General features: G+C 57.0%; 61 protein-coding genes and 6 tRNA genes (1 of these 67 cut by a window edge). 43 read left to right on the forward strand and 24 right to left on the reverse strand.

All coding sequences use genetic code 11. The features are described 5' to 3' along the window. A protein-coding gene (locus LC417_RS07900) for a YccF domain-containing protein (RefSeq protein WP_010255036.1) crosses the window boundary here: on the reverse strand, positions 1 to 163 show its start. The gene continues 278 nt to the left of window position 1, outside the view; 163 of the gene's 441 nt are visible here — the first part of the coding sequence; the start codon lies at positions 161 to 163; its stop codon lies beyond the left edge, outside the window. Between the two features lie 123 nt (positions 164 to 286). On the opposite strand from LC417_RS07900, the gene helD reads away from it, so the two are divergent. Beyond that, a complete protein-coding gene (gene helD, locus LC417_RS07905) occupies positions 287 to 2341 on the forward strand; it encodes a DNA helicase IV (RefSeq protein WP_223565686.1) in 2055 nt (684 codons plus the stop codon). Between the two features lies 1 nt (position 2342). On the opposite strand, the gene mgsA is transcribed toward helD, so the two are convergent. Together mgsA and LC417_RS07915 are read right to left on the reverse strand one after the other, a co-directional pair. Then, positions 2343 to 2801: a methylglyoxal synthase gene (gene mgsA / locus LC417_RS07910; RefSeq protein WP_010246657.1), complete on the reverse strand. Its 459-nt coding sequence runs from the start codon at positions 2799 to 2801 to the stop codon at positions 2343 to 2345. A 69-nt stretch (positions 2802 to 2870) separates the two neighbouring features. After that, a complete protein-coding gene (locus LC417_RS07915) occupies positions 2871 to 3512 on the reverse strand; it encodes a DUF2057 family protein (protein ID WP_010669788.1) in 642 nt (213 codons plus the stop codon). Between the two features lie 176 nt (positions 3513 to 3688). Between LC417_RS07915 and LC417_RS07920 the strand changes: the two genes are divergently transcribed. Further along, positions 3689 to 4108: a CoA-binding protein gene (locus LC417_RS07920; protein ID WP_010669789.1), complete on the forward strand. Its 420-nt coding sequence runs from the start codon at positions 3689 to 3691 to the stop codon at positions 4106 to 4108. A gap of 31 nt (positions 4109 to 4139) precedes the next feature. On the opposite strand, the gene hspQ is transcribed toward LC417_RS07920, so the two are convergent. Together hspQ and rlmI are read right to left on the reverse strand one after the other, a co-directional pair. Further along, on the reverse strand, positions 4140 to 4457 hold the full coding sequence (gene hspQ / locus LC417_RS07925) for a heat shock protein HspQ (protein WP_010246651.1): 318 nt from the start codon (positions 4455 to 4457) through the stop codon (positions 4140 to 4142). Positions 4458 to 4516: 59 nt separating this feature from the next. Beyond that, a complete protein-coding gene (gene rlmI / locus LC417_RS07930; RefSeq protein WP_111533596.1) occupies positions 4517 to 5707 on the reverse strand; it encodes a 23S rRNA (cytosine(1962)-C(5))-methyltransferase RlmI in 1191 nt (396 codons plus the stop codon). Between the two features lie 85 nt (positions 5708 to 5792). Between rlmI and yccX the strand changes: the two genes are divergently transcribed. Next, positions 5793 to 6071, forward strand: coding sequence for an acylphosphatase (yccX, locus tag LC417_RS07935; protein ID WP_010246647.1), 279 nt, complete (start codon positions 5793 to 5795; stop codon positions 6069 to 6071). Here the strand turns inward: yccX and LC417_RS07940 are convergent, their stop codons facing one another. Together LC417_RS07940 and yccA are read right to left on the reverse strand one after the other, a co-directional pair. Beyond that, positions 6072 to 6398 carry a TusE/DsrC/DsvC family sulfur relay protein gene (locus LC417_RS07940; RefSeq protein WP_010669791.1) on the reverse strand — a complete coding sequence of 109 codons (327 nt, stop codon included), beginning with the start codon at positions 6396 to 6398 and terminating at the stop codon, positions 6072 to 6074. It abuts the gene before it with no gap. Between the two features lie 104 nt (positions 6399 to 6502). Beyond that, positions 6503 to 7156, reverse strand: a complete 654-nt coding sequence (gene yccA, locus LC417_RS07945) for an FtsH protease modulator YccA (RefSeq protein WP_003850014.1) — start codon at positions 7154 to 7156, stop codon at positions 6503 to 6505. Positions 7157 to 7376: 220 nt separating this feature from the next. Here yccA and LC417_RS07950 point away from each other — a divergent pair. The 3 genes from LC417_RS07950 (at position 7377) to agp (ending at position 9594) form a co-directional block, all read left to right on the forward strand. Next, positions 7377 to 7464 (forward strand) — tRNA-Ser (locus LC417_RS07950). A gap of 67 nt (positions 7465 to 7531) precedes the next feature. Then, positions 7532 to 7619: transfer RNA gene (locus tag LC417_RS07955), tRNA-Ser, on the forward strand. 271 nt (positions 7620 to 7890) lie between these two features. Next, positions 7891 to 9594 (forward strand): bifunctional glucose-1-phosphatase/inositol phosphatase, encoded by a 1704-nt coding sequence (agp, locus tag LC417_RS07960; protein WP_200895140.1) that lies wholly within the window; start codon positions 7891 to 7893, stop codon positions 9592 to 9594. 65 nt (positions 9595 to 9659) lie between these two features. Here agp and LC417_RS07965 read toward each other — a convergent pair whose 3' ends face one another. Genes LC417_RS07965 through wrbA form a run of 3 tightly spaced genes read right to left on the reverse strand, consistent with a single transcriptional unit; the run spans position 9660 to position 11937 of the window. After that, positions 9660 to 11033 (reverse strand): NAD-dependent succinate-semialdehyde dehydrogenase, encoded by a 1374-nt coding sequence (locus LC417_RS07965; protein WP_223565687.1) that lies wholly within the window; start codon positions 11031 to 11033, stop codon positions 9660 to 9662. Between the two features lie 53 nt (positions 11034 to 11086). Further along, positions 11087 to 11317: a YccJ family protein gene (locus LC417_RS07970; RefSeq protein WP_010669794.1), complete on the reverse strand. Its 231-nt coding sequence runs from the start codon at positions 11315 to 11317 to the stop codon at positions 11087 to 11089. A 20-nt stretch (positions 11318 to 11337) separates the two neighbouring features. Next, positions 11338 to 11937, reverse strand: coding sequence for an NAD(P)H:quinone oxidoreductase (gene wrbA, locus LC417_RS07975; RefSeq protein WP_022625914.1), 600 nt, complete (start codon positions 11935 to 11937; stop codon positions 11338 to 11340). Positions 11938 to 12237: 300 nt separating this feature from the next. On the opposite strand from wrbA, the gene LC417_RS07980 reads away from it, so the two are divergent. After that, on the forward strand, positions 12238 to 12411 hold the full coding sequence (locus LC417_RS07980) for a general stress protein (RefSeq protein ID WP_010246636.1): 174 nt from the start codon (positions 12238 to 12240) through the stop codon (positions 12409 to 12411). Between the two features lie 96 nt (positions 12412 to 12507). Then, complete coding sequence (locus tag LC417_RS07985; RefSeq protein ID WP_223565688.1) at positions 12508 to 13422, forward strand: DMT family transporter; 915 nt, start codon at positions 12508 to 12510, stop codon at positions 13420 to 13422. A gap of 4 nt (positions 13423 to 13426) precedes the next feature. On the opposite strand, the gene rutG is transcribed toward LC417_RS07985, so the two are convergent. Genes rutG through rutA form a run of 6 tightly spaced genes read right to left on the reverse strand, consistent with a single transcriptional unit; the run spans position 13427 to position 18366 of the window. Further along, positions 13427 to 14755: a pyrimidine utilization transport protein G gene (gene rutG / locus LC417_RS07990; protein WP_201500339.1), complete on the reverse strand. Its 1329-nt coding sequence runs from the start codon at positions 14753 to 14755 to the stop codon at positions 13427 to 13429. Between the two features lie 46 nt (positions 14756 to 14801). Further along, the gene (rutF, locus tag LC417_RS07995) at positions 14802 to 15317 is read right to left on the reverse strand and encodes an NADH-dependent FMN reductase RutF (protein WP_029518970.1); all 516 of its coding nucleotides are present in this window, start codon (positions 15315 to 15317) and stop codon (positions 14802 to 14804) included. 19 nt (positions 15318 to 15336) lie between these two features. Next, positions 15337 to 16146 carry a pyrimidine utilization protein D gene (gene rutD, locus LC417_RS08000; RefSeq protein ID WP_010669798.1) on the reverse strand — a complete coding sequence of 270 codons (810 nt, stop codon included), beginning with the start codon at positions 16144 to 16146 and terminating at the stop codon, positions 15337 to 15339. Continuing rightward, on the reverse strand, positions 16146 to 16541 hold the full coding sequence (rutC, locus tag LC417_RS08005) for a pyrimidine utilization protein C (RefSeq protein ID WP_033766884.1): 396 nt from the start codon (positions 16539 to 16541) through the stop codon (positions 16146 to 16148). The genes rutD and rutC overlap by 1 nt, the downstream gene beginning before the upstream one ends. A gap of 20 nt (positions 16542 to 16561) precedes the next feature. Further along, a complete protein-coding gene (gene rutB, locus LC417_RS08010; protein ID WP_033767366.1) occupies positions 16562 to 17275 on the reverse strand; it encodes a pyrimidine utilization protein B in 714 nt (237 codons plus the stop codon). Then, positions 17275 to 18366, reverse strand: coding sequence for a pyrimidine utilization protein A (rutA, locus tag LC417_RS08015; RefSeq protein ID WP_010669800.1), 1092 nt, complete (start codon positions 18364 to 18366; stop codon positions 17275 to 17277). The genes rutB and rutA overlap by 1 nt, the downstream gene beginning before the upstream one ends. Positions 18367 to 18672: 306 nt before the next feature. Between rutA and rutR the strand changes: the two genes are divergently transcribed. Continuing rightward, a complete protein-coding gene (rutR, locus tag LC417_RS08020) occupies positions 18673 to 19308 on the forward strand; it encodes an HTH-type transcriptional regulator RutR (protein ID WP_003849991.1) in 636 nt (211 codons plus the stop codon). Positions 19309 to 19346: 38 nt separating this feature from the next. Continuing rightward, positions 19347 to 20321, forward strand: a complete 975-nt coding sequence (locus LC417_RS08025; RefSeq protein WP_069026039.1) for a metal-dependent hydrolase — start codon at positions 19347 to 19349, stop codon at positions 20319 to 20321. Positions 20322 to 20368: 47 nt separating this feature from the next. On the opposite strand, the gene cycA is transcribed toward LC417_RS08025, so the two are convergent. Continuing rightward, the gene (gene cycA, locus LC417_RS08030; protein WP_022625909.1) at positions 20369 to 21763 is read right to left on the reverse strand and encodes a D-serine/D-alanine/glycine transporter; all 1395 of its coding nucleotides are present in this window, start codon (positions 21761 to 21763) and stop codon (positions 20369 to 20371) included. Positions 21764 to 22049: 286 nt separating this feature from the next. Here cycA and LC417_RS08035 point away from each other — a divergent pair, with 286 nt between their 5' ends. The 3 genes from LC417_RS08035 (at position 22050) to LC417_RS08045 (ending at position 25371) form a co-directional block, all read left to right on the forward strand. After that, on the forward strand, positions 22050 to 22745 hold the full coding sequence (locus LC417_RS08035) for an extensin family protein (protein ID WP_191922066.1): 696 nt from the start codon (positions 22050 to 22052) through the stop codon (positions 22743 to 22745). Positions 22746 to 23914: 1169 nt separating this feature from the next. Next, positions 23915 to 24637 carry a transcriptional regulator SdiA gene (gene sdiA, locus LC417_RS08040; protein ID WP_223565689.1) on the forward strand — a complete coding sequence of 241 codons (723 nt, stop codon included), beginning with the start codon at positions 23915 to 23917 and terminating at the stop codon, positions 24635 to 24637. A gap of 122 nt (positions 24638 to 24759) precedes the next feature. Next, a complete protein-coding gene (locus tag LC417_RS08045) occupies positions 24760 to 25371 on the forward strand; it encodes an acyl-homoserine-lactone synthase (protein ID WP_029518973.1) in 612 nt (203 codons plus the stop codon). 35 nt (positions 25372 to 25406) lie between these two features. Here LC417_RS08045 and LC417_RS08050 read toward each other — a convergent pair whose 3' ends face one another. Beyond that, positions 25407 to 25631 (reverse strand): DUF2594 family protein, encoded by a 225-nt coding sequence (locus LC417_RS08050; RefSeq protein WP_003849983.1) that lies wholly within the window; start codon positions 25629 to 25631, stop codon positions 25407 to 25409. A gap of 432 nt (positions 25632 to 26063) precedes the next feature. Here LC417_RS08050 and uvrY point away from each other — a divergent pair, with 432 nt between their 5' ends. From uvrY to LC417_RS08080, 6 genes are all read left to right on the forward strand, one after another. Beyond that, positions 26064 to 26723, forward strand: coding sequence for a UvrY/SirA/GacA family response regulator transcription factor (uvrY, locus tag LC417_RS08055; RefSeq protein ID WP_010246608.1), 660 nt, complete (start codon positions 26064 to 26066; stop codon positions 26721 to 26723). Beyond that, on the forward strand, positions 26716 to 28548 hold the full coding sequence (gene uvrC, locus LC417_RS08060) for an excinuclease ABC subunit UvrC (protein ID WP_010246606.1): 1833 nt from the start codon (positions 26716 to 26718) through the stop codon (positions 28546 to 28548). The genes uvrY and uvrC overlap by 8 nt, the downstream gene beginning before the upstream one ends. A gap of 69 nt (positions 28549 to 28617) precedes the next feature. After that, a complete protein-coding gene (gene pgsA / locus LC417_RS08065; RefSeq protein ID WP_010246604.1) occupies positions 28618 to 29166 on the forward strand; it encodes a CDP-diacylglycerol--glycerol-3-phosphate 3-phosphatidyltransferase in 549 nt (182 codons plus the stop codon). 150 nt (positions 29167 to 29316) lie between these two features. After that, a tRNA-Gly gene (locus LC417_RS08070) sits at positions 29317 to 29392 on the forward strand. A 40-nt stretch (positions 29393 to 29432) separates the two neighbouring features. After that, positions 29433 to 29506: transfer RNA gene (locus tag LC417_RS08075), tRNA-Cys, on the forward strand. A gap of 10 nt (positions 29507 to 29516) precedes the next feature. Beyond that, positions 29517 to 29603, forward strand: a tRNA-Leu gene (locus LC417_RS08080). 135 nt (positions 29604 to 29738) lie between these two features. Here LC417_RS08080 and LC417_RS08085 read toward each other — a convergent pair. Next, complete coding sequence (locus LC417_RS08085; RefSeq protein WP_223565690.1) at positions 29739 to 29975, reverse strand: hypothetical protein; 237 nt, start codon at positions 29973 to 29975, stop codon at positions 29739 to 29741. 234 nt (positions 29976 to 30209) lie between these two features. Between LC417_RS08085 and LC417_RS08090 the strand changes: the two genes are divergently transcribed. Both LC417_RS08090 and LC417_RS08095 read left to right on the forward strand, forming a co-directional pair. After that, positions 30210 to 30282: transfer RNA gene (locus tag LC417_RS08090), tRNA-OTHER, on the forward strand. A 178-nt stretch (positions 30283 to 30460) separates the two neighbouring features. Then, positions 30461 to 31312 (forward strand): substrate-binding domain-containing protein, encoded by an 852-nt coding sequence (locus LC417_RS08095; protein WP_223565691.1) that lies wholly within the window; start codon positions 30461 to 30463, stop codon positions 31310 to 31312. 31 nt (positions 31313 to 31343) lie between these two features. Here LC417_RS08095 and LC417_RS08100 read toward each other — a convergent pair whose 3' ends face one another. Then, positions 31344 to 31511, reverse strand: a complete 168-nt coding sequence (locus tag LC417_RS08100; RefSeq protein WP_010246480.1) for a hypothetical protein — start codon at positions 31509 to 31511, stop codon at positions 31344 to 31346. Between the two features lie 193 nt (positions 31512 to 31704). On the opposite strand from LC417_RS08100, the gene LC417_RS08105 reads away from it, so the two are divergent. Beyond that, positions 31705 to 31905: a DUF6404 family protein gene (locus tag LC417_RS08105; protein WP_010669807.1), complete on the forward strand. Its 201-nt coding sequence runs from the start codon at positions 31705 to 31707 to the stop codon at positions 31903 to 31905. Between the two features lie 34 nt (positions 31906 to 31939). On the opposite strand, the gene LC417_RS08110 is transcribed toward LC417_RS08105, so the two are convergent. The 4 genes from LC417_RS08110 to LC417_RS08125 form a co-directional block, all read right to left on the reverse strand. Next, on the reverse strand, positions 31940 to 33445 hold the full coding sequence (locus tag LC417_RS08110; protein ID WP_022625901.1) for a SulP family inorganic anion transporter: 1506 nt from the start codon (positions 33443 to 33445) through the stop codon (positions 31940 to 31942). Positions 33446 to 33584: 139 nt separating this feature from the next. Beyond that, a complete protein-coding gene (locus tag LC417_RS08115; RefSeq protein WP_010246474.1) occupies positions 33585 to 33845 on the reverse strand; it encodes a biofilm/acid-resistance regulator YmgB/AriR in 261 nt (86 codons plus the stop codon). 390 nt (positions 33846 to 34235) lie between these two features. Further along, on the reverse strand, positions 34236 to 34643 hold the full coding sequence (locus LC417_RS08120; protein ID WP_154209757.1) for a DUF2000 domain-containing protein: 408 nt from the start codon (positions 34641 to 34643) through the stop codon (positions 34236 to 34238). Positions 34644 to 34684: 41 nt separating this feature from the next. Beyond that, on the reverse strand, positions 34685 to 35533 hold the full coding sequence (locus LC417_RS08125) for an AraC family transcriptional regulator (RefSeq protein ID WP_223565692.1): 849 nt from the start codon (positions 35531 to 35533) through the stop codon (positions 34685 to 34687). Between the two features lie 145 nt (positions 35534 to 35678). Between LC417_RS08125 and LC417_RS08130 the strand changes: the two genes are divergently transcribed. The 21 genes from LC417_RS08130 (at position 35679) to LC417_RS08230 (ending at position 54598) form a co-directional block, all read left to right on the forward strand. Beyond that, positions 35679 to 36110, forward strand: a complete 432-nt coding sequence (locus tag LC417_RS08130) for a MarR family winged helix-turn-helix transcriptional regulator (protein WP_010669811.1) — start codon at positions 35679 to 35681, stop codon at positions 36108 to 36110. Between the two features lie 2 nt (positions 36111 to 36112). After that, positions 36113 to 37798: an MFS transporter gene (locus tag LC417_RS08135; RefSeq protein WP_223565693.1), complete on the forward strand. Its 1686-nt coding sequence runs from the start codon at positions 36113 to 36115 to the stop codon at positions 37796 to 37798. Beyond that, the gene (locus LC417_RS08140) at positions 37795 to 38889 is read left to right on the forward strand and encodes an HlyD family secretion protein (RefSeq protein WP_010246464.1); all 1095 of its coding nucleotides are present in this window, start codon (positions 37795 to 37797) and stop codon (positions 38887 to 38889) included. The genes LC417_RS08135 and LC417_RS08140 overlap by 4 nt, the downstream gene beginning before the upstream one ends. Next, entirely contained in the window at positions 38886 to 40271 is a 1386-nt protein-coding gene (locus LC417_RS08145) for an efflux transporter outer membrane subunit (protein WP_374197796.1), read from the forward strand. Before LC417_RS08140 ends, LC417_RS08145 begins: the two co-directional genes overlap by 4 nt. Before the next feature lie 266 nt (positions 40272 to 40537). Continuing rightward, complete coding sequence (locus tag LC417_RS08150; protein WP_010669813.1) at positions 40538 to 40924, forward strand: hypothetical protein; 387 nt, start codon at positions 40538 to 40540, stop codon at positions 40922 to 40924. 230 nt (positions 40925 to 41154) lie between these two features. After that, positions 41155 to 41886, forward strand: a complete 732-nt coding sequence (locus tag LC417_RS08155) for a beta-ketoacyl synthase chain length factor (protein WP_223564197.1) — start codon at positions 41155 to 41157, stop codon at positions 41884 to 41886. Beyond that, a complete protein-coding gene (locus LC417_RS08160; RefSeq protein WP_022625895.1) occupies positions 41879 to 42679 on the forward strand; it encodes a 1-acyl-sn-glycerol-3-phosphate acyltransferase in 801 nt (266 codons plus the stop codon). The genes LC417_RS08155 and LC417_RS08160 overlap by 8 nt, the downstream gene beginning before the upstream one ends. Before the next feature lie 13 nt (positions 42680 to 42692). Continuing rightward, positions 42693 to 42950: a phosphopantetheine-binding protein gene (locus LC417_RS08165; RefSeq protein WP_010669816.1), complete on the forward strand. Its 258-nt coding sequence runs from the start codon at positions 42693 to 42695 to the stop codon at positions 42948 to 42950. A 16-nt stretch (positions 42951 to 42966) separates the two neighbouring features. Beyond that, complete coding sequence (locus LC417_RS08170) at positions 42967 to 43221, forward strand: acyl carrier protein (protein WP_111533659.1); 255 nt, start codon at positions 42967 to 42969, stop codon at positions 43219 to 43221. Positions 43222 to 43228: 7 nt separating this feature from the next. Beyond that, positions 43229 to 43792, forward strand: coding sequence for a hypothetical protein (locus LC417_RS08175; RefSeq protein ID WP_022625894.1), 564 nt, complete (start codon positions 43229 to 43231; stop codon positions 43790 to 43792). Continuing rightward, on the forward strand, positions 43789 to 45108 hold the full coding sequence (locus LC417_RS08180; RefSeq protein WP_308116960.1) for an AMP-binding protein: 1320 nt from the start codon (positions 43789 to 43791) through the stop codon (positions 45106 to 45108). The genes LC417_RS08175 and LC417_RS08180 overlap by 4 nt, the downstream gene beginning before the upstream one ends. Further along, on the forward strand, positions 45095 to 45442 hold the full coding sequence (locus LC417_RS08185) for a 3-hydroxyacyl-ACP dehydratase FabZ family protein (protein ID WP_010669819.1): 348 nt from the start codon (positions 45095 to 45097) through the stop codon (positions 45440 to 45442). Before LC417_RS08180 ends, LC417_RS08185 begins: the two co-directional genes overlap by 14 nt. After that, complete coding sequence (locus LC417_RS08190) at positions 45436 to 47145, forward strand: glycosyltransferase (RefSeq protein WP_033786573.1); 1710 nt, start codon at positions 45436 to 45438, stop codon at positions 47143 to 47145. Before LC417_RS08185 ends, LC417_RS08190 begins: the two co-directional genes overlap by 7 nt. Next, positions 47138 to 47551: a thioesterase family protein gene (locus LC417_RS08195; RefSeq protein WP_223565695.1), complete on the forward strand. Its 414-nt coding sequence runs from the start codon at positions 47138 to 47140 to the stop codon at positions 47549 to 47551. The genes LC417_RS08190 and LC417_RS08195 overlap by 8 nt, the downstream gene beginning before the upstream one ends. Then, entirely contained in the window at positions 47545 to 48153 is a 609-nt protein-coding gene (locus LC417_RS08200) for an outer membrane lipoprotein carrier protein LolA (RefSeq protein WP_122889019.1), read from the forward strand. Before LC417_RS08195 ends, LC417_RS08200 begins: the two co-directional genes overlap by 7 nt. Further along, a complete protein-coding gene (locus LC417_RS08205) occupies positions 48140 to 50446 on the forward strand; it encodes an MMPL family transporter (RefSeq protein ID WP_062757372.1) in 2307 nt (768 codons plus the stop codon). The genes LC417_RS08200 and LC417_RS08205 overlap by 14 nt, the downstream gene beginning before the upstream one ends. Beyond that, entirely contained in the window at positions 50443 to 51015 is a 573-nt protein-coding gene (locus LC417_RS08210) for a DUF3261 domain-containing protein (RefSeq protein ID WP_031593666.1), read from the forward strand. Before LC417_RS08205 ends, LC417_RS08210 begins: the two co-directional genes overlap by 4 nt. Beyond that, on the forward strand, positions 51012 to 52172 hold the full coding sequence (locus tag LC417_RS08215) for a beta-ketoacyl-[acyl-carrier-protein] synthase family protein (RefSeq protein WP_163798254.1): 1161 nt from the start codon (positions 51012 to 51014) through the stop codon (positions 52170 to 52172). The genes LC417_RS08210 and LC417_RS08215 overlap by 4 nt, the downstream gene beginning before the upstream one ends. Further along, positions 52162 to 52638, forward strand: coding sequence for a 3-hydroxy-fatty acyl-ACP dehydratase (locus LC417_RS08220; protein ID WP_033771422.1), 477 nt, complete (start codon positions 52162 to 52164; stop codon positions 52636 to 52638). Before LC417_RS08215 ends, LC417_RS08220 begins: the two co-directional genes overlap by 11 nt. Beyond that, entirely contained in the window at positions 52635 to 53366 is a 732-nt protein-coding gene (locus tag LC417_RS08225) for a 3-ketoacyl-ACP reductase FabG2 (RefSeq protein WP_060679923.1), read from the forward strand. Before LC417_RS08220 ends, LC417_RS08225 begins: the two co-directional genes overlap by 4 nt. Then, positions 53363 to 54598, forward strand: coding sequence for a beta-ketoacyl-ACP synthase (locus tag LC417_RS08230; protein WP_187484160.1), 1236 nt, complete (start codon positions 53363 to 53365; stop codon positions 54596 to 54598). The genes LC417_RS08225 and LC417_RS08230 overlap by 4 nt, the downstream gene beginning before the upstream one ends. Positions 54599 to 54663: the final 65 nt, after the last annotated feature.

Here is a 54663-nt window from a genome sequence, read left to right on the forward strand (position 1 = left end):
CGTTGCCAAACGGCAGCAGCGAGAGTTTGGTGATTTCCCAGCAGGAGCGGGTCAGCGGCAGGGTAAAAATCAGCACGATGCTGATTAACGTGGCAAACAGCCAGCTCAGGGTGGTGAAAAAACCGCCCAGAACAAAATTAAGAATATTTAAAACGGTGCGCATGATCTTCTTTTCCTTTTGCATTCCGCAAGATGTGACGCCAAGTTTAGCCTGTTTTAAGGCTGGAGCGCTAAGGGTCTGACAGGTAAACTCCCCCTAATCCTATTCTCTGACGTTGGTGTCGGCGTGGAACTGAAAGCAACCTCGATGGGCAAACGGCTTGCCCAGCATCCTTATAATCGTGTCCGTTTGATGGCGGCAGGCGTCGAAGTCAGCGGCGATAAGCATGAGTATCTGATCCCCTTTAACCAGTTACTGGATATCGCCTGCAAGCGCGGGCTGGTGTGGGGCGAGCTGGAGTTTTTGCTGGCCGATGAAAAAGTGGTCCGCCTGCATGGCACGGAATGGCAGGAAACGCAGCGCTTTCACCACTATCTGCTGCAGGCCTGGCAGAGCTGGAGTCTGGAGATGAGCGCAGTGTGCCGCGAGGTGCTGCAGGCGCTACGCGACGAAATCGAGGCGTTTGGCGCGCAGGATCGCTGGCTGAACCGCCACGAGTTGCAGGCGCTGAAAACCAACATCCTCAAACAGTTCGATGCATTGCCGATGCCGCTCTCCCGCTTAAAAGATTTTGCTGACTGCCGGGATAACTGGCAATTCTGTCAGCGCTGGCTGGAGCAGGGTGAAACGGCGTTGCGGCAGCGAAACCGCGACTGGACGGCCGCCATGCTCACCCGCTATCAGGATTTCTTTGCCAGCGTCGAGAGCACGCCACTCAATCAGTCGCAATGTGAGGCGGTGGTTAATGGCGAGAATTCTCTGCTGGTACTGGCAGGCGCGGGCAGCGGTAAAACCTCGGTGCTGGTGGCTCGTGCAGGCTGGTTAATGCAGCGCAAGCTGGCCAGCGCCGATCAAATCCTGTTACTGGCATTTGGCCGCCAGGCGGCTGAAGAGATGAACGTACGTATCCAGTCGCGGCTCTCCGCCGCTGACATCCAGGCGCGGACCTTCCATTCTCTGGCACTGCATATTATTCGTGAAGGCAGTAATAAGCAGCCGGTTATCAGCAAACTTGAGAGTGATGCCGATGCGCGTCGCACGCTGCTGATCCAGCAGTGGCGGCAGCAGTGCCATGAGAAGAAGGCGCAGGCAAACGGCTGGCGTCAGTGGCTGCGTGATGAACTGGAGTGGGAGTTACCCGAGGGGCCATTCTGGGAGGACGACCGGCTGGCAAACCGGCTGGCGTCACGGCTGGAGCGCTGGCTCGGTCTGATGCGCATGCATGGCGGTGCGCAGGCAGCGATGATCGCCGACGTGCCCGAAGAGATCCGCAATCTCTTCAGTAAGCGCATCAAATTGATGGCACCGTTGATGAAAGCGTGGAAGAGCGCATTAAAAGAGGAGGGCGCGGTCGATTTCTCGGGTCTGATTCACCAGGCGATTGCCATTCTGGAAAAAGGACGGTTTATCAGTCCGTGGAAACACATTCTGGTGGATGAATTCCAGGATATTTCGCCTCAGCGTGCCGCGTTACTGAGCGCATTGCGCCAGCAGAATAAGCGTACCGCACTATTTGCTGTTGGGGATGACTGGCAGGCCATCTACCGCTTTAGTGGGGCGGAGATGACGCTGACGACGGCATTCCATCACTATTTTGGTGAGGGAGACCGCTGCGTACTGGACACAACCTACCGTTTCAACGACCGCATCGGCGACATTGCCAACCGGTTTATACAACAGAATCCGCAGCAGCTGGCAAAACCGCTGAACAGCATTACCAAAGGCAATAAAAAGTCGATTTCGCTGCTGGCGCAGGATCAGCTGGAAGCCTTGCTGAACAAACTCAGCGGTTACGCGAAGCCTGATGAGCGAATTCTGCTGCTGGCGCGTTATCACTATCTGCGGCCGGATTTACTGGATAAAGCCAGAACCCGCTGGCCGAAGCTTAATCTGGAATTTATGACGATTCATGCCAGCAAAGGTCAGCAGGCAGATTACGTCATTTTGCTGGGATTACAGCAGGGTAAAGAGGGCTTCCCGGCAGAGGCGCGCGAATCGATTATTGAACAGGGCTTATTACCGCAGCCAGAAGCGTTCCCTGATGCAGAAGAGCGCCGTCTGGCCTATGTGGCACTGACGCGCGCGCGTCAGCAGGTTTTTCTGATGTTCGATAAGGCAGCGCCGTCACCGTTTGTCGATCACTTCCGCGAGCTGGGTGTGCCGGTGCTGCGTAAAGCCTGAGTTACTTCAGACGATCGGCCAGATAGCGCTGATAGTCGGGGATCATAATCTCTACACTTTGCGCAAACAGTGGCGACTGAATGATAAAGTCAGCCGTGGACCGGTTAGTGGCTACCGGGATATTCCATACGGTAGCCAGACGCAGCAGTGCTTTGACATCCGGATCGTGCGGCACTGCGTTGAGTGGATCCCAGAAAAAAATCAGTGCATCGATCTTCCCTTCCGAAATCAGCGCACCCACCTGCTGATCGCCGCCCATCGGGCCGCTCAGCATGGCTGTCACATTCAGACCCGTATCGCGATTGATCAGATTCCCGGTAGTGCCGGTGGCATAGAGGATGTGCGATTCCAGCGCGGGCTGGTTTTGTTTCACCCAGTCAAGCAGGGCGGCTTTGCAGTGGTCGTGGGCGACCAGCGCGATATGTTTTGTGGTGCCGAGGGTACGAACAGTCTGTTCCATAAAGGCGTCCTGGTAAGGCTCATGCGCAAGAAGAGAGAGCATGAGTGTACCTCTGGCCTTTCGACTCTATCAACTTGTACGTAGCATTTTGACCAGCGTCAGAAGCTGCTGACGCGTGGCTTCATCGAAGCGGTGAAACCAGCGGTGCAGCGAGGGCAGTTCGGCCTGAGTAGTCCAGTCCAGATCGGCGGTAAGCCGGACGGAAGAGGGCGTTGCAGAAGGGGTATTTGCAAACCGCGGCACAGAGGCAATCTGGCGGGTGCGATTATAATTCAGCATCGCTTTTTCCATATCTGCGGATGTGGTGACCGGCAGGTGGTCGCGCACGCTGGTAATCTCCGTGCCTTTTTCATCCACCAGCTGAAAGTTCAGGCTGCGGTCAAAATGATAACGCTCGCGTTTTGTCTCCAGCGCAGGCAACCGAATGGTAATGGTTTTGGCAACCGCGGTGAACGTGACGATCATCGGCACCGACTGATAAGCGATGACGTTCTCATTCTGACCTTTGCGCTGCTGCTCTACCCGAAACAGAAACTGATGCTGACCGCGGTCCAGCTCCAGGCTGTCTGCGCCTTTGAGGAGGGAGCCTGAAATTTTTCGACCATCCAGCACCAGCAAATCGATCTGAGGATCGAGCTTTAATGTGATGGCAGAACAGGACGCCGAAACGAGGAGGGTAATTAACCCCGTAACAGCCAGCGACAGCTTCATTTCAACTCCGGTAACTGAAGACACAAAGGATGGTGTGTAGCAAATTCTTACATTATGGCAGTTAATTTACATTTAAACATATTTATTCGTGCGCGGGTTCAATTAATTTCGCTGAGGACTTACCCGCTAAAGGGCACGCCAATCTACACTCAACACTGGCCTGAAAGGAGTTAAACATGAACGATCAGACAATTCGTGAGGTGCTGACGCGCACCCAACGTATCGCCTTAGTCGGAGCAAGCGATCGCCCCGAACGTCCCAGTTACGGTGTGATGAAATATCTGCTCGATCAGGGGTATGAGGTGATCCCGGTCAGCCCGAAACTGGCAGGGAAAACGCTGCTGGGGCAGCAGGGGTATGCCAGCCTGGCGGATGTACCGGGCAAGATTGATATGGTGGATGTCTTTCGCAATTCTGAAGCCGCGTGGGGCGTGGCCCAGGAGGCTATCGCCGTGGGGGCAAAAACATTATGGCTGCAGCTGGGTGTGATTAATGAGCAGGCGGCGGTACTGGCACAGGATGCGGGCATGACGGTGATTATGGATCGCTGCCCGAAGATTGAAATTCCGCGTCTGGGAATAACGCGTCAGAAATGATGAGTGTGGCGGCAGAGCGTGCCGCCACAGATTAATGTCGCAGATGAGGTGCCTGTAATTGCTGACGTACCGATGCTGCCAGCTCATCCATTGAAGGCTGCTCTGGGTGTTCAATGCTGGTTTCGCCGGAAAGCTGAATCTCAGCAACGTAGGTATGTACCTGATCGCCTTCCTCATCTTCCATCACCACATGATACCAGGGCGCGGTGCGCATTTTCTCTTCCGCGCCAACATCTTCAATTTTAGGCTCATCTAACGAGTATTCAGGATCGACATCGACGATAACGCCCAGTACGCCGGACAAACGATGACGAACCTGCTGACCAATACCAAATTTACTGGCAATCATTGTGACCTCCGAAAAAAAAGCTCTCTTACCAATATGGGGGCAGGAGCCGTTTTTTCAAGTCATATGACGCGGCAGGCGAAACCTTTCAGGTAGAGACCTTCCGGATAGCTGGCGATCACCGGATGATCTGCGGCCTGGCGGAACTGCTCAATAAACTGCACTTCACGGCCCGCATCCAGCGCGGCATCGGCGATGATCTTCTGGAACAGATCGGTGGCCATCAGACCGGAGCAGGAGAAGGTCATTAATATGCCGCCCGGATTCAGTAACTGAATGGCGAGCATATTAATGTCTTTATAGCCGCGACATGCGCCCATCAACTGGCTTTTGTTTTCGACGAACTTTGGCGGATCCATAATAATCAGATCAAATTTCTCGCCACTGTCCCGGTAACGGCGCAGCAGTTTGAAAACATCATCACGCTCAAATTGCGCGCGTGAGAGATCCAGCTCATTGAGTTCAACGTTCTGACGGGCAACGTCCAGCGCCTCCTGGGAGGTATCCACGCTGATCACTTCTTTACAGCCACCCATCAGCGCAGAAACCGCGAATCCGCCGGTGTAAGAGAAGCAGTTAAGGACACGGGCATCCTGCGCGTAACGACGCGTGGCGAGACGGCTATCACGCTGATCAAGGTAATAGCCGGTTTTGTGACCGCCCTGGATATCTACCAGCAGCTTCATGCCATGTTCGGTAATCGGCAGCAGCGGCGGTGGCAGTTCACCGGTAACGGTGCCCTGCGTCAGCGCCAGCCCCTCTTTCTTACGAACGGCGACGTCAGAACGGTCATAGATGGCGCAGCCAGGGAAACAGTGCTGCAGGGCGGTGATGATCGCTGCACGCTGATATTCTGCGCCTGCTGAGAGCAGCTGCATTACTAAAAAGTTGCCAAAGCGGTCAATGGTGACGCCCGGTAAACCATCAGATTCACCAGCGATCAGGCGATAGCTGTCCAGACCATCGCGGGCCGCCAGCCATTCGCGCCACTGCTGCGCCTGTTCAAACCGGCGGACAAAGAAGGCGATATCGATGGATTCATCGGCCTGCCAGCTCCAGACGCGGGCGCGGATCTGCGACTCGGGTGAATAAGCGGCGCGAGCCAGCCATTTACCGTTGCTGTCACAAACGTCAATGGTTTCACCCAGTTGCGCTTTACCTTCCAGACGCGCAACGGCACCTGAAAAGACCCATGGATGGCGACGGAGCAGGGACTTTTCACGCCCCTTTGCGAGAATCAATCTGACTGTCATAGTTTGCTATGCTTACCTGAAAAAATGAGGCGCCATTGTCCGGTGGATAACGGGAAATTGCAACGAACAGCAGCAGGAGAGAATAATGTCAGCAGCCTGTTTTAAAGCATGGGTTCATGGCCGCGTCCAGGGCGTCGGGTTTCGTTACAGTACTCAGGCAGAAGCCAGGACGCTGGGCGTACTGGGCTATGCGCGAAATCTGGATGACGGCAGTGTCGAGGTGCTGGCCTGGGGTGAGGCGGAGCAGGTCGATGCGCTGATCGCCTGGCTTAAAGCGGGCGGGCCACGCAGCGCGCGCGTTGAAAAGGTGCTGGTGGAGCCGCACCAGCCCGCAGAGCCGCCCCGCGATTTTACGACCGGTTAATTACAGACATTTCGCCGGTTTAGGCAGGCCGGCGATTTTCGTCGCCTGTTTAGCCGGCCCTTCAGGGAACAGGCGGAACAGATAGCGGCTATTGCCTTTCTCTTCGCCATATTTCTGCGCCATCGCCTTCACCAGCATTCGCACGGCGGGTGAGGTGTTATATTCCAGATAAAAGGCGCGCACAAAATGGACCACTTCCCAGTGTGCTTCAGTCAGGGTCAGGCCTTCCTGCTCAGCGATGTGGACAGCCAGTGCTTCACTCCAGTCGCCGGGATGCTTCAGATAGCCTTCGGCATCGACGGCGATTTCGTTACCGTTAAAATTCACGTGACATCCTCTTAGTAAATGACGGCGCAGTTTATCAAACCTGGCGGGCAGTAAAAGCAAAAACCCCGCCGAAGCGGGGTTTTACAGGCTACTGTCACTGCGGATTAGTTACTGCGGGCAAACCCCAGCAGGCTCAGCAGGCTGACAAAGATGTTATAGAGCGAAACATAGAGGCTGACCGTCGCCCGGATGTAGTTGGTTTCGCCACCGTGAATGATGTTGCTGGTTTCCCACAAAATCGCACCAGCTGAAAACAGAATGAACAGGGCGCTGATGGCCAGATGCAATGCAGGCAGCTGCAGGAAGATGTTGGCTACCACAGCAACCAGCAACACAACGAAACCTGCCATCATCATGCCGCCGAGGAAGGACATATCACGACGTGTGGTCAGCACGTAAGCCGAACAGCAGAAGAACACCAGCGCCGTGCCGCCCAGCGCCAGCGCTATCACGTCACCCATGCCTGCGGTTAAGAATGAGCTCAGGATAGGCCCCAGGCAATAACCCAGGAAGCCGGTAAAGGCAAAAGCGGCCAGAATGCCCATCGGGCTGTTAGCCAGACGGTAGGTTAAAAACATTAAGCCATAGAAGCCAACCAGCATCAGGATTAAACCCGGCGCAGGCAGGGCCAGCAGGGTGCTGGCGGTAGCCGTAACGGCCGAGAAGGCCAGTGTCAGTCCGAGAAGAAAATAGGTATTGCGCAGAACTCTGTGCGTAGACAGCAGTGAGGACTGCGATGAGGTGACAATTCTTTCCATGTTGCGCTCCTTTAAGCAGAACACCAAATATGTGCCGAGAATACGCAGGCCATTAAAGAGGGAAAAGGCGTTTTACCCTTCTTTACGCGCTAAACTGCTAATTGTTTGAGCAGAGTGGCGATTTTGACACCGAAAAATCACAATCTGGCTGTTTTTCAGGCGAATAGACAGATAGGTGCTTTACATCCCTAAACGGGGTGTTTATAGTGCGCGTCATTGCGGAGGGGTGGCCGAGCGGCTTAAGGCAGCGGTCTTGAAAACCGCCGATGGGAAACCATCCGAGAGTTCGAATCTCTCCTCCTCCGCCACTTTATCTGCCCTGGGCAATAAAGCGGCAAAAATAGATGTTTTGCCAATGCAATACAGTTTCAAAACGGAGGGGTGGCCGAGCGGCTTAAGGCAGCGGTCTTGAAAACCGCCGATGGGAAACCATCCGAGAGTTCGAATCTCTCCTCCTCCGCCACATTTTACAGGCCAGCACGCAGTGCTGGCCTGTTTCGTTTCTGCTCTCTCTGTAACTTCTTCCTGTCTGAAAAAAGCGTGCCACTCTCTGTGACGCGTGGCTGCGCATTCATCTCTCCGGTGCATCTCTGCTATAGTCCACTCACCGTTTTTGCAAACATCTGGCGCTTTTCTGAGGCGAGCTGAGTTACACTGTTGATTACATCGCTCTGAGGCGAGCTAATGGGTTGATAGCCAGAGTGTTTCTTTACTGAATGAATGGAATAGGCACAATGATCAAGAAACTGAGTCTTTGCGCATTGTCAGTGCTCGCTGCATTGCCGGTCGGAACGGTAGCATTTGCTGCTGAGGGTGATATGCAGCTGCAACAGGTGCTGATGTTAAGTCGTCACAATCTGCGTGCACCGCTGGCTGATAATGGCAGCGTGCTGGCGCAGTCGACCAAAAAGAGCTGGCCGCAGTGGGATGTTCCCGGCGGACAGCTGACCACGAAAGGTGGTGTGCTGGAAGTCTACATGGGTAACTACACCCGTCAGTGGCTGGCACAGCAGGGCCTGGTGAAGAACGGCAGCTGTCCTGACAGCAATAACGTCTTTGTTTACGCCAACAGCCTGCAGCGCACTGTGGCCACCGCCCAGTTCTTTGTTAATGGCGCCTTCCCGGGCTGTGACGTCGCGGTCTCTCATCAGGATGAAATGGGTTCCATGGATCCTATCTTCAATCCGGTTATCACAGATGGCAGTGAAGCATTCAATAAGAAAGCGCTGGCTGAGATGGCCGCTGCAAATGAAAAACTGTCGCTGAAGCCTGCCTTCCAGCGCCTGGAAAAGATTGTCGACTACAAAGCATCGCCTGCCTGCAACAATAAAAAGCAGTGCGATCTCAGCAGTGGTCAGAACACCTTCAGCGCTGAAAATGGTAAAGAACCGAATGTCAGTGGCCCGCTGAAAACGGGGAATTCCCTGATGGATGCGTTCACGCTGCAATATTACGAAGGTTTCCCGCTGGATCAGGTTGCTTGGGGCCAGATCAAAACGCCTGAGCAGTGGAAAGAGCTGTCAGCGATTAAAAATGGTTACCAGGATGCGCTGTTTACCAGCCCGGACATTTCCCGTGAAGTGGCGGCACCGCTGGTGGACTACATCCGCAGTCAGTTAGTGGACCAGGACAAAGCCAACGCGCCAAAAATTACGCTGATGGTAGGCCATGACTCAAACATCGCCTCGCTGCTGAGCGCGTTGCAGGTCAAACCTTATGAACTGCCTGATACCTTCGAAAAAACGCCGATTGGCGGTCAGGTTGTTTTCGAACGCTGGCATGATGCCAAAAATGATAAAGACCTGCTCAAAGTTGAGTATGTCTATCAGAGCGCCGATCAGCTGCGCAACGCAGACGTGCTGAGCCTGAAGAACCCACCGAAGCGCGTTACGCTGCAGCTGACGGGTTGTGAGACCGATGCAAACGGCTATTGCAGCTGGGATCAGTTCTCTCAGGTGCTGAATGCTGCGCTGCAGGGCACGCCAATGCAGCCAGCGGCGGCACCACAACCGGCAGCCCAGTCTGACGACGACAGTGCGAAAGCCGCAGCGACCAATGACGCTGCTGCTGATAAGGCTGAAGCGGATAAAGCGACCGCGGCGAAAGAGAAGGCTGACGCCGATAAAGCTGCCGCTGAGAAGTCTGAAGCCGATAAAGCCGCCGCTGAAAAAGCAAAAGCGGACAAGGCAGCAGCCGATAAAGCTGCGGCTGAGAAGGCAAAAGCGGACAAGGCAGCAGCCGATAAAGCCGCCGCTGAGAAGGCAAAAGCGGACAAGGCAGCAGCCGATAAAGCCGCCGCTGAGAAAGCGAAAGCGGACAACGCGGCAGCGAAATCAGCCAGTGCCGATAAAGGTGCGGCTGACCAGGCTAACGCCTCGAACACGCCTGCAACAGCGCACAACGACGAATCAAAGTCAGCGGCTGTGGCAACACAGTAATCGTGCTTTCCGGCTGATAATAAAAAACCCCGTCGAGACGGGGTTTTTTTATGGCTGCAAGGCGATTAACCCGCCACGACCACCAGTTTCTGGTTAGCAAACTCTTTGATGCCCAGATCAGACAGCTCACGGCCATAACCTGAACGTTTCACGCCACCAAAGGGCAGCTCCGCTGAGGTGTCGCTCTGGGAGTTGATAAACACCATGCCGGTTTCAATGGCGGAGGCCAGTTTACGACCGCGTGCAATATCGCGTGTCCAGACCGAGCCGCCCAGACCATAGTGAGAGTCGTTCGCCAGCGCCACAGCCGCCTGATCGTCCCCTATGACATAAACCTGCGCGACCGGACCGAAGAACTCCTGATAATAGGCGGGATTATCCGGGGTAATGCCAGTGAGAATGGTTGGCTGATAGTAGCAACCTGCACCGTCAACGGCTTTGCCGCCCGTGACCAGTTTTGCGCCATTGGCGACGGCTTCGTCTACCTGTTGCACCAGGCGGTCACGCGCGTCAGCGGAGGAGAGCGGGCCAAGCGTAGTCTTCTCATCCAGCGGATCGCCCAGCGTAGCGGAACTCAGTGCAGCGCTGAACTGGCTGATAAAGCGATCGGCAATCTTCTCATGCAGAATAAAACGTTTTGCGGCGGTACAGACCTGTCCGCAGTTGCTGAGGCGAGCCTGCACGCCCTGACGTACCGCTTCATCAAGATCGGCATCATCCAGCACCACAAACACGTCATTGCCACCCAGCTCCAGCGTCGATTTCTTAAGATGCTTACCGGCCTGCTCAGCCACGGCGCTGCCCGCGCGCTCGGATCCGGTCAGGGCGACACCCTGTACGCGGTCGTCAGCAATCAGATCGGCGACCTGATCGGTGGAGATGAACAGGTTAGTCCAGGCCCCTTCAGGTGCACCCGCTTCACGAACCAGCTTCTCAAAGACATCGGCACAGTGCGGCACGATATTGGCATGTTTTGCCAGCACCGGGTTACCCAGCGCCAGGTTAGGTGCCAGCACGCGCATCAGCTGATAGTAAGGGAAGTTCCACGGCTCGACGGCGACTAAAACGCCAATCGGGTGATACTCAACCCAGGCTTCGCCCAGATCGCTGGGATAGGACTGCGGCTGCAGAATACGTTCCGCATTCTCTGCGTAGTAGCGGGCAATCTGCGAGCAGATTTTCACTTCTCCGCGGCTCTGACCAATCAGTTTACCCATCTCTTTACTGGCGATGGTGGCCAGTTCTTCCGCGCGGCTATCAATCAGGTCAGCCAGTTTTTTCAGTACCTGCAGACGCGGCTGAATATCACCTTTGCTCCATGAAGAATGGAAAAGGCGATCGGCCACTTCGAGGGCATGGCTGGCGGCGGCTTCATCGTGTGACGGCCAGCTTTTCAGCAACTGGTTGTTTGCGGGATTAATGCTTTGATAGGAAGACATAGCGTACTCCTTGGTGAGCTAAAAATTGAGGGCGGGAAAGTCCCGCCCCTGAATCAGACGTTCTTACGTTCTACGGGCTTGTCATCCCAGGTCAGGAGATCTTTATCGGTTTTTTCAAAGGCGCGAATCAGCACGTCATCACTGCCTTGCTGACGCCAGATCTCTTCTGCCAGTTTTTCATCGTAATTGGCCACTTCGAAAATGGCCTCGGCAATTTCAGGGGAGGTATGACGCAGACTTGCCCATTCGCCAACGTGATGTGCTTTTGATTGTTCAGTAGACATACTTTTCTCCTTTGATTAAATCAGTCCTGCAGTTTGACGGTCAGTCCGGCAACATGTTCGCCCTGAAAACGGGCGATATTCAGTTCCGCTTCGGTAGGCTGACGCGAACCATCGCCGCCCGCCAGGGTGGTGGCTCCATAAGGCGTTCCACCGCGAACCTGTGAAATATCGAACAACTCTTTGGTTCCGTAGCCGATTGGCACAATCACCATGCCGTGATGCGCCAGGGTGGTCCAGACAGACGTGATGGTCTGTTCCTGTCCGCCGCCGGTGCCGGTTGAGGTAAAGACGCTGGCAACCTTGCCAAACAGCGCGCCTGACGCCCAGAGTCCGCCGGTGCGATCCCAGAATGTCCGCATCTGTCCGGCCATGTTGCCGAAGCGGGTCGGGGTACCGACGATAATCGCGTCATAGTGCGGCAGCACCTCAGGCGTGGCTTCTGCTGCCTGCTGATCGGTTTTGCCACCCACCTGTGCAAAGCGATCGGCCTCCATCGTTTCTGGTACCCGCAGGATATCCACTTCCGCGCCGGGAACCCGACGAGCGCCTTCTGCAACCGCGTTCGCCATTGTTTCAATATGTCCGTACATCGAGTAGTAGAGCACCAGAATCTTAGCCATTGATCTCTCCAGATGGTTTTGACGTCCAGAAAAAGTATAGAAGAGCTTTCGTTTTACGCAGGCGATGCCGAAGCCGGAACGGAGGAGTCGGGCAATAAATCAGCAGCTAATCGGTTGTAAGTCGGCAGAGTGTTCGTTGTTTAGCCAAATTTCTGGTGATTACTCTGTTGCTAAATGTGACTGGCGGACGAGTGAAAGGATAATCTGGCTATTATTTAAACATGGGCTGAGCTCGCGTTTCGGGCCGTCAGCCCTCTGTTTTTAATTCTTAATTATCGCACTACGCGACAGGAGCAAATCATGACAACACATCGTGGGGGTTCTGGAAATTTTGCTGAAAACCGTGAACGTGCCGCAGAAGCGGGACGTAAAGGGGGAAAAAACAGCGGCGGTAATTTTAAAAACGATCCGCAGCGCGCCGCGCGTGCCGGGGAGAAAGGGGGACGCAGCAGTCCTAAAAAACCGGACGCATAACCCCACACTGCCGCCGGTTGAGACCGGCGGTTAACGTCGTTGCTTTTCCCCCTCGCTCTCCCCACAATATTGTCCGGACACATTATCAGGTGAATTATGTCGGACACACTCCGCGGTTTAACCCTGCGCCTGACGCGGCAGGAGCTGGTATTACTTTTCATCACCATGATCTGGGGCGGCACCTTTCTGGTGGTGCATCGTGCGATGCAGCACTCCGGCCCGTTCTTCTTTGTCGGCCTGCGTTTTGCCACCGCCGCGCTGCTGCTGGCGCTCTTTTTCCGCCGCTATCTGGCAGGCATGACCTGGCTAGAGGTGAAAGCGGGTGCGCTGATTGGCCTGTCGATCGCCGGGGGCTATGGTCTTCAGACGTGGGGAATGCAGACCATCTCCAGCAGTCAGTCCGCCTTTCTCACCGCCCTCTATGTCCCTGTCGTGCCGTTGCTGCAATGGCTGTTTCTGCGCCGTCCGCCGGGATTGATGTCGTGGCTGGGGATTGTACTGGCGTTTACCGGCCTGCTGCTGGTGGCCGGGCCGCAGGATGGTCGCATCACTCTGAATGCAGGTGAAATAGCGACGCTGATCAGTACTCTGGCGATCGCCGCCGAGATCATCTTAATCAGCCGCTATGCCGGTAAGGTCGATGTGCGCCGTGTGACTCTGATCCAGCTGGCAGTGGCGTCGCTGTGTGCCTTTGGTCTGATGATCCCCAATGGGGAAACGGTGCCTGCCATCTCAACGCCGCTGCTGCTCAGCGCGCTGGGGCTGGGTGCGGCCAGCGCCCTGATTCAGGTCACCATGAACTGGGCGCAACGCAGCGTTTCGCCGACCCGCGCCACGGTGATTTATGCCGGGGAACCGGTCTGGGCCGGCGTCGTGGGGCGTATTGCGGGTGAGCGCCTGCCTGCGCTGACGTTGCTGGGCGGCGCGCTGATCGTCTGCGGGGTGATCGTCAGTGAGTTGCGGCTGAAACGAAAAAAAGCGGTGCAGCCTGCTGCCACACCGCTGGAGTAGGTCGTTAACCCTGCTGTCGCGCCAGGGGCTTGTCCTGCTTTGCCGCACTGCGTCGGCGCAGAATCGCATTGAGGATAATCGCGCCAAAGGTGGCGGTACCGATACCCCCCAGCGTGAAAGAACCGATTTTCAGCGCGAAATCACCGGCACCGAGCACCAGTGTGGTCGCCACCATGATCAGGTTACTGTTCTGGCCTAAATCAACATGGTTCTGTACCCAGATGCGGGCACCCGCTACCGCAATCAGCCCGAACACCACAATGGATGCGCCGCCAATCACCGGTGCCGGAATAGTGTGGATCAGCGCACCAAACTTCGGCGAGAAACCGGCGAGGATGGCGATGACCGCCGCGGCGACAAATGCCAGCGTAGAATAGACTTTGGTCACCGCCATCACCCCGATATTTTCGGCATAGGTGGTGACGCCACTGCCGCCGATCGAGCCGGAGAGCATGGTGGCCAGGCCATCGCCAACAAAAGCGCGTCCCATGTAAGGATCGAGATTGCGTCCGGTCATACCCGCCACCGCTTTCAGATGCCCGAGGTTTTCAGCCACCAGAATGATCGCCACCGGGGCGATAAGCACCATCGCCTGCAGATCAAAGGTGGGTGCAGTGGTGTGCGGCAGACCAAACCAGGCAGCCTGTGACAGCAGCGTAAAATCGACCGGCTTACCCAGCCCCAGACCGTTGGTCAGCAGTGCATAGATCGCCCAGGCCAGAATCAGGCCGACCAGAATCAGCAGTCGCTGAATCATCCCGTGGGTAAATACCGCTACCAGACCAATGCAGAGTACGGTCATCACCGCAACCCAGCTGTCGAATGACGAGGCGGAGACGCTGTGAACCGCAATCGGGGCCAGATTCAGCCCGATAGCCATCACCACCGCACCGGTCACGACCGGCGGCATCAGATTTTCAATCCAGCGCGTGCCGGACTTCATCACCACCAGACCAATCAGCGTGTAGAGCAGGCCGCAGGCGATCACGCCGCCCAGCGCCACGCTGAGATTGGAATTCAGCCCCTGACCACTGAAGCCGGTTACCGCAATGACCACGCCGACAAAGGCAGCGCTCGACCCGAGATAACTGGGCACCCGACCGCCGGTGATAAAGAAGAACAGCAGCGTGCCTATACCCGAGACCAGAATGGCCAGATTGGGATCCAGCCCCATCAGCAGGGGCATCAGCACCGTTGCGCCAAACATCGCTACCGCATGCTGTAAACCCAGCACCAGCGTCTGCCCCAGAGGCAGGGTCTCATCCGGGGCGATAATACCGTTTTCTGTTAATGCCGACTTCTTTTGCCATTGCGGAAACCAGGATCGTGCCATCGTCTACTCCAGAGCGTTATGAATGCCGGTGGGATTCAGGGAAGCGTTAACAGGCATCCTGCCGCAACAGGGGATGGTATCCCCGGTCAAACCACGCCAGACCGTGGGTGTCATCATTGCGCACTAACCCCACGACTTCGCAGAACAGCGTGTCATGCGTACCGACGCTGACAATCTGAGTGATGCGGCAGTCAAAGGACGCGACGGCGCCGCTCAGCACCGGCGAGCCGGTCACGGCCGTTGACCACTCAGCGGCAATAAAACGATCAGCCATTGGCGTTTTGCCGCCGAACAGATTGGAGAGCGTTTCATGGCCCGCCGCCAGCGTATTGACGCAGAGCTGCATGTTTTCGCGGAACACCGGGTAAACCGAGGCAGAGCGGTTAAGGCAGACCAGCAGCGTCGGCGGCGAATCCGTGACGCTGCACACCGCCGAGGCCGTAAAGCCTGCGCGTCCGGCCGGGCCTTCAGTGGTGATGATGTTGACCGCAGCACCCAGCCGCGACATCGCATTACGAAACTCAGTTTTCTCAACGGCAGGGGTAAGGGTATCCAGGCTCATCGTGTTCTCCGCGAAAAGGTTATCCGACGACGCGCTGCAGCGGCTGCACGTCATCAGTCTGATCCAGCCACTGCAGCAGCAGGGCATTAAAGTTTTCGGGGGCGGTGACGCTCATGGCGTGGCCGCCCCAGGCCATCATCTGTTCAGTCGCATTGGGCAGGGCCGCGGCCAGCTCAGTTGAGCAGCTCCATGGCACCAGCAGATCGTCCTGGCTGGCGATCACCAGCACCGGTTGTGGAATGGCAGCAGCCCGCGCGCTGAAGTCGGCGCTCATCAGGGCGTGCAGCCGCCGCATCAGATTTTCCATCCCCTGAAAATGTGCGACGTGATGGCTATCTTCCTGATCCAGCCGTGTCTGATGCTGTGCCATCCACTCCGCAGGATAGAGAAACAGCGGCTGAGCGCGGACAAATGCCTCGACGCCGACGTTGAGCAGCAGGTCCTGACGCACCTGAAAGCAGCGACGGGTATGGGGATGCAGCGTCAGCCAGCCATTGATCACCGCGATCCGTTCGATCCGATCCGGATAATCCAGCGCCAGCTGCATCCCCATCAGACCGCCCAGCGCGTGACCGATCAGGCTGAAGCGCAGGATGCCGTGCTGCGCCAGCGCGGCGGCCAGTTCCGCCGCCATCATCGCCATGCTGTAGCCTTCCGGCAGGCTGTCAGCGCTGCGACCGGTGCCGCGCTGGTCATAGGTCACCACGCGATAGCGTGCCGTTAGCGCGGCCAGCTGCGGCTGCCAGAAACCCGCCACGCCGCCCAGACCGGATGAGAGCACCAGTGTCGGTGCATCGGGATTTTGCAGACCCAGAATATCCAGCTGCATCAGACCTCCGCTTTGCCGATGTGCGCCACGCTGGCGATCTCAATCAGCGCATCAGGCTTGACCAGACCGCACTGAATACAGAAGCGCGCCGGTTTTTCGCCGGGAAAGAACTCGGCATAAACCTGATTCACCGCGGCGTAGTTCGACCAGTCGGTGATAAAAATCGAATTAAACGTCACATCGGTCATGCTGCCACCGGCGGTCTCAATCACCTTTTTAATGGTTTCCAGCACGTGGCGGGTCTGCGCTGCGGCATCACCCACATGCACCACGTTGTTGTCAGCATCAAACGGCAGCGTACCCGAGACATAGACCACACCATCCGCCAGCGTGCCGGGAACGAACGGGGCGATGGGGGTGGTGGTGCCTGGCGGAACAATAATACTTTTCGGCATAGCGTCGTCCTTATCGTGGATTAGCGGGCATTCAGGCTTTCGCAGAAGGTATCGACATCCGATACCCAGCCAAAAAAGGTTTCGATATTGAACAGGGCAGCCTGCTGAGCAAAGGGCGGGCCGGCCTGATAAGTGGCGTCTTCCAGCACCACGCCGAAGTACTCCAGAAAGAAGCCGTCGCGCAGCGTCGATTCAACGCAGACGTTGGTGGCGATGCCGGTAAACATCAGATGACGGATCCCGCGGCTGCGCAGCATGCTGTCGAGCGGGGTGTTATAGAAGCCGCTGTAACGTGATTTCGGCAGCACGATGTCACCGGGTTGCGGCACCAGTTCATCGACCAGCGCGTAATCCCAGCCGCCTTTTGACAGCAGCGACCCCTGCAGTTCAGGCCGTTTACGCATGGTTTTCAGGGCATTCGATTTGTGGAAATTGGGGGAACCGGCGTCGCCCGCTTCTACATAGTCACTGTCCCAGCCGTTCTGGAACCAGATGATCTGGACACCTGCCGCACGGGCTGCCGTCACCGCCTGATAGATTTTCGCAATCACCGGCTTGGTGGCGGAAACATCGAAGCCCGCCAGATCGAGATAGCCGCCTTCAGTGGCGTAGGCGTTCTGCATATCCACGACAATCAGCGCGGTCTGGCCAGGCGGAAAGGCGATCGGCTCTGGCCGCGCCGGCAGTTCAACCTGGGGAACATCCGGCGTGTGAGCACAATAAACGGTAGCCATCATGCCACCTCCTGCTGTGCGTCGAGCAGGGCGCTGCGACAGGCCATCAGCGGCTGAATGTGCTGCCCGAAGTTCTCGATACCCTGCAGGAAGTCATCAAACGTCAGCAGCACGCCGTGGGTGCCTTCGACCTGCGCAACCTCATCCAGCATCCGCGCCACGCTGGCATACGACCCCACCAGGGTGCCCATATTGATATTGACTGCCGAGGTCGGATCCGCCATCTGGCGCACATTGGTGTCGCTGCCCGATTTGGTGTCCTGCTGACTCTGAGTGGTGAGCCAGGAGAGCGCCTCTTCATCCGCACCGGCTTTGTAGTGTTCCCACTTCGCCCGCGCTTCTTCGTCCGTTTCAGCAGCGATGATCATAAACAGCACATAGGAGCCGACATCGCGGCCCGCTTTTTCAGCGGCCTGCTTCATGCGAATCGAGGTAGAGCTGAACGCGGCAGGCGTGTTAACACCTTTACCAAAGCAGAAGTTGTAATCGGCGTGCTGAGCAGAGAAGGCCATACCGGCATCGCTCTGTCCGGCGCAGATCACCTTCATCGGGCGCTGCGGCTGCGGACTCACCCGGCAGTCGTTCATGGTGAAGAACTCACCTTTAAAGTCCGATTTTCCGGTGCCCCACAGGTCGCGCAGCACGGTAACGTATTCGGTCAGATAAGCGTAGCGGCTGCTGAAGTACTCATCGCCAGGCCACATTCCCATCTGTTCATATTCCGGTTTCTGCCAGCCGGTCACCAGGTTGACGCCAAAGCGACCGCCTGAAATGGAATCGATGGTGGACGCCATGCGCGCCACAATCGCCGGAGGCAGCGTCAGGGTGGCGGCGGTGGCGTAGATCTCAATGCGTGATGTCACGGCGGCCAGGCCTGCCATCAGGGTGAACGATTCGAGATTATGATCCCAGAACTCGGTTTTTCCGCCGAAGCCGCGCAGTTTGATCATCGAGAGCGCAAAATCGAAATGGTAATGCTCTGCTTTCAGCACGATCGCTTTGTTCAGTTCAAAGGTCGGCATGTACTGCGGCGCATTGGACGAAATCAGCCAGCCATTGTTACCAATCGGAATAAAGACGCCTATCTTCATGTGAAACCTCGTTGCGATGGGGGAAAGGTGTTTCACGCGCTGCACTGCATCCTGCATCGTCCGTGTGGGCCGCGCTCAGTCACAATTCTGCAAACTGTGTGCCACTTTTTTTATTGTTTTATATAACAGTGAGTTAAAATTAACCCGAAAGAGGTAAGTGGAGTAACTGGTCCATTTCAGACCGTCTGGTCAAAATTCGCTGCACGTTTTCCATGCAGGCTGAGCAAAAAAGGTGCAGGGCGCGGATTGGGCAGCGATGAATCCCTTTGCTATGATGCGCTGACACCAGAAGGATGAGGTAAACGTGTGAATACCGATGAAAAAAAGCCAACGCGACGTTCGCGTGCGGTCGCAGCGAAGCGGGCCGCCATACTGGAAGCGGCATTAACCTTCTTCTCACAGTTTGGCATTCACGGCACCAGCCTCGATAAGGTGGCCGAGCTGGCCGATGTCTCTAAAACCAATCTGCTCTACTATTTTCCCTCTAAAGAAGTGCTCTATGTGGCCGTGCTTAAGCAGATTCTCGATGTCTGGCTGGCACCGTTGCGCGCGCTGGCGCACGATCAGGATCCGCTGGTCGCGATTCGGCGCTACATCCGGCTGAAGCTGGAAGTGTCGCGCGATCATCCTCAGGCTTCCCGGCTCTTCTGTCTGGAGATGCTGCAGGGTGCTCCGCTTCTGAAAGGGGAGCTGGCAGGCGATCTTAAGCAGCTGGTGGATGACAAAGCGGCAATTATTGAACGCTGGATTGATGAAGGACGACTGGCAGGCGTACAGCCGCAGCATCTGATCTTTATGCTGTGGGCCACCACGCAGCATTACGCCGATTTTGCCACTCAGGTTGAGGCCGTTACCGGCCAGACGCTCAGCGATCCGGCATTTTTCGATCAGGCTGTTGATAACGTGCAGCGCATGATCATCGAAGGGATTCGCGTACGCTAATTCAGGATACATTCACGGTTCAGGTACGGAGTTAATCAATGGATTCTGTTTCGCAGCTGGTGCTGGGTGCCTCAGTCAGTGTCGCAGTGATGGGACGTCGGGTACCGGTCTGGCAGGCCGCGCTGGTGGGCGGCGTCTGCGGCACCTTACCCGATCTCGATGTCTTTCTTGATCATGGCGATGCGATACGCAACATGACCCTGCATCGCACGGAAACGCATGCGCTGCTCTGGCTCACGTTGCTCTCGCCACTGATTGCATGGCTGGTGGCGGGTCTGTTTCGTCAGCGGGTGAAGTGGGCAGCATGGTGGCCTGCCATCTGGCTGGCGCTGATTACCCATCCGCTGCTCGATTTGATGACGGTGTATGGCACCCAGCTTGGCCTGCCGATCACCGATTATCCTTATGCCATCGGCAGTATCTACATCATCGATCCACTCTATACGCTGCCGCTGCTGGCAGGTCTGGGCGTCGCGCTCTGGCGGCGCAGTGATAAAGGGCTGCGCGGAAACCGGCTCGGGCTGATGCTGAGTACCCTTTATCTGGTCTGGAGTGTGGTGATTCAGGGCGTCGCAGGCTGGCAGATCAGAGCGTCGCTGGCGGAGCAGGGTATTCCGGACAATAAAGTGCTGGTGACGCCCACGGCCTTTAATACGCTGGTATGGCGCAGCGTGATTATGACGCCGGATCGCTATGGCGAAGTTTACTGGTCGCTGTTGTCGCCCTCACGGCCACTGCAGGTGGCGTGGTATCCGCGTCATCCTGAACTGTTCGACGCCTTTCGGGGCAGCTGGTATGCAGAACGTGTCGCCTGGTTCAGCCACGGCTTCTACGCGCTGCGGGAGCAGGACGGGCAGACGACGATTGCCGACCTGCGCATGGGCGAAGGCGATAAGTATACCTTCACCTTTGGTCTGGGCACGCCTCAGCAGCCCGATCCCCGGCCGCAGCGCTTACCTTATGAACGCCCCTCTTTATCCGCCATTTTCTCTGCGCTGGGCGATCGCCTGTAAAAAAAAAGCCCGGTCATCTGACCGGGCTTTTTTCATGATATTACCGATTAGCGGCTACGACGATTACGCAGCATCCAGCCGACACCCAGCAGGGCAAACCAGAGTGGCGTAACCATCAGCGCCTGGCGCGTATCTTCCTGCAGCGTCAGCAGCACCAGCACAAATGCGAAGAATGCCATGCAGACCCAGCACATGAATTTGCCCAGCGGCATCTTAAATGCCGACTCCGCATGGCGCTGCGGATGCTTTTTACGGTAGGCCAGATAGCTGCACAGAATGATGGTCCAGACGAACATAAACAGAATGGCCGAGACGGTGGTCACCAGCGTGAAGACCTTCATTACATCCGGGATCAGGTAGATCAACGCCACACCAATCAGCAGGCACAGGCAGGAGAAAAACAGGCCGGTAGTCGGCACCGCACGGGCAGAGAGTCGGCCAAAGGCGCGGCTGGCCACACCCTGCTGCGACAGGCCATAGAGCATACGGCTGGTGGAGAAGATGCCGCTGTTGGCTGAGGAGGCGGCAGAAGTCAGCACCACAAAGTTAACGATACTCGCAGCCGCAGGCAGACCAATCAGAACGAACATCTCAACAAACGGACTGCGATCGGCCATCACCTGGGTCCAGGGCGTTACCGCCATAATCACCATCAGCGCCAGTACGTAAAACATAATGACCCGCAACGGAATTGCATTAATCGCGCGCGGTAACACTTTATGCGGATTGTGGGTTTCAGCCGCTGCCGTGCCCACCAGTTCAATGCCGACAAAGGCAAACACCGCAATCTGGAAGCCGGCAAAGAAGCCGCTGAGGCCCTTCGGGAACATACCGCCGTGATCCCAGATGTTGCTGAGTGACGCCGTGCCGCCGCCCGGTGAGGGGTAGTGAATCGATACCAGCACAATCCCGGTTACGATCAGCGCCACAATGGCGACAATTTTAATGATCGCGAACCAGAACTCCATCTCGCCAAACAGCTTGACGGTGGCAATGTTGAGCGCCAGAAAAACCACCACGCAGAGCAGGGCGCTCATCCAGATCGAGAAGCCCGGAAACCAGAGCTGGAAATAGGCGCTGATTGCCACCACGTCGGCAATGCCGGTTACCACCCAACAGAACCAGTAGGTCCAGCCGGTAAAGTAGCCGGCCCACGGGCCAAGCAGATCAGCGGCAAAGTCGCTAAAGGATTTGTACTCAAGGTTGGAGAGCAGCAGCTCCCCCATGGCGCGCATCACAAAGAACAGCATAAAACCGATGATCATATAGACAAAAATGATCGAGGGGCCAGCCAGGCTGATGGTTTTACCTGAGCCCATAAACAGGCCGGTACCGATAGCGCCACCAATGGCGATCAGCTGGATGTGACGATTGTGCAGATTGCGCTGGAGTTTATCGGGCGTTTCGTGGGTGCTTGCGGTTTCTTTAGATTGATCAACCATAGAATTGTCTTTCCTGTCGTGATGTTGTGTTCAGCTCTGCTGGCTGTTAGTCAAGGCGTCTGCCTGAGGGCAAGTCGGCATAAGATAGAGGAAGAGAGCCGGAATCGGGTAACGCTTTTTTACCAATTGTGATGCCTGCCGTCCCGGAAGCGGCAATAAAGCGCGATTTTGTTCAAACCTTCGTCAGCCTGGGTAATTATTCATCACGTTATGTCAGTCAGGCGGCGTGAAGGGCGATGCGCTTCTACACTTTTTGTTTGCTAATCATCATGCTGCGAGAGGGACTATGCGCACGCTTATCCTGTTTTTGCTATTGCTTGCGCTGGGATGGGTCAGCTTACCCTGGCTTAAGCAGCATCTGCCGCCGCAGTTTAATCCCTTTACGCCACTCTCTGTTACCGATCCGCCGGGCTGGATGACGCAGATTAAGATGAAAAGGCTGGCCAGCGATCCTGACGCATGTCTGGCGGTGATGCGCCGCGCTCAACAGGCGGGCTGGGTCAGCTTCAGCGAGCGTCCGGACGTCACGGGTCACTGTCCGCTCAGTCATCCGCTGCGGGTTCAGAAATTTGGCCCTGTCAGCCTCAGCAGCAGCTTTCTGGCCAGCTGTCCTATGGCCGTCGCCAGCACCATGTATGCTCTGCGCAGTCGTGAACAGACCGCCAGAGAGATGCGCAGTCCACTGGTACGAATTACGCATGTCGGCAGTTACGCCTGCCGTAATATTTATCATCGTGCCCAGGGGCGGCTCAGTGAACATGCCACCGCCGATGCCTGGGATGTGACAGGCTTTCAGCTGGCTGATGGCCAGCGGCTTGAGGTCAATCGTCACTGGCAACAGCCGGAAGAAAAAGCGGCAATGCTTCATACGCTGTGGCGTGGCGGCTGTGAGGTATTCGGCAATGCGCTGGGGCCGGACTATAACGCCGCTCACGCCTCACATTTTCATCTGGGTATGCGTGGTGCAGGCTACTGCCGATAAATCATCAGACAGGATTAATACCGTGTTTGATTAAGAAATGTTCTTATGGTGCCAGTAAAACCCATCCAGTTATCATTGCTGAACCTGAACCCTTACTGAAATAGTCTGACAACAGGTCAGGATGCGCATAAAAAAGCCGATTTCAGGGCCATCTGTAAGAATAAAACGATGCCTGCGGGATAAAACCCATGTGCAGATTCTCAGCCTCATTTGCTCAGCGCCTGCTGGCGGCATGATGAAATTATTTCACGGTTGCGCTGGCAGAAATAAGGGAAAGGTATCGCATAAATAAAGCGTGCGTGATTGAGAAAAGAACGGATTTTTCCTGCAAATTTATTTTCATATGATTTAGTTGCGTGACTATCGGGAAAGTGATTTAACTGATTAAAATAGAGTCAGTGTTGAGCATTACGCCATAAATAGTGATCTCCGCCACGTATTGCGGTCAGACAGCAGAGTAAGTAAAGGCGACTTTTACGGACGCGCTGTCCTGGATCAGGTATTCGCAGTCAGATAAGTCGCTAAACCACAGCAGCATGTGAATCGACGGGCACAGAGCATGGTCGGGCAGGGGAGACCAGAAAAGGTTTATTAAACAGCACATCGTTACGCTTACAGGGCTGCCACTGAAAACCGGGACAGGTCTTTCACCGGCAAGCGCGTGGCGCGGGCAGCATGCCGGTTAGCTGCCTCAACAGACGCCACAGGGGCTGAGGGGTCGTCTGACGAAACCGGTCCTGATGCTGCAAAGAGAGAGCCGGGCTTATTTCCTGATAAAAAATATGTCAGAAATTTGTCACTGCCGCTTCGCTTATAACGGAGTAATTAACGCCTTGTTTACTCGTTATTTACCCAACAATCAGCATCGCGATTCAATATTTTCAGCAGACGTTTCGGGTCTGAGATAAAATTGCACTGGAGGTCAGGGATTGAAATCCTATCAGAAAAATCTTATTCTCCTGGGGTGATTGAAATTGCTGTGATCGGCCTCACCTTGTAAAGGCAGGAACACTTTTTCACTCCGCTCCAACGGTGAAAGGTTAAATGCGCTGTAGATCGCGACAGATTCGTCCTGAACGATAAATTAATTTTCTTCTGCAAATTTATTTTATCCGATGAATCCGAATGAATATTACCGGAAGGACGAGTGAAATTAACGCTGAGGCAATATGAGCACTGAAAATTATTTCGCCTGGCGACATGAAGCGAAAGAACAATTTCAGGCATTAACGGTTTCTTCTGAATTGAAGCCGTTATTGCAACAATTTACTGAATCATTAGGCTTCGATTATTTTGCCTTTTTGATTCAGCACCCGGTGCCTTTTAACCGACCGCGCATTCATTTACATAGCACCTATCCCAGATTATGGGTTAAACGCTATGAGAAGCAGAATTATTACGCTGTCGATCCGGTGCTCAGGTTGTGTCAGCGACCGGGCAAAGGCATGGCGTGGACGGAGGAACTCTTCGCCGACGCCGGCAATTTGTGGCGTGAGGCGAGAGAATATGGGCTGCAGAGCGGATTTTCTTGCTCTGCAATGGCACCAAATCGCGTCATTGGTATATTATCTATATCGTCGCAACAGCCCATTTCTGTCCAGCTCTGCCATGCTGAGCTGGAGGTGAAACTACACCTTTTAGCGGAACTAAGTCTGGATACGCTGGAACGCTTTAGCGATGATGCAATGATGGTACTAAAAAAAGAGTTTAGTCAGCGCGAGCTGGAAATTTTGAAATGGACAGCCGAAGGAAAAACGGCGGTCGAAATTTCACTTATTTTATCCATCTCTGAACATACCGTTAACTTTCACCAAAAAAATATGCAAAAGCGTTTCAATGTTTCCAATAAAACGCAGATTGCCTGCTATGCAGCGGCAATCGGACTGATCTGAACATAAAGGACTGGCTACATTTAGCCGTTCCTTTGCACAGGTCTGTTGTCTACCCTGCGCCGGGACTTTGCCAGGCTGGCGCAAAGAAATCATTGCAAACATGGGGATGTCAGAGGCGCATGATGAAAATAGTGCAAACGCAATTAAAGGATATGCCATCCTCTTTGCTTGCCGAACTCGGCAGCTACCGATACAGCGTCTTTGCGCGCGGCGAAGGGTGGTCAATTCCGCCGCGCCTGAGCACGCCAGGACAGGAATATGATCGCTACGATCGTTCAGATGTCACCTGGCTGATCGCATGGAATGCGCGGGAGGGCATCAGCGGCTGTGCGCGTCTGATGCCCTGGTTCGAACCTGAACTGAGTGAAGGCATCGTACTGCCTTTCAGCCATGAGAAAGTGTGGGAAATGTCGCGCTTCTCGGCACGGCTGGATGTGGACGCTGAACTGCCACTGAATATTCTCTGGCACGCCGTGCAGCTGGCAGAATTGAACGGTATGGAATACATCATCAGTTCGGCAACGCCGATGCTGGAGAAGATGTTTGAAGAGCATCAGGTGGTGTATGAGCCGCTGACGCCGGGACTTATTCTGTCAGAAGATAATCTGTTTGCGATCCGTATTCCGGTGGTTCAGCCAGCGCTGGCTGAAAAGTATCGGGGAACGCGGCGCTTTAGTCCGGAAGAGGTGCTGCCTACGCTGGGCGTTTCGGTTAACTGGCAGGCGCACAGTTAATTAATTTGCCCCCGCGGCTGTGGGGGCAAGCAAGCTTACTGACGGTAGGCTGTTTTGATCTGCTTAATGGTATTGCTGAATACTTCCGCCTGAGGCTTGTCGCCCAGCGTCTGTACATAGCGTTCCATGTTGATAATCACTTTGCCGGCATCAGCCTGGCCCATACCTTTCAGGATCAGGGTGATCATCATCTTCAGACCCGCGATTTCATCCGCTAATTTCCGGGCTTCCTGCGAAGTTGCAAAATCTTCATCGCTCATGCGTTTCTCCTTGGTGAATGACAATGTGTCGGCAATCTGTCCGAACAGCAGTGCGTGAGTATATCACAGGGTCAGTAAGTTGCTGGAGCAGCCGGTTCGCTTCGCTATAAACAGCTGGTTTGTCCAGTACAACTAATCAATCGCTGAAAGTAATTACAGGTGTTGCCGGGCCAGATATCACAAGGGCCTGCAGCGATAAGGCACAGCAAAGTCTGGTGTTAATACCATGAAATAGTAAGAGTTTAAGGATTATTCAGTACGCCTGTCGGTTGTAAGAAATCTCTGTTATTGCTGGCTGCACGGGGCTGGAAATCGTTATGCGAAGCGTCGACTGTTTTGCTTTGTTGATGTGCTTTTGAGGTAAAAGCGGGTATGATTATCGCCTGTATTCGTTAATTGATTCCTCTTTTTTTAGCCTCTGGAGTTTCCCCGTTGATCAGTGTGCTTCTTGTTGATGACCATGAACTTGTCCGTGCCGGAATCCGTCGCATCCTGGAGGATGTCAAAGGTCTGGCCGTGGTCGGAGAGGTCAACTGTGGCGAGGATGCCGCTAAGTGGTGCCGTGCCAATCAGGTTGATGTGATCCTCATGGATATGAACATGCCGGGCATCGGTGGACTGGAGGCGACGCGGAAAATCGTGCGTTACAATCCCGATATCAAAATCATCATGCTGACCATTCACACGGAAAATCCGCTGCCTGCGAAAGTGATGCAGGCGGGGGCTGCAGGCTACCTCAGTAAAGGGGCTGCGCCGCAGGAGGTGATCAATGCGATTCGCTCGGTCAATGCCGGACAGCGCTACATCGCTTCAGATATCGCTCAGCAGATGGCGCTGAGCCAGATTGAGCCACAAAAAGCGGAATCCCCCTTCAGCTGTTTGTCGGAAAGGGAATTGCAGATTATGCTGATGATCACCCGTGGACAAAAGGTGACGGAAATTTCCGAGCAGTTAAATCTCAGTCCTAAAACCGTTAACAGTTACCGCTACCGGATGTTCAGCAAGCTGAATATCAGTGGCGATGTAGAGTTAACGCATCTGGCCATTCGACATGGCCTCTATAATGCGGAGCCGTTAATCAGTAGTGAATGACGTTTTTGATTCCAAAGCCTTTCTGAGTACGGTAACCAGCAAGCCCGGTGTTTACCGCATGTATGACGCCTCAGGCACCGTCATCTATGTGGGCAAAGCCAAAGACCTGAAGAAGCGTTTGACCAGCTACTTCCGCACTCAGGTCGGCAGCCGCAAAACCGAAGCGTTGGTTAGTAATATCCAGCACATCGATGTCACCGTAACCCACACCGAAACCGAAGCGCTGCTGCTTGAGCATAACTACATCAAGCTCTACCAGCCGCGCTACAACGTGCTGCTGCGCGACGATAAATCTTACCCCTACATCTTTCTTAGCAGCGATACCCATCCGCGACTGGCGATGCACCGTGGTGCAAAGCATGCCAAAGGCGAATACTTTGGCCCGTTCCCCAACGGCTATGCGGTGCGTGAAACGCTGGGGCTGCTGCAAAAAGTTTTCCCTATCCGCCAGTGCGAAAACAGCGTCTACCGCAATCGCTCCCGGCCCTGTCTGCAATATCAGATTGGCCGCTGTCTGGGTCCCTGTGTCGCGGGACTGGTCAGTGAGGAGGAGTATGCACAGCAGACCGATTACGTGCGCTTGTTCCTGGCGGGTAAAGACGATCAGGTTCTTAACCAGCTGGTCAAACGGATGGAAGAGGCGAGCACGGGCCTGCGCTTTGAAGAGGCGGCACGCCTGCGCGATCAGATTCAGGCTGTGCGACGGATCACCGAAAAGCAGTTTGTCTCGAATCAGGGTGATGACCTTGATGTGATGGGTGTGGCTTATGAAGCGGGCATGGCCTGTCTCCACGTGCTGTTTATCCGTCAGGGCAAAGTGTTAGGCAGCCGCAGCTACTTCCCGAAAGTGCCCGTCGATACCGATCTGGCTGAGGTCGTTCAGACCTTTGTCGGGCAGTTCTACCTGCAGGGCAGCGAGGCACGTACGCTGCCTGGCGATATTTTGCTGGACTTCACCTTGCCAGAGCGTGAACTGCTGGCTGAGTCGCTCAGTGAGCTGGCCGGACGTCGGGTGAGTATTCAGAGCAAGCCGCGCGGGGATCGCGCCCGTTATCTCAAACTGGCGCGCACCAACGCCGCGACGGCGTTAACCACGCGGCTGTCACAGCACTCCACAATTCATCAGCGGCTGATGGCGCTGGCGGAGTTTCTTGAGCTGGACAAAATTAAACGCATGGAGTGTTTCGATATCAGTCATACCATGGGTGAGCAGACCATCGCCTCCTGCGTAGTGTTCGACCAGAATGGTCCGCTGCGTGCCGATTATCGTCGCTACAACATCAGCGGCATTACGCCGGGTGATGACTACGCCGCCATGAATCAGGTGCTACGCCGCCGTTATGGTAAAGCCATTGAAGAAGATAAGATCCCGGATGTGATTCTGATCGATGGCGGTAAAGGCCAGCTGTCTCAGGCGAAGCAGGTCTTCGCGGAACTGGATGTGCCCTGGGACAAAAGCCGGCCGATTTTACTCGGCGTAGCGAAAGGCAGCGATCGTAAAGCCGGACTGGAGACGCTGTTCTTTGAAGCGGAAGGTGAGGGCGTTTCGCTGCCACCCGATGCGCCAGCGCTGCATGTGATCCAGCATATTCGTGATGACGCTCACAATCATGCCATTTCAGGCCACCGTAAAAAACGGGCCAAAGTAAAGAACACCAGCGCACTGGAAAGCATCGAAGGGGTGGGGCCGAAACGGCGTCAGCAACTGCTTAAGTACATGGGGGGCCTGCAACCGCTGATGAACGCGTCGGTGGAGGAGATCGCCAATGTACCCGGTATCTCACATGCTCTGGCAGAAAAAATATACTACTCGTTGAAACACTAGCATTGAAACGGGGGGGGCAATGTAGGAACATAGGCTAAATTCTACCTATATCCAGACAGTTACCGGCATATGCAATTAAACATTCCGACGTGTCTCACCCTGTTTCGAGTCGTGCTCATCCCGTTCTTTGTGCTGGCTTTCTATCTGCCGTTCACCTGGGCGCCGCTGGCGACTGCACTGATTTTTGTTTTTGCTGCCATCACCGACTGGTTTGATGGCTTTCTGGCGCGCCGCTGGAAGCAGACGACACGCTTTGGTGCGTTTCTCGATCCGGTAGCGGATAAAGTGATGGTGGCCATTGCGCTGGTGCTGGTGGCGGAATATTTCCACGCCTGGTGGATTACGCTGCCCGCCGCCACCATGATTGCTCGCGAGATCATTATCTCTGCGCTGCGTGAATGGATGGCGGAGATTGGTAAACGCAGCAGCGTGTCGGTTTCCTGGATTGGTAAAGTGAAAACCACTGCCCAGATGTTCTCACTGTTTGCCTTGCTGTGGCGTCCTGATGCGACCGTCGTGGCGATTGGTGTGGTGGCGTTATACATTGCTGCCGTGCTGACTTTCTGGTCTATGTTCCAGTATTTAAGCGCCGCGCGCGGCGATCTGCTCGAACCGTGATCGATACGATTTAAAAAGCAGCAAACGGACGCGCTGTGAGGATAATTTTATTGACTCATTGCGTCATCTAAGTAGAATGCATCGCATCGAACGGCAGCCAGGCTGCCATAAGATAAATAAAATCAGCAGGTTCGACGAAATTGCTGAATTGCGGGAATAGCTCAGTTGGTAGAGCACGACCTTGCCAAGGTCGGGGTCGCGAGTTCGAGTCTCGTTTCCCGCTCCAGATTCGCAGGTCAGGTTAACCTGACGGCACATCAGTTTAAGGCGCGTTGGCAGAGTGGCTATGCAGCGGATTGCAAATCCGTGTACCTCGGTTCGACTCCGGGACGCGCCTCCAGTTACACCCTGCCCGGGTGGTGAAATCGGTAGACACAAGGGATTTAAAATCCCTCGGCTGTAAGGCTGTGCGGGTTCAAGTCCCGCCCCGGGCACCATATTTCTGCCGAAGAAAATCTAATAAAATAAAAGCAATATGCAGTAATGTCGTAACCGCCCAAGGGCGGTTTTTTTGTTCCTGCTATCTGGCGGATACGGCGACTGCAACCTCCGTTTAGCGGTATAAGCCGGCATCAGCCCCGGGAGCTGAATACCAGCTCATCATCAGTGTCACTCACCAGCACCATCCGTTGCGCCTCACCACTGGAAGAGACAAAGGTCACTTCATGGCCGATGCTGATATCATCAAAGGCGTCGGTTGGCTGTGACTGCTTCCGGATCTCCAGTACCATCCGCGAGGGATAGGGTTTATCATTGACCGTATCAATATGATAATTGGCGGTAAAATTCAGTTCGGGTTGATCAACCACATAAAATTGTCCTGACGGCATAGTCTTGACCTCTGCAAAATGTTGGCCATAAGTCCCGGTCGGAACAGGCTGCCTGAAACTTAAGGTTAGCTGAATAATCAATGCCTACAGGCAGCAGCACCTCTTTTTTGATTTCATACGACGGTTGCAATATACCTGCCGCTTGCGCTTGCCTGGTCAGAAAGTCGTACTACGCTTCTTGTTCACACAGCGCGGCTTTTCCAGGCACGCCATTCGGGCATGGTATAAAGGTATTACTGCAACTCTTAACGGGTTGACGATGCGGGTTCAACTCCTGCTGCCCGGTCCCTCTCCTGCATCTACGTTAACGCCAGCCTGGCCCTTTTGGGTTTCTGCCGATCCATCCCAATTACATCCGATTTCACTCATTTTTGCGGCTTGTGTCGAACTCTGTAACCTGTTGAAACGTTGTGGTTTACCGTATTGTGGTGACTATTGTTTGCCGTCGCAGAGAATTAATGCCAATGATTACACCTTTTACACCTGACTTAACTGAACCGGCGGCCCCTCCGGTTATCGGTGTTGTCGCCAGCCAGTTGCTCAATCCGTATCAACAAAAAATGCTGGACGAAGTGATGCGCCAGCTTAACGCGCGCGGTGTTATCTCGGTGCTACTGAGTGCCGAAACCGACGTCACACTAACCACACTCATCCGGCAGGCTACACCGCTCGGGCTGCGTGGTTTGCTGTTACTCCCCGGTAACCGCTTAACTGATGCCTGCCATTTGCCGGTGCTTCATATTGACGCTGAGCCTGAGCTGCAGGGGGATGCACTGCGGGCGGGTGAAGTGACAGCGGAATTATTGCTTAAACAGGGGCATCAGCGGTTTGGCTTTATGCAGGGTCAGCCAGGCGAACTGGCGCAAAAACAGGGCTATCGCGCCTCTCTGCTGGCGGCAGGCATGGCGCTGAACGCCGAACTGACTGTGGGTAGTGATGATCGCGACTGCGCTTATCAGGCGATGATGTCTTACCTGAAAAAGACACGTGCTGCTGAGCGTATCCAGGCACTCTTCTGTGAAAGCGATCTGATGGCCTTTGGTGCAATGCAGGCGATTCGGGATTTTGGTCAGGGTATCCATCTGGCAGTGGCAGGTTTTGGTGATAGTGAGGAAGCCCGTAGCTCAACCTGGCATCTTACCAGCTGGTCACCTGACATCCGGCAGATCGCTGGCCGCGCGCTGGATCGCTGGCTGGGACAGCAGGCAGGCAACAGCAGTGCTGAAGAGCAGGGGCAATTACAGCGGCGTCACTCTCACGCAGGCAAAGTGCTGCCGGGTGAGATGTCAGCCTGCGGCTGCGCCTTCCGGCATTAACCAGCCCGCAACGCAGGCTGGCAGAATAATGTCAGGCCTGCGGTTGTCCTGCCGGGCCGCTGCCGCCGGGTGCGCCCACCGGCTGCTGCCCGCCAGGTGGTGGCGGTGGCGGGGCATCTCTGCCCGGTGGCGGCGGTGCACAGGCCGTAAGCGTGGCGAGGATAGCCAGTGTGGATAACAGATAAGCAGTACGTTTCATCGTAATTCCCCGATCAGGTAAGCGGAACGTTGAGTATAGAGAATTGCAACAAAACCGCCCGGACAGGGCTAAATCATCAACACGCATGGCAAATTGTCGACGATTATTTGAGACGCCTCGCAACTCGTGCATGCTGGCAATGCGTTTCAGGCTGGAGCGCGCTAAGGTAGCGCTTCATTTAAGAGGAGTCGTTATGAATGGCATGATGAAGTTCGTCCGCGGGTGGCTGGTGTTCTCTGTACTGTGGGGCGTATTCATGTGGTTTATGTCATGGCATCAGCAGGGCAAAGAGCCTGGTCTGGCGATTCTGACAAGTCTCTACGCCGGTTTAATCTACCAGGCGCTGATTACCATGGTTGGCCGCTACCGCGCGCGGCGGCAACAGGCTGAGTGAGTTCTGCTGCCGGAGAGGCAGCAGAACTGGGTTTTTAGCCGAAATTACCGGTCAGGCGCTGATGGAAGTCCGTGCTGCGTGGATCCAGCCCCTCAATGGTTACCTCTGCGCCATAACGCTGATAGCGATACTCAATGCCATCCAGCGCCGCGACGCTGGACGCATCCCAGATTTGCGCGTGCGTTAAATCGATAGTGACCTTTTTAGGGTCATGGGCATAATCGAAATGCTCGAACAGATCGTTGCTGCTGGCGAAAAACAGCGGGCCGCGCACCACATAGCGCACCGACTCGCCATCTTCGCTCAGCTGACGCTCCGCATGAATAACGTGCGCAATACGGCGGGCAAACAGCAGCATAGCCAGGATTACCCCAGCCAGAACGCCCAGTGCCAGATTACCTGTCCAGACAGTCACCGCTACCGTCAGCACCATAATCAGCGTCTCTGACCACGGCATACGTTTCAGGGTAGCGGGTTGCAGGCTATGCCAGTTAACGGTTTTCACGGCCACCACCATCATGATCCCGGCCAGTACCACCATCGGGATTTGCGCCATAATCCGGCTCAGTCCGGTCACCAGTAACAGCAGCACCAGACCGGCGGCCACGGTGGAAACCCGGCTGCGCGCCCGGCCCAGCTCAACATTGACGATGGTCTGACCTATCATCGCGCACCCGGCGATACCGCCATAAAAACCCGCCAGAATATTCGCCACGCCCAGGCCCCAGGATTCACGACGCTTACTGGAGGGAGTATCGGTCAGGTCATCGACCAGTTTGGCGGTCAGCAGTGACTCCATCAGCCCGACAAAGGCGATGCTCAGGGCCGTGGGCCAGATAATCTGCAGGGTCTGCAGGTTAAGTGGTACCAGCAGGCTGTTAAAACCGGGCAGACCGGGACTCATCGGCCCTTCATCGCCCACGTTCGGCATGCGATAGCCCATTAGCAGCGCGACGGCAGTCACTACCACAATGGCAACCAGCGGTGAAGGAACACTTTTTATCAGACGCGGCAACAACAGCACGATAGCCAGTGTGACGGCAAAGAAGATCCACACCAGTGATGACTGTCCCCAGACGTGCGGCACCTGAGCAAAGAAAATCAGCACCCCGAGCGCATTCACAAATCCCAGCATCACCGAACGGGGAATATAACGCATCATGCGCGCCAGACCGGCCACACCAAACAGAATCTGAATGACGCCGCCCATCACCACCGCAGGCAGAATATATTCAACGCCGTGCAGATGGACCATCGGCCCGATAACCAGCGCCACTGAACCCGCAGCCGCTGTTACCATCGCCGGACGTCCGCCCAGTATCGACAGGGTCAGGCAGAGCACCACGGAGGCGACGAGGCTGACTTTAGGGTCTACACCGGCAATAACGGAAAAGGAGATCACTTCAGGGATCAGCGCCAGCGCGGTAATCACCCCGGCCAGGCATTCGCGGGTCAGCAGCGCAGGCGAACGCAGAACGCGCCCTACACTGATATCGCCCGCCACAACGTCGGTTGCGGCAATATCATTGGTTTGAGTCATAAAAGATTGCAGGCTCTTTAGTTATTTTGCTCCCGCGCGAGGGGCGGGAAGATCAGGATAAACAGTGAGGGGCAGATAGTACCGGGCGACTGGCGAAGATACCAGAAAAAGGCAGATGACTCCTTCCGTGGAGTCGATGCTACAGTGAAAAATCGTCCGGGGTTTTATGGACCACCAGTTCAAGCAGCTGTCGGTAGATATCCAGTAATTCCCTGTCGCTTTCCAGCTCCAGCCGATGAATAAGCTTTGAGATAATCGCTTTATTGTTCACTGGCATGCCTGACTGCAAAATTTCTGCAACCAGGATACCCAGCATCTCCATCTCGCTGGCGGGTTTATTGGCGGCAGGATTAAAATAATCAGCAATTTCCTGATTGGTCCGGGGAAGAATATATTGCATGTGTAAGCCCTTCAGAACAGCCCGATTCCGGTTCGGATGTCAGGACAAAAGCGATCAAAAAAACCACCGCATGGACAGATGCGATGGTACCAGTGTCACAAATTGAACAGAAAAAATAACCTCTGAAGGTGGAAATCCACTGACACCTTCAGAGGCGACGCAAGTGCATCATTCGTTACAGAGTCGCATGACAACTCGTGGCAGTAAACTTATACAATGAAGCCCAATCTGTACAATCGGATTCTTTAACAAAGTGTGCTATTTGACACTTGTCAGCAGCTTATAAGGACTATTCCGAAACGAAAGCTGTACAAGTAACCTGTACAAACGGCGGGGCCGAGGGGCGGGAGGGGAAAAACAGGAAGCCATGACCAGCTTCCCGCAAAAAGATTAGCTGAATAGCGCCAGTTTTGCCGTCAGCTTTCGCAGGGCTTTTTTATCGCCGACGATGGCGACGCCCAGCAGGCGCCAATGCTGACGCGGTTGCTGTCGCAGGACGGCGCTCAGCGCCTGATAATCGGTAGTGGTCTGGCCCTCTTCCGGAAACAGCACCAGATCGTATTCAGCCTGTTCGCACTGTTCCCGCAATGCACTGAGCTGTTCATCAGTCGCGGCCAGCACCGGAATCCCGGTAGTGATCAAACCGGGAGAAGGGCGCCTGTCAGCATCCTCCAGGGTGTCGCCAACCAGCGCCGGATGTCGCTGTCCCAGGGTTAATGCCATCACGGCGGCAGCATTGGTGGCTTTGCCAGGCGGCAGAGCGGCATTGAGTATCATTACACAGCGTGGGTCTTGCATTGCGCTTCTCCTGACTAAAAAAACGCATTGTGGCAAGTGGCTTAACCCAGGTCTGGAAGATTTGTGCAGGCGTGCTGATAACGGGAAGGGGTAAGCTGGCAGGCGCGTTTGAACCAGCGGCCCAGGTGACTCTGATCGGCGAAACCCAGCGCGGCTGCCACATCGGCGACGGGCTGGCCCTGCGCCAGCTGACGACGCGCCTGGCTCAGCCGCCACTGCACCAGCCAGGCGTGGGGCGGCAAACCCCAGTGAGTCTGGAACAGACGCGATAACCGGAAGCGATCCACCTGCAGATGCTGCGCCATCTGCTCCAGACCGGGATTATCCGCATGATGGGCAATCAGCCAGTCACGCGACTGCAGTGCCAGCCGGGCATCTTTATCCGGGGGCTGAGCGGGCAGTGACCACTGCCGGTGCGGGATGAGCTGACTAAACATCCGGTCCAGCGCCGCCTCTTTGATGATGGCGGGATGGTTGTGCCACAGCGCATCAAACGCATGCCAGACGGCATAAGCCAGTGGACGCTCGTCGCGCAGCGTGGCGGCAAAACGTAGCTCACGCAGTGAGGGTTTATCAGCCAGCATCGGAGCCAGGTGCTGCGCAATCTGCTGCGGCGAAAGATAGAGCATCCGGTAGGTAAAACCGCTTTCGTTGATGGCATCACCATCATGCAGCTCCTCCGGCTCCAGCATAAAGACCGTGCCTGGTCGGCTCTGATGCTGTTTGCGCCGCGAATGAAACTGCTGTACACCTTGCTCGGTCACGCCAATCAGATAACTGTCGTGCCAGTGAGGATCATAGGCGTGTCCGGTAAAATGGGCGCGTAGCGCCTCAATACCGCTGACGGCGTCACGGCGCAGATCGACCCAGTTTGCTGATGCCTGTTTCATGTTATCCGGCTCCCGGTTGCGGCCTCTGGACATTCTGCCGCGATCCACTAATTTTTAACAGACCGGACGCTTTTCATTGGCGTTTCGCTTTGCGTATAATAACGTCACCACTCAATTAGAACTCTTACTATTAGGCTGCTAACATTTGTCTCAGCACACGCGTACCTTTACCCACTTATTGCATCTGACCGCACATGCCTGGCGCCTGGCGGTGGATCGTCACCTTAAAGATAGCGGCTTAAGCATGAGCAGCTGGATGGCCATCGGGCTGATTGCCAGTGAGCCGCAACGCATGACCCAGACCGAGCTGGCACAGCTGCTGGGGCTGGAAGATGCCAGCATGGTACCGCTGGTGGATCGGCTGGTGAAACAGTCACTGCTGATGCGGGTACAGCCGCCAGAAGATCGACGTAAGCGTCACCTGGTGCTGACTGATAAGGGTAACGAAGCGTTCGCCAAAGTGAAAACCGAGGCTGACGCACTCCGTACTGAAATGCTGGCCGATATTGACCCTCAGGATCTGGCCGTGACCGAGCGCGTATTGCAACAACTCCTGAGCCGCATGGGAAGTATGTAGCAGTGGCAAAGCGAAATCCCTACGCTGCACGCGAGTGGTTGCCGCACGAAAAACCGATGCTGCCGGGATCGCCCTCGACGCCGCTGCATCCGATGCCAAAACGCCTGGCGTTTGGCCTGATCGGTTTACTTATCTCGCTGACCGGTGCGCTGAGTAACGCGCTGGTCACGGCGAATCTGGTCAACCTGCAGGGTACCTTTGGTGCCTGGTCGAATGAGATTGCCTGGCTGCCCGCGGTCTACGTGATGGGCAACATCTCTATTAACCTGCTGCTGGTGAAATTCCGCCAGCAGTTTGGCCTGCGTGTCTTTACCGAGGCGTTTCTGGTGCTGTATGTACTGGTGGCGTTTTTCCATCTCTTCGCCAACGATCTCAGTTCGGCAATCATTGTGCGCACCGCTCACGGTATGGTGGCTGCGGCGCTCAGCTCTCTGGGCATCTACTATCAGGTACAGGCCTGGCCTGCGAAACATCGGCTGAAAGCGCTGGTGATTGGCCTGACGGTATCGCAACTGGCTATCCCGCTGGCCCGCTTATTCTCTTCGGAATTGCTGCAGCTCAACGAGTGGCGCGGTCTCTATCTGTTTGAACTCGGTCTGGCGCTGATTGCGCTGGGCGGGGTACTGCTGGTGAAACTGCCACCGGGCGATCGCATCAAAACCTTTGAAAAGATGGATTTCGTCACCTTTATCCTGCTGGCACCCGGTATGGCGCTGCTGTGCGGCGTACTGACGCTGGGCCGTATTGAGTGGTGGTTTACCACGCCCTGGCTCGGTATCTGTACCGCGATCGCCCTGACGCTGATTGTCGCTGCGATCGTCATTGAGCATAACCGGCGCAACCCGCTGATCAATACCCGCTGGCTAAGCAGCGGCATGATGTTGCGGCTGGGCATTGTGATGATCATGATCCGTATCGTACTGGCGGAACAGAACACCGGTGCAATCGGCTTTCTGCAGCAGATTGGCTTGCAGAACGATCAGATGCGCGGTCTGGCGCTGGCGATCATGGCCGGGGTTATTGCGGGCATCGCCGCCAGTGCGCTGACTATCAAGCCCAATCATCTCAACTGGCCGATTGTCACCTCGCTGGTGGTGATGATTATCGCCTCGCTGATGGATGCGCAATCCAGTCCACTGACCCGCGCCAGCAATATGTATTTCAGCCAGTTTCTGCTGGGCTTCAGCAGCGCCTTTTTCATGGCGCCCGCGATGCTGATGGGCATTGGCAGCGTGGTGACTCAGCCGAAAAATCTGGTGAGCTTCGTGGTGCTGTTTGGCATGAGTCAGAACCTCGGCGGGCTGATCGGCTCGGCTATTCTTGGCACGTTTCAGGTCTGGCGGGAAAAATATCACTCCAGCCTGCTGGGCGATCAGCTCTCACTGCTCGATCCCAACGTCACCGAACGGCTCAGCCAGTATAATGCGCTGTTTAATTCGCTGGTGGGTGACGACGTTCTGCGCGGCGCGCAGAGCACCAGCCAGTTACAGGTAATCGCCACGCTGCAGGCCAACGTGCTCGCCTATAACGACACCTACCTGTTAACTGCCGCGCTGGCACTGGTCACCCTGATGTGGGTGATCTGGCGTTTGACCCGTCGTCGTTATCTTGACTGGCGTCAGGCGCAATTTAACCTGCGTGAGCAGCAACAGCTGGCCGCATTACAGGAATCAACGGAGAAACAATGAGTCAGCAGGATGAGCTTCAGGCGGCGGAACGCGAACGCGCGAATCGCCGCCGTATTCTTTCTATCGCCGCAGGTAGCGGCATTGTGGTGATTGGTGTACTGGTTATTCTTTACGCCTGGCAACTCTGGCCCTTCACCAGCGCAATACAAAGCACTGAGAATGCCTATGTGCGCGGTCAGGTGACCTTTATCAGCCCGCAGGTTAATGGCTATCTCACCTCAGTCGAGGTGATCGATCTGCAGCCGGTGAAAAAAGGGCAGTTGCTGATGACGATTGACGACCGTATCTATCGCCAGCGGGTGCATCAGGCGCAGGCGCAGCTGGCGATGAAGCAGGCGGCGCTGAACAATAACCTGCAGCAGCGTCGCAGCGCAGAAGCGACCATCCAGAGCAATAAAGCGGCACTGGAGAATGCCAAAGCACAGGCGCTGAAAAGCGGCTTCGATCTGAAGCGTGTCGAAAATCTCACGGCGGATGGATCCCTGTCAGTGCGTGAGCGCGACGCCGCCCGGGCCGCAGACGCCCAGGCGCAGGCGCAGGTTCGTCAGGCTGCGGCGCAGATCGCCGTCGCCCAGCAGAATCTGCAAACCGTCATCGTTAACCGTGACGCGCTGAAAGGCGATGTCGACAGCGCCCGCGCCGCGCTGGAGCTGGCGGAGATCGATCTGGCGAATACCCGGATTACCGCGCCCGATGATGGCCAGCTCGGCCAGCTGGCGGTGCGCACCGGCGCCTATGTCACGGCAGGTACGCGCCTGACCTCGGTGGTGCCTAATCACAAATGGATTATCGCGAATCTGAAAGAGACCCAGCTGGCAAATATTCGTCCTGGCCTGCCGGTGACGATTCGGGTCGATGCGCTGGATGGCAAACGCTTTACGGGTCAGGTTGAATTTATCTCTCCGGCCGCAGGCTCAGAGTTCAGCGCGATTTCGCCCGACAACGCCACCGGTAACTTCGTTAAAATTGCGCAGCGCATTCCGGTTCGCATCCGCATCAATGGCCAGGATATGCATCAGTTACGCCCGGGTATGTCGGTCGAAGTCAACATCGACACCGCCGCACAACCCGCTGGTGAGGGTGCGCCATGATGCGGCGCGGCTTAATGGTAAGCGCACTGGCACTCCTTCTGACCAGCTGTGCCACGCAGGTTGAAAAGGCACCGGCCTCTCTGCCGATCCCTGACGCCTGGCGCAATAGTGTCGGGCCATCTGCTGCACCGGAGGCGGAGTGGTGGCGCGCTTTTCATGATGAAAATCTCAACCGGCTGGTGACGCAGGCGCTGCGCAATAACCCCGATATCCTCACGGCGCGATCCCGGGTTGACCAGTATCGCGCCCAGCTGCGCGCCACGCAGGGCGATAACTTTCCGACCCTGAGCGCCGGTGTGGCCGCGACCCGGGAGCGTACGCTCTCGTCAGTGACGGGCCAGCCCTATGAAACCGATATTTTTCAGGGCTTATTACAAGCGAACTACGAGGTCGATCTCTGGGGAGCACGCAGCAGCAGCATCACCGCATCGCAGGCGAGTTTAGCGGCGCAGCAGGCCGCTGCGTCTGCCGCCGAGCTGACCATCGCCAGTTCGGTGGCGTCAGGTTATCTCAACCTGTGCGCGCTGGATGAGCAGTTGCGGGTCACGGAGGCGACGCTGGCGACCCGCAACAATTCGCTGAAGCTGGCACAGCGTCAGTTTGAAACCGGCTACACCTCCAGGCTGGAGTGGATGCAGGCCGCCTCGGAATATCAGTCGGCCAAAGCGCAGATGCCTCAGTTGCAGCACCAGATCACCCAGCAGGAGAATGCGCTGAGCCTTCTGGTGGGTATGAACCCGCGCAGCATCGCCCGTCGTCAGCAGTTTGACCAGATTTCACCGCAGCGGATGCCGTCGCTGCTGCCATCAGAGCTGCTTAATCGCCGTCCGGATATTGTGCAGGCTCAGCGTCAGTTACTGGCCGCAGATGCCAGCCTGGCATCGTCGCGCGCTAAGCTGCTGCCTGGGCTTAACCTCACTGCGACCGGCACTCTGCAGAGTTCGGTTCTGCATCAGCTCGCGGATGATCCGTTCCGGCTGTGGAGCGTGGGCGGCAGCATCCTGGCACCGCTGCTGAACCGTGAAGCGCTGACGGCGCAGGTGGATGTCTCAATGGCGACGCGAAATCAGGCACTTTATGGCTATGAAAAAGTGGTGCGCAACGCCTTCTCGGAAGTTAACGATGCAATAGACGCTATCAGGCAGCGTGAGGCACAACTTCAGGAGCTGCAAAAGCAGGAAGCCTATGTAACGGAGGCGCTGCGCATTGCCCGCAATCGCTATCAGAACGGCTACGCCTCCTATCTGGATGAACTGGATGCGCAGCGCACCCTGTTTTCAACGCAGCTGAATCGGGTGACTGTCAAAAATAACCTGCTGCTGGCGCAGATCGATCTCTACCGCGCGCTGGGCGGTGGCTGGACACCCGCCTCCACACAGTAATCCCCAGACCGATCCAGCCGCAGCCAGAGTTTCTGCGGCAGGGATCGGCCTCTGCGCTGTCGCGGCGACTGCGTATATTCCCCGCTTTAATCCCCCAAATAACCCCCTAAAACCCATGCATACTTCTGCTTACCTGTCTTTACATTCGGTGGTATCATGCGCGGGTTTTAAGCCAGCCAGACGGAAAAGCGCACTGAAAGCTTAACCTGCGCGAGACGGATTATCCGTTTAACTTACTGATATAAAAATAAAAGAAGGGATTCATCATGAATAAAAAAACTATTTGCACGCTGGCCGTGGTCGCTGCGTTATTAACCGGCTGTGCGCGCACTGCGCCGATTCATAACGTGAATCAAACGCTCACTCAGCGTTACAGCGACAACCAGATGAAACTGGCGATCATCGAAGCGGGTATTGGCCGGAAATGGGTGATGACTCCCGTTTCGCCTGGCGTGATCAATGGTCGTCTGGCCCAGCGTGATTTCGTGGCGACTATTCGCATCACGTATACCAGCCAGAACTACCGCATCGATTATGTCAGCAGTGAGAACCTGAAAGCGGAGCAGGGCGAGATCCACAATAACTACAACCGCTGGATTGCCAATCTCGATCAGGATATTCAGTTACGACTCTCTGCTCTTGCCGCTCAGTAATGCGTGCGCTGTCGCAATGATGTGTCGACAGACGATCAAAGCATAAAGATCTCCGGCAGCCGGCCGACAAATCAGATGAGCTGCTATTGCTGAACCACTGAGTAACCCTCTACCGTGAAGGCCTGATGCGGAATCGGCAGAGGGTTTCCAGGAGGCACTTTTTTTGCAGAGGGCCGGGATGACGCCCCGATAAACGCCGACGCCACACATATGACAAAAAGAGTGTTGAGATGAGACTCGCTTACTCACTGGTCGACTGGCAGGCTCTGGCTCCGGGATTACACGGGGGCGAGGGCTGGCAGCACTGGGCGCAACAGGGCAACGTCATAGACCCTAAAGAGGCGATGGCAAAGCCGCAATTTTTACCGATGATGACAGCACGTCGTCTGAGCGGCGGCAGTCGTGCGGCGGTAGAGTGTGGGCTGGCGCTGCTTGCGCGTCAGCAGGTTGACGCTATCGTGTTCACCAGTCGTCACGGTGAACTGGAACGTAATCTGCGTATCCTCACAACCCTGGCCGATCAGCAGTCAATGTCACCCACGGATTTTGCCATGTCGGTTCACAATTCGGCGGTCGGCAGCCTGACCATTGCAGCCAAAGCACCACTGGTCTCCACCTCAATCGCCGCCGGAGTCGACTCGTTTCAGCAGGGATTGATCGAAGTCAGCGCGCTGCATCAGGCGGGTTATCAGCAGGTACTGCTGGTCGATTTCGACGGCATCGTGCCTGACTACTATCTGCCGTGGCTGCCGGAACAGCGTGTGAACTTTCCCTATGCGGTGGCGCTGCTGCTGCGCCCGGGCGACCAGCTGCACTGCACTGGCCGTGCTGGCAGAGAGGAGAGGGCAGAAACAGGGTTACCGCAAAGCCTGCGCTTTCTGCAGCAGTGGCTGGCGGAATCGCCCACCTTCAGCCTGCCGGGCGAACGCCTGACATGGCACTGGGAGAGACATCATGGCTGATTGTTCACAACCGGCGCACTACACCGGCAGCCGCATGAACTATTGCTGGCGGCTGGTGATGACGGCGGTGAGTTTTACGCTGTTTGGCATAGGCGGACTGCTGCTGTCGCTGATTGGCTTCAACCTGCTGCTGCTGGTACAGCGCGATTCGCTGCGCCGCCGCCTCCTGGCCCGACGCGCTATCGCCTTTAGCTTCCGTTGCTTTCTGCGATTCTGCCGGATGACCGGGGTCTATGACTACCGGATTGAAGGCGCAGAGCTGCTGCAACAGGATCGCGGATGCCTGATTGTCGCCAATCATCCATCACTGATCGACTACGTGATGATCGCTTCGGTACTGCCAGAGATGGATTGTCTGGTTAAAGCCGATCTGCAAAAGAACCCCTTTATGCGTGGGGTGATCCGCGCCGCGGACTATCTGATCAACAGTGAAGCGGAGACGCTGTTGCCGGACAGCCAGCAGCGACTGGCGCGCGGCGACAATATCCTGATCTTTCCGGAAGGCACCCGCACCCGCTACGGTCATCCACTGACTCTGCAGCGCGGGGCAGCCAATATTGCGGTGCGCGCCGGATGCGATCTGCGTGTGGTTCACATCACCTGTAGCCAGCGTATGCTTGATAAACAGAGCCGCTGGTATCAGATTCCGCCGGTTAAACCGCTGTTTACCGTGCGTGTACAAACGCGAATCGACAGTCAGTCGTTTTGTGAAAGCAATCCCGATGCGCAGCCGCTGGCCGCGCGTCGCCTGACCCGCCATTTACAGCAGGCGCTGGTCCCCCAGAACAGGTAAGACGAAAACCGGTATGGATTCATTAATTAACGATATCAAACAGATGATTATCGACACGCTGAACCTTGAAGATCTCAGTCCCGATGATATAGAGACCGACGCTGCACTGTTTGGCGACGGACTGGGGCTGGATTCGATTGATGCACTGGAACTTGGCCTGGCAGTGAAAAATCGCTACGGCGTGGCGCTGTCCGCTGAGAGTGAAACCCTGCGCGCGCACTTTTTCTCTGTTGCGACGCTGGCTGCGTTCGTCAACCAACAGCGCGGCTGAAAGCGGAGACAACCTTATGATGAACAAAGAACAGATCTATCAGGAAGTGGCTTCGCTGCTGACCAGCCTGTTTGAAATTGCGCCTGAGGATATCCATCCCGGGGCACGTCTGTATGAAGATCTCGAACTCGACAGCATTGATGCTGTCGATATGGTGGTTCATCTGCAAAAACGTACCGGCCGTAAAATTAAACCGGAAACTTTCCGCGCAGTGCGCACCGTGCAGGATGTGGTGGATGCCGTGGAACAACTGATGCGCGAAGACGCCTGATCCCGCCGTGCCTGCTGCTACGCTTCGCCTGCTGAATCTGCTTACGCTGCTAGCCTGGCCACTGCTGGTCTGGCTGGCGCTGACCCAGCCGCGCTGGCAGGGATTGTTCTGGCTGCTGGCACTGCTGTTTGGCCTGCGCTGGCTGCAGCTGCGTCGTCAGCAAAACGCCATGGGCGCGGTCATGGGCTGGCTGGCGCTGCTCGGTGCACTGCTCTGTGTCAGCAGCCAGCTATTACGCACTCAGCATCTGCTGCTGTGGTATCCGGTGGCGGTCAATCTGGCGATGCTGCTGGTGTTTGGCGCCTCACTCTGGAGTGCGATGCCGCTGGTGGAACGCATCGCCCGGCTGCGTGAGCCCGTGCTTCCCCCTGCGGCAGTGCGCTATACCCGCCGCGTCACCCAAATCTGGTGCCTGTTTTTTATCGGCAACGGCAGCATGGCGCTCTATACCTGTTTGCTGGGCGATCTGCGGCTCTGGACGCTGTGGAATGGCGGCATAAGTTATCTGTTAATCGCAGCGCTGATGAGTGCTGAATGGCTGGTACGTCAGCGCGTGAGGCGAAAAGCATGAGAGTGGCCGACTGGCTGACGGGAGACGATCGCGAGGTTGCCTGGCGCGGCGATCAACGTTTGATGCTCAGCGCGATGCATCGTCAGGTCGTGGCGCTCCGCCAGCGCTTGGCAGCACAACCGGGCAGCTACTGGGCGCTCTGTTTTGATGACAGTTATCGTTTTTGTGTGGCGCTGCTGGCATGCTGGTATGCCGGCAAAACGCCGGTGATGCCGGGTCACTGCCGCGCCGCGCTGCTGGATGAGAGGCATGATCGGCTGGATGGCGTGCTGTGCGACATGCCGCTGGCGGTCAGCCTGCCGCTGCTGGCGTGGGACGACGCAGAAGCGCAGGGGCCGCTGCCGCCGCTGCCGGAGAGTGCAGAGCTGGTGCTCTTCACCTCGGGATCCACCGGCGCACCGCGTCAGGTAGTGAAGTCGCTGGCGGTGATGGAGCAGGAGAGCCGCTGGCTCAGCAGCCTGTGGGCCGAACAGTTGCGGGGGTGCCGGGTCATCGCCTCGGTCAGCCATCAGCATCTCTACGGTTTATCGTTTCGACTTTTCCTGCCGATGATGCTCAGGCTGCCGTTTGCCGCCCAGCCGCTGTTTTACGGTGAACAACTGGCCCAGCTTCCGCGCGACGTTCGCTATGCCTTTATCAGCAGCCCGGCCTTTTTATCGCGGCTGGACAGCACGCTGAAAGCGCCCGCCAGTGAACTGATTGTCTCTGCCGGTGGCGCACTGCGCGACTCTGATGCGGAGCAGGTCTGGCAGCGCTTTGGCTGTCAGGTCAGTGAAATCTACGGCAGCACCGAAACCGGCATTCTGGCCTGGCGTCAATGCGATCGGGCGGAGGCGCCTTGGCGCCGCTTCCCGCAGGTCAGGCTGGAGCAGGTGACGCCCGATCGCTGGCAGGTCTGGTCGCCGCTGATTGCCGGTGACAGCGGGCTGCAGCTCGACGATCGACTGACTATGCAGCCGGACGGCGGATTTCAGCTTGCAGGCCGCCACGATCGCATCGTAAAAATCGGTGACAAGCGCATCTCATTAAGCGAGATAGAGCGCCGTCTGACCGACCTGCCGGAAATAGAGGATGCCGTAGCACTGGTGGTCACGCGTCATGAGCGTCAGGCGATTGGCGTCGTGCTGGCGCTGAACAGCGCACTGGATGAGGCGGCTCTGCATCAGCGCAGGCAGCAGTGGAAACGCCAGCTGCAGCGTTGGCTGGAACCGCTGGCGATGCCACGCTACTGGCGGATTGTGGCCACTATTCCGGTGACCACCCAAAGCAAACGCGCCTGGCCGCAAATAGAGGAACTTTTTCATGTTGCCGATTGAACGCAGCCGGGAGCTGCGGGCTGACAGCGTCACGCTGATCCTGCAGATAGATGCCGGACTCTTCTGGTTTCAGGGCCACTTTCCGCATCTGCCCATTCTGCCGGGTGTGGCTCAGCTCGACTGGGTGATGCACTACGGCGTATCACTGCTTGCGCCCGGTAAACAGTTTGCCGCCGTTGATAACATTAAATTTCAGCAGCCGGTATTACCCGACTCGCTATTGCAACTGCATCTGGACTGGGACGCTGAAAAATCCCGCCTGAGTTTCCGTTACAGCCTGCTGAAGAACGACGGCGAGCAGATCGCCAGCAGCGGGAAGATCGCGCTGTGTTAAGCGCCCCGTTTTCACCCTGCGTGGTGATCCCCTGCTACAACCACGGCGCGATGATGGCGTCAGTGCTGGCACGGCTGGCGCCCTTTAATCTGCCGGTAATCGTGGTGGATGATGGCAGCGATGCGGCCACTCAGCTTCAGCTGGCGACGCTGCACGCCCCGCAGCTCAGCCTGCTGCGACTCGACAGCAATCAGGGTAAAGGCGCGGCGGTGATCCACGGACTGCGGGCCGCGGCGGCACGCGGCTTCACCCATGCGGTGCAGCTTGACGCGGACGGCCAGCATCAGGCGGAAGATCTGCCGCTGATGCTGGCGGAAGCGGAGCGTTATCCCGACGCGCTGATCTCCGGTCAGCCGCTCTATGACGACTCGATCCCCAAATCACGCCTTTACGGTCGCTACATCACCCACTTCTGGGTCTGGATTGAAACGCTTTCGCTGTCGATCCGCGACAGCATGTGTGGCTTCCGCGTCTATCCCCTGGCCGCGACGCTGGCGCTGTGCGATCGCCGGGCCATCGGTCAGCGCATGGATTTTGACACCGAGATCATGGTGCGGCTCTACTGGCAGGGAACCCGCAGTCGCTTTATCCCGACCCGCGTCACCTATCCGGCCAGCGGGCTGTCACACTTCGATGCGCTCTACGACAACCTGCGCATCTCCTGGATGCATACCCGGCTGTTTTTCGGCATGCTGCCGCGCATTCCTCGTCTGCTGGCGATGCGTAAACCGCCGACGCACTGGTCTGCGGAAACGGAGCGGCGCGGACAGTGGGGATTACGTTTTATGCTGGCGGTCTATCGCTACGGCGGGCGGCTCCCCTTTACGCTGCTACTCTGGCCGGTAGTGGCGGTCTACTGGCTGAGCGGTCAGCGCGCGCGACGCGCTTCCCGGCAGTGGCTGGCGCAGGTCACTACCGCCGCTCAGCAGCAGCAGATTGCGTTACCGCCACGGCTTAACAGCTACCGCCATTTCCTGCGGTTCGCCGGGGCAATGCTGGATAAAGTGGCCAGCTGGCGCGGCGATCTGCGCTGGGGACGTGATATCGATTTTGCGCCAGGCGCAGAAGCGGTGATCCGCACACCCACGCCGCAGGGCAAGCTGATTCTCGCTTCCCATCTTGGTGACATTGAAGCCTGTCGCGCGATGGCGCAGCAGGTCAGCGGACTGGTGATTAATGCGCTGGTGTTTACCGACAACGCCCGGCGTTTTCGGGCGGTGCTGGAAACCATCGCCCCGCAGGCGGGGGTGAATCTGATGCCGGTGAGCGATATCGGGCCGGAGACCGCTATCCTGCTGCAACAGAAGCTGGATGCGGGCGAATGGGTGGCGATTGTCGGGGATCGCACCGCGGTCAATCCGCAGCGCGGCGGCGAGCGGCGGGTGATCTGGAGCGACTTTCTGGGCCGCGCCGCGCCCTTTCCACAGGGGCCGTTTGTACTGGCGGCCGCGTTGCGCTGTCCGGTGCTGCTGATGTTCGCCCTGCAGCAACAGGGTAAACTGCGTATTCACTGTGAGCCTTTCGCCGATCCGCTGCTGCTGCCGCGTGCGCAACGTCAGCAGGCACTGCAACAGGCGGTGGATCGTTACGCAGCGCGGCTGGCCCATTACGCACTGCTGGCGCCGCTCGACTGGTTTAACTTTTTCGATTTCTGGACGCTGCCTGATCAACAGGCGCACCACAAGGAGTCTGACCATGACTGAACATCATGCTGAAGTCGTGCTGACCGTCTCATTCCACGACTGCGATCCTATGGGCGTGGTCTGGCACGGCAACTATTTCCGCTTTTTCGAAGTGGCGCGTGAAGCCCTGCTGCGCAGCATTAACTACAGCTATGCCGAGATGGCCGCCAGCGGCTACGTCTGGCCGGTGGTCGATACCCGGGTCAAATACCGCCAGCCACTGCGCTGCGAAGAGACGATTCGCGTCAGCGCCCGGATTACGGAATATGAGAACCGTCTGCGCATCAACTATGAAGTGCGAAATGCTGCCGGTCAGATCACCACCAAAGCGCATACTCTGCAGGTGGCGGTGGAGCAGGAGAGTCAGGCGTTGTGCTTTGTTTCACCCGATATTTTACTGGAACGTTTAGGAGTGAAAGGATGCTGAAAATTGTGCTTACCAGCCTGCTGCTGTGGGCCAGTGCCGCCAGCGCGGTCACGCTGGATCAGCTGCAGCAGCGTTTTGCCAGCCAGCCTGTGATTCGGGCAGACTTTATCCAGACGCGCACCATTTCCGGCATGCGTCAGCCGCTGGTCTCGCACGGGCAGATGCTGATCGCTCGCGAGCAGGGCTTATGGTGGCATCAGCAGACACCCTTTGTGATGACGCTGCTGCTGGATGATAAACGCATGGTGCAGAGCCTCAGCGGCCAGAAGCCTCAGGTAATCACCGCCGACAGCAACCCGCAGATGTTCCAGTTCAACCATCTCTTGCGGGCGCTGTTCCAGGCCGACCAGAAAGTGCTGAACGAGAACTTCAGCGTGGCCTTCAGCGATCGCGGCAACGGAGCCTGGACGCTGGAGCTGACGCCCAAAGTGGCGCCGCTCAACAAAATCTTCAACCGTATCTCGCTGGCGGGCAGCGCCTACCTGGACAGCATCAACCTGGATGATAAGCAGGGCGATAAAACGCAAATAGAGCTCAGCAACACCCGAATTGAACCGCCGCAGTTAAGCGACGAGGAGCAGGCGCGTTTTGCCGGGCCGTAACGATCGGCTGCTGGCCCTCCTGTGGCTGGCCCTCTGTCTGCTGCTGGCGGCTGCGCTCTCTTTTTTGCTGCCGCGCAGTCAGCTCAACAGCAGCGTGCTGGCGCTGCTGCCGCAGCAGAATCTGGGGGCGGCACCGCCTGCGCTGCAGCAGGGCTTTATGCAGCGGCTGGATCGCCAGCTGGTGTGGCTGGTTTCACCCGGTGAGCAGGACGATCCTCAGGTCGCCGCCTGGTGGCTGGCCCAGCTGCGCGCGCTGCCTGACCTGAAACAGGTGCAGGGTGATCTCGACGGGCAACAGCAGCAGCAGTGGGGCCGCTTTGCCTGGCAACACCGTAACGGCCTGATCGATGAGGTGACGCGCGACCGCTTGCAGAACGGCGGCGAGGCGCAGGCTGACTGGCTGCTGGCGCAGCTCTTTTCGGCCTTCTCTGGCGTCAGCAGCAAAGAGTTGCAGGGCGATCCCCTGATGCTGGTGCGGGGTTCGCAGCTGGCGCTGGCACAAAACGCCGGGCGCATGACGCTGCATGATGGCTGGCTGACAGTAAAAGATGCACAGGGTCAGCAGTGGTATTTTCTGCATGGCGAACTGGCGAACAACGCCTTCAGTATGCAGCAAAGTCATGCGCTGGTTACCCGACTTAGCGCGCTGGAGCAACAGCTTAAAAGCCGCTGGCCGCAGGCGAAACTGCTGACGCGTGGCACGGTGCTGTTCAGCGACAACGCCAGCCAGCGTGCGCAGCATGACGTTAAAACGCTGGGCAGTGTGACGCTGGGTGGCGTCGTCCTGCTGGTGCTGCTGGTCTTTCGCTCACTGCGCCCGCTGTTGCTGACGGTCACGTCTGTGGCCATCGGCGCGATGGCGGGCACGGTGATGACGCTGCTTTGCTTCGGTGAACTGCATCTGATGACGCTGGTGATGAGCCTGAGTATTGTCGGCATCTCTGCGGATTACACGCTCTATTATCTCACCGAGCGCATGGTGCACGGCGATCAGCAGACGCCGTGGCAGAGCCTGCGAAAAGTCCGCGGCACGCTGCTGCTGGCGCTGGCGACCACCGCCATCGCCTGGCTGCTGATGCTGCTGGCACCGTTCCCGGGGCTGCGGCAGCTGGCGGTGTTTGCCGCCAGCGGATTAACGGCCTCCTGTCTGACGGTGATTCTGATCTATCCGTGGCTGGTACGCGGATTACCGGTGCGTCCGGTGCCGCTGATGGTGCCGCTGGCGCGCTGGCTTGCCGCCTGGCGTCGCCAGCGCGGGCTGCGCGTCGGATTACCGATGGCGATGGCGATCTTCGCGCTGGCCGGTATCGCCCAGTTAAAGGTGGATGATGACATCGCCCATCTGCAAAGTGCGCCTGCGCATCTGCTGGAGCAGGATCGCCAGCTGGCAACCCTGACCGGACAGCGCGCCGATCAGACCTGGTTTGTGGTCTGGGGCGATGACGCGCAGCAGACGCTGCAGCGGCTGGAAAAACTGGCACCGGATCTGCACCAGGCGCAGCAGCAGGGCTGGCTGCAGCACTATCGTCTGCTGCCGCTGACGTCGCTGGCGCAGCAACAGCGGGATCTTCAGCTGTTGAAACAGGCAGTACCGGATATTACGGCCCGCCTGCAGCAGGCGGGTATCACGCTGCCGGCACCGGATCTGACCCCGATGCCGGTAACGCCAGAGGCGTGGCTGTCGAGTCCGCTGAGTGAAGGCTGGCGACTGCTGTGGCTGACGCTGCCAGACGGGCGCAGCGGTGTTTTGATCCCCACCAGCGGTGTAAAAAACAGCGCTGCACTCGCGGAGCTGACCAAACAGCGTCCGGGCGTCAGCTGGATTGACCGCAAATCAGGTTACGATTCGCTGTTCAGCTTCTGGCGCACCCTGCTGAGCGGGTTACTGGCGCTGGCGCTGCTGCTGATCACCCTGAGTTTTGTCCTGCGACTGGGGTTAAAGGCGGGCTTACGCAGCGCGCTGCCGTCAGTGCTGTCGCTGGCGATGGCGCTGGCAACGCTGGGCTGGATCGGCGCGTCGCTGAACCTGTTTGCGCTGCTGGCACTGATTCTGGTGCTGGGCATCGGCATTAACTACACGCTCTTTTTCAGCAACCCGCAGGGTACGCCGCTGACCTCGTTGCTGGCAGTGTCGCTGGCGATGATTACCACCTTACTGACGCTGGGTATGCTGGTATTCAGCAGCACCAGCGCGATTGCCAGTTTTGGCACAGTGTTATGCAGCGGCATCTTCAGCGCTTTCCTGCTGTCGCCGCTGGCGATGCGACCCACCCGATCAAGGAGTAAACGATGATCCGCGCCGCTCTTATTCTGCTGACGGCTCTGCTGCTCAGCGCCTGTGCCGGACCTGCACCCGACAGCAGTCGTCCCACCGCCTGGCTGAAACCGGGCGTGAAGGTGACGCTGCCACCGCCGGGCATCCGTCCCGCCTTCCAGCAGCAGCAGTTGCTGACCGGACAGGTGAAAGGCCAGAGTCAGTCACTGCTGGTGCTGCTCAGCGCCGATGAACAGCAAATTGATCTGGCCGGACTCTCCTCGGTGGGTATTCGCCTGTTCAGCCTGCGCTACGATGCCAGCGGTATTCACACCCAGCAGCTGATGCCGCTGCCGCAGATGCCGCCTGCCAGTCAGGTGCTGGCGGATATTATGCTCAGCTACTGGCCACGGGAGCTGTGGCAAAAACAGCTGCCGCCAGGCTGGACGTTGCAGGATCAGGGGTTAAAGCGACGGCTGATCGATGCCGATAACCAGCTGGTTACCGAAATCGACTATCTGCAACGCGGTAATCAGCGCCAGCCCATCAGCATTCAGCAGCATGCGTTTGGCTATCAGATCCGCATTCAACATCTGGACGGCTCATGATTTACATCTCTGCCATCGGCATGCTGAATGCCCTGGGGAACAACACTCAGCAGATTGCGGCCAGTCTTACCAGGGGTGAGGCACCCGGCATGCAGCTGCGTCATGGCTGGCTGAGCGGCGACCGCGCCTGCTGGCTTGGCAGGGTTGAAGGCGATTTGCCATTGATTCCTGCTGCCCTGAGCGCGCACAACACCCGTAATAACCAGCTGCTGCTGGCCGCGCTGGCGCAAATCCGTCCGGCGCTCGATGCGGCGATTGCGCACTATGGTGCCAGCAGAGTGGCAATTGTGTTGGGAACCAGCACCTCGGGCGTGGATGAGGGCGATCAGCAGATTGGCGGCAGTCAGTCCGGTTATCACTATCAGATGCAGGAGCTGGGCGATCCCTCCCGTTTCCTGGCTCACTATCTGCGCCTGGATGGCCCGGCCTATACCATTTCAACCGCCTGCTCCTCCAGCGCCCGCGCCATTATCAGTGGTGAGCGGCTGATCGCGGCGGGGCTGGTGGATGTGGCGCTGGTGGGCGGTGCGGACTCGCTGAGCCGGATGCCGATCAACGGATTCGACAGCCTGGAGTCGCTCTCTGAACGTCGCTGCGCCCCTTTCAGCCGCGATCGCGACGGCATCTCGATTGGCGAAGGGGCCGCACTGATGCTGCTGACGCGGGAACCGCAGCCGCTGGCGCTACTGGGAGCTGGCGAATCGTCTGACGCCTGGCACATGTCTGCTCCCCATCCGCAGGGCGAGGGCGCTGAACGGGCGATGCGTATGGCGCTGCAACAGGCGAATCTGTTGCCAGAGCAGGTGGGTTATATCAATCTGCACGGCACTGCAACGCCGCTTAACGACCAGATGGAAGCCGCCGTGATTCAGCGCCTGTTTGGCAATGCGGTGCCGTGCAGCTCGACCAAACATCTGACCGGCCATACGCTCGGCGCGGCAGGAGTGTGTGAAGCCGCCCTCAGTGCGCTGATCCTGCAAAACAATCTGCCGCTGCCCGCGCAGGATTTCAGTGAGATGGCGCCGGATGAGACGCTGCCGGATTGCGGATTGTTATTACAGCCGCAGGCGCTGCAACGGCCGGTCATCGCCTCTAACTCTTTTGCCTTTGGCGGCAATAACACCTGTCTGATTCTGGGACGCCAACATGGTTATTAATTCTCCCGCGGCACGCTGGCTGCCGCACGCTGCGCCGATGCTGCTGCTTGATCAGCTGATCGCCGTGGATGATGAGCAGGTCCACTGTCAGGTGTCGACCTGCGCCGGTGGCGTACTGACACCGTTTCTGACGCCTCAGGGTGAACTGCCCGCCTGGTTTGGCGTCGAGATGATGGCGCAAACCGTGGGCGTCTGGTCGGGCTGGCATGCAAAGCAGGGCGGCGCCACCCTTATCCCGCCCGGCATGCTGCTGGGCGGACGCGGCTGGCGGGCAGAGCGATCCCTCTTTCCCGCCAGTGTTACGCTGGATATCAGAATGACGCTGCTGATGCGCGATGACCGCATGGGCAGCTTTGAGGGCGACATTCGTTACGGCACTCAGCGGCTTGCCAGCGGTCGTCTGAATACGTATCAACCCAATGAAGCAGAATTACAGCAATTGATGTCACAAGGAAATCAGCCATGACAGATTCGGTATTAGTGACGGGCGCCAGTAAAGGGATTGGCCGCGCGATTGCGTTGCGTCTCGCCCAGGATGGCTATCAGGTTATCGTCCATTTCAACCGTGACCGCGCAGGCGCTGAGCAGTGCCTGCAGCAGATCGAAACCGCAGGCGGCAGCGGCCGTGTGCTGGGATTTGATGTGGCCGATCGGGCGGCAACCCGCGCTGCGCTGGAGGCGGATATTGAGCAATATGGCGCCTATTATGGTGTGGTGAGCAACGCCGGTATCACCCGCGATGCGGCGTTTCCTGCCCTGACGGATCAGGAGTGGGACAGCGTCATCCACACCAATCTCGACAGTTTTTACAATGTGATCCAGCCCTGCGTGATGCCGATGATCGGTCTGCGGCGCGGCGGCCGCATTATCACGCTCTCGTCGGTGTCGGGGATAATGGGTAATCGCGGTCAGGTGAACTACAGCGCGGCGAAAGCGGGCATTATTGGTGCCACTAAGGCGCTGGCGATTGAGCTGGCGAAACGCAAAATCACCGTTAACTGCATTGCGCCAGGCCTGATTGATACCGGTATGGAGGGGCTGGAACCTCAGGTGATTGAGGAAGCGATGAAGATCGTGCCGATGAAGCGCATGGGCGCGGCTGAAGAGGTCGCCGGACTGGCGAGCTATCTGATGTCCGATATTGCAGGCTACGTGACGCGTCAGGTCATTTCTATTAACGGAGGCATGCTGTGATCCAGCGGGTAGTCGTAACCGGCATGGGCGGCGTAACCGCCTTTGGTGAGTCCTGGGCTGAAGTTTCGGCACGGATCCGTGCGGGCCGCAATGCGGTGCGCTTTATGCCGGAGTGGCAGATCTACGACGGGCTGCATACGCTGCTCGGCGCACCGGTGGATGACTTTGTGCTGCCGGCGCACTACACCCGCAAGCGTATCCGCGCCATGGGCCGCGTTTCGCTGCTGGCAACGCGCGCGACCGAGCTGGCGCTGACCCAGGCGGGCCTGATTGACCATCCGGTGCTGACCAGCGGAGAAACGGGTATCGCCTACGGTTCTTCCACCGGCAGCACCGGGCCGGTCAGCGAGTTCGCCACCATGCTGACCGAAAAGCACACCAACAATATCACCGGCACCACCTATGTGCAGATGATGCCGCATACCACGGCCGTCAATGCCGGACTCTTTTTCGGCCTGCGCGGCCGGGTGATCCCGACCTCCAGCGCCTGTACCTCTGGCAGCCAGGCGATTGGCTATGCCTGGGAAGCGATTCGTCACGGGTATCAGACGGTGATGGTGGCTGGCGGCGCAGAAGAGCTCTGTCCGTCGGAAGCCGCGGTGTTTGACACCCTGTTTGCCACCAGCCAGCGTAATGACGCGCCGCACACCACGCCCGCACCCTTTGATCAGCAGCGCGATGGTCTGGTAATTGGCGAAGGGGCGGGCACGCTGATCCTTGAGTCGCTGGAACATGCCCTGGCACGCGGTGCAACGATCTACGCCGAGATCACCGGTTTTCATACCAACTGCGACGCCGCCCATATTACTCAGCCGCAGCGGGAAACCATGCAGATTTGCATCGAGCGGGCGTTGCAAAGCGCCGGTATCACGGCCGCAGACGTTGGTTATGTGAATGCGCACGGCACCGCCACTGAACGGGGTGATATGGCCGAAAGTCTGGCGACGGCGGCGGTGTTTGGCGAAACGACGCCGATCTCCTCGCTGAAGTCCTATTTTGGCCATACGCTGGGTGCCTGTGGGGCGCTGGAAGCCTGGATGAGTATTGAGATGATGCGGGAAGGGTGGTTTGCGCCAACCCTGAACCTGACGCAACCGGCAGCAGATGGCGGCCAGCTGGATTACATCATGGGTGAGCCGCGTGAGCTTGAAACCGACTATATCCAGAGCAACAACTTTGCCTTTGGTGGCATTAATACTTCACTGATCTTCAAACGCTGGCGCGGCGTCTGATCTCAGGCCCGTGCCGCGCTGGCACGGGCCAGTTTATTTTTCGGACGAAAGAACCGGACGATAAT

Source organism: Pantoea sp. OVA07A, assembly GCF_019969975.1.
Classification (GTDB): Bacteria; Pseudomonadota; Gammaproteobacteria; order Enterobacterales; family Enterobacteriaceae; genus Pantoea; species Pantoea agglomerans.

Excerpts from the sequence above, each read along its gene's own strand:
- mgsA (WP_010246657.1), bottom strand. The coding sequence starts at position 2,801 with ATGGAACAGACTGTTCGTACCCTCGGCACCACAAAACATATCGCGCTG.
- LC417_RS07915 (WP_010669788.1), bottom strand. The coding sequence starts at position 3,512 with ATGAAGCTGTCGCTGGCTGTTACGGGGTTAATTACCCTCCTCGTTTCG.
- LC417_RS07920 (WP_010669789.1), top strand. The coding sequence starts at position 3,689 with ATGAACGATCAGACAATTCGTGAGGTGCTGACGCGCACCCAACGTATC.
- hspQ (WP_010246651.1), bottom strand. The coding sequence starts at position 4,457 with ATGATTGCCAGTAAATTTGGTATTGGTCAGCAGGTTCGTCATCGTTTG.
- rlmI (WP_111533596.1), bottom strand. The coding sequence starts at position 5,707 with ATGACAGTCAGATTGATTCTCGCAAAGGGGCGTGAAAAGTCCCTGCTC.
- yccX (WP_010246647.1), top strand. The coding sequence starts at position 5,793 with ATGTCAGCAGCCTGTTTTAAAGCATGGGTTCATGGCCGCGTCCAGGGC.
- yccA (WP_003850014.1), bottom strand. The coding sequence starts at position 7,156 with ATGGAAAGAATTGTCACCTCATCGCAGTCCTCACTGCTGTCTACGCAC.
- agp (WP_200895140.1), top strand. The coding sequence starts at position 7,891 with ATGATCAAGAAACTGAGTCTTTGCGCATTGTCAGTGCTCGCTGCATTG.
- LC417_RS07965 (WP_223565687.1), bottom strand. The coding sequence starts at position 11,033 with ATGTCTTCCTATCAAAGCATTAATCCCGCAAACAACCAGTTGCTGAAA.
- LC417_RS07970 (WP_010669794.1), bottom strand. The coding sequence starts at position 11,317 with ATGTCTACTGAACAATCAAAAGCACATCACGTTGGCGAATGGGCAAGT.
- wrbA (WP_022625914.1), bottom strand. The coding sequence starts at position 11,937 with ATGGCTAAGATTCTGGTGCTCTACTACTCGATGTACGGACATATTGAA.
- LC417_RS07980 (WP_010246636.1), top strand. The coding sequence starts at position 12,238 with ATGACAACACATCGTGGGGGTTCTGGAAATTTTGCTGAAAACCGTGAA.
- LC417_RS07985 (WP_223565688.1), top strand. The coding sequence starts at position 12,508 with ATGTCGGACACACTCCGCGGTTTAACCCTGCGCCTGACGCGGCAGGAG.
- rutG (WP_201500339.1), bottom strand. The coding sequence starts at position 14,755 with ATGGCACGATCCTGGTTTCCGCAATGGCAAAAGAAGTCGGCATTAACA.
- rutF (WP_029518970.1), bottom strand. The coding sequence starts at position 15,317 with ATGAGCCTGGATACCCTTACCCCTGCCGTTGAGAAAACTGAGTTTCGT.
- rutD (WP_010669798.1), bottom strand. The coding sequence starts at position 16,146 with ATGCAGCTGGATATTCTGGGTCTGCAAAATCCCGATGCACCGACACTG.
- rutC (WP_033766884.1), bottom strand. The coding sequence starts at position 16,541 with ATGCCGAAAAGTATTATTGTTCCGCCAGGCACCACCACCCCCATCGCC.
- rutB (WP_033767366.1), bottom strand. The coding sequence starts at position 17,275 with ATGGCTACCGTTTATTGTGCTCACACGCCGGATGTTCCCCAGGTTGAA.
- rutA (WP_010669800.1), bottom strand. The coding sequence starts at position 18,366 with ATGAAGATAGGCGTCTTTATTCCGATTGGTAACAATGGCTGGCTGATT.
- LC417_RS08025 (WP_069026039.1), top strand. The coding sequence starts at position 19,347 with ATGGATTCTGTTTCGCAGCTGGTGCTGGGTGCCTCAGTCAGTGTCGCA.
- cycA (WP_022625909.1), bottom strand. The coding sequence starts at position 21,763 with ATGGTTGATCAATCTAAAGAAACCGCAAGCACCCACGAAACGCCCGAT.
- LC417_RS08035 (WP_191922066.1), top strand. The coding sequence starts at position 22,050 with ATGCGCACGCTTATCCTGTTTTTGCTATTGCTTGCGCTGGGATGGGTC.
- sdiA (WP_223565689.1), top strand. The coding sequence starts at position 23,915 with ATGAGCACTGAAAATTATTTCGCCTGGCGACATGAAGCGAAAGAACAA.
- LC417_RS08045 (WP_029518973.1), top strand. The coding sequence starts at position 24,760 with ATGAAAATAGTGCAAACGCAATTAAAGGATATGCCATCCTCTTTGCTT.
- LC417_RS08050 (WP_003849983.1), bottom strand. The coding sequence starts at position 25,631 with ATGAGCGATGAAGATTTTGCAACTTCGCAGGAAGCCCGGAAATTAGCG.
- pgsA (WP_010246604.1), top strand. The coding sequence starts at position 28,618 with ATGCAATTAAACATTCCGACGTGTCTCACCCTGTTTCGAGTCGTGCTC.
- LC417_RS08095 (WP_223565691.1), top strand. The coding sequence starts at position 30,461 with ATGATTACACCTTTTACACCTGACTTAACTGAACCGGCGGCCCCTCCG.
- LC417_RS08100 (WP_010246480.1), bottom strand. The coding sequence starts at position 31,511 with ATGAAACGTACTGCTTATCTGTTATCCACACTGGCTATCCTCGCCACG.
- LC417_RS08105 (WP_010669807.1), top strand. The coding sequence starts at position 31,705 with ATGAATGGCATGATGAAGTTCGTCCGCGGGTGGCTGGTGTTCTCTGTA.
- LC417_RS08110 (WP_022625901.1), bottom strand. The coding sequence starts at position 33,445 with ATGACTCAAACCAATGATATTGCCGCAACCGACGTTGTGGCGGGCGAT.
- LC417_RS08115 (WP_010246474.1), bottom strand. The coding sequence starts at position 33,845 with ATGCAATATATTCTTCCCCGGACCAATCAGGAAATTGCTGATTATTTT.
- LC417_RS08120 (WP_154209757.1), bottom strand. The coding sequence starts at position 34,643 with ATGCAAGACCCACGCTGTGTAATGATACTCAATGCCGCTCTGCCGCCT.
- LC417_RS08125 (WP_223565692.1), bottom strand. The coding sequence starts at position 35,533 with ATGAAACAGGCATCAGCAAACTGGGTCGATCTGCGCCGTGACGCCGTC.
- LC417_RS08140 (WP_010246464.1), top strand. The coding sequence starts at position 37,795 with ATGAGTCAGCAGGATGAGCTTCAGGCGGCGGAACGCGAACGCGCGAAT.
- LC417_RS08145 (WP_374197796.1), top strand. The coding sequence starts at position 38,886 with ATGATGCGGCGCGGCTTAATGGTAAGCGCACTGGCACTCCTTCTGACC.
- LC417_RS08150 (WP_010669813.1), top strand. The coding sequence starts at position 40,538 with ATGAATAAAAAAACTATTTGCACGCTGGCCGTGGTCGCTGCGTTATTA.
- LC417_RS08155 (WP_223564197.1), top strand. The coding sequence starts at position 41,155 with ATGAGACTCGCTTACTCACTGGTCGACTGGCAGGCTCTGGCTCCGGGA.
- LC417_RS08160 (WP_022625895.1), top strand. The coding sequence starts at position 41,879 with ATGGCTGATTGTTCACAACCGGCGCACTACACCGGCAGCCGCATGAAC.
- LC417_RS08165 (WP_010669816.1), top strand. The coding sequence starts at position 42,693 with ATGGATTCATTAATTAACGATATCAAACAGATGATTATCGACACGCTG.
- LC417_RS08170 (WP_111533659.1), top strand. The coding sequence starts at position 42,967 with ATGATGAACAAAGAACAGATCTATCAGGAAGTGGCTTCGCTGCTGACC.
- LC417_RS08180 (WP_308116960.1), top strand. The coding sequence starts at position 43,789 with ATGAGAGTGGCCGACTGGCTGACGGGAGACGATCGCGAGGTTGCCTGG.
- LC417_RS08185 (WP_010669819.1), top strand. The coding sequence starts at position 45,095 with ATGTTGCCGATTGAACGCAGCCGGGAGCTGCGGGCTGACAGCGTCACG.
- LC417_RS08195 (WP_223565695.1), top strand. The coding sequence starts at position 47,138 with ATGACTGAACATCATGCTGAAGTCGTGCTGACCGTCTCATTCCACGAC.
- LC417_RS08200 (WP_122889019.1), top strand. The coding sequence starts at position 47,545 with ATGCTGAAAATTGTGCTTACCAGCCTGCTGCTGTGGGCCAGTGCCGCC.
- LC417_RS08210 (WP_031593666.1), top strand. The coding sequence starts at position 50,443 with ATGATCCGCGCCGCTCTTATTCTGCTGACGGCTCTGCTGCTCAGCGCC.
- LC417_RS08215 (WP_163798254.1), top strand. The coding sequence starts at position 51,012 with ATGATTTACATCTCTGCCATCGGCATGCTGAATGCCCTGGGGAACAAC.
- LC417_RS08220 (WP_033771422.1), top strand. The coding sequence starts at position 52,162 with ATGGTTATTAATTCTCCCGCGGCACGCTGGCTGCCGCACGCTGCGCCG.
- LC417_RS08225 (WP_060679923.1), top strand. The coding sequence starts at position 52,635 with ATGACAGATTCGGTATTAGTGACGGGCGCCAGTAAAGGGATTGGCCGC.